38 protein-coding genes (1 of these 38 only partly in view) are annotated in these 57,671 nt (G+C 44.9%); 25 read left to right on the forward strand and 13 right to left on the reverse strand.

Annotated features, from left to right (window positions below):
- Positions 1–1,313: the 3' portion of a bifunctional uridylyltransferase/uridylyl-removing protein GlnD gene (gene glnD, locus ACVBIU_RS09430; protein ID WP_447163615.1), read on the forward strand. Its footprint begins 1,243 nt before the window's first position; 1,313 of the gene's 2,556 nt are visible here — the last part of the coding sequence; its start codon lies off the left edge, out of view; the stop codon is at positions 1,311–1,313.
- Positions 1,314–1,347: 34 nt separating this feature from the next.
- On the forward strand, positions 1,348–2,172 hold the full coding sequence (gene dapD / locus ACVBIU_RS09435) for a 2,3,4,5-tetrahydropyridine-2,6-dicarboxylate N-succinyltransferase (RefSeq protein ID WP_447160598.1): 825 nt from the start codon (positions 1,348–1,350) through the stop codon (positions 2,170–2,172).
- Between the two features lie 125 nt (positions 2,173–2,297).
- On the opposite strand, the gene purU is transcribed toward dapD, so the two are convergent.
- The 4 genes from purU to ACVBIU_RS09455 form a co-directional block, all read right to left on the reverse strand.
- Positions 2,298–3,131, reverse strand: a complete 834-nt coding sequence (gene purU / locus ACVBIU_RS09440) for a formyltetrahydrofolate deformylase (RefSeq protein ID WP_447160599.1) — start codon at positions 3,129–3,131, stop codon at positions 2,298–2,300.
- Between the two features lie 546 nt (positions 3,132–3,677).
- Positions 3,678–4,142 (reverse strand): flavodoxin, encoded by a 465-nt coding sequence (locus ACVBIU_RS09445; protein ID WP_447160600.1) that lies wholly within the window; start codon positions 4,140–4,142, stop codon positions 3,678–3,680.
- 345 nt (positions 4,143–4,487) lie between these two features.
- Positions 4,488–5,315, reverse strand: coding sequence for a tRNA pseudouridine(65) synthase TruC (truC, locus tag ACVBIU_RS09450; protein WP_447160601.1), 828 nt, complete (start codon positions 5,313–5,315; stop codon positions 4,488–4,490).
- A gap of 21 nt (positions 5,316–5,336) precedes the next feature.
- Positions 5,337–5,687 carry a YqcC family protein gene (locus tag ACVBIU_RS09455; RefSeq protein WP_447160602.1) on the reverse strand — a complete coding sequence of 117 codons (351 nt, stop codon included), beginning with the start codon at positions 5,685–5,687 and terminating at the stop codon, positions 5,337–5,339.
- Between the two features lie 208 nt (positions 5,688–5,895).
- Here ACVBIU_RS09455 and ACVBIU_RS09460 point away from each other — a divergent pair, with 208 nt between their 5' ends.
- Together ACVBIU_RS09460 and ACVBIU_RS09465 are read left to right on the forward strand one after the other, a co-directional pair.
- Entirely contained in the window at positions 5,896–6,909 is a 1,014-nt protein-coding gene (locus ACVBIU_RS09460; protein WP_447160603.1) for a DUF3549 family protein, read from the forward strand.
- Positions 6,906–7,304: a DUF3301 domain-containing protein gene (locus ACVBIU_RS09465; protein WP_447163616.1), complete on the forward strand. Its 399-nt coding sequence runs from the start codon at positions 6,906–6,908 to the stop codon at positions 7,302–7,304. Before ACVBIU_RS09460 ends, ACVBIU_RS09465 begins: the two co-directional genes overlap by 4 nt.
- Positions 7,305–8,445: 1,141 nt before the next feature.
- Here the strand turns inward: ACVBIU_RS09465 and ACVBIU_RS09470 are convergent.
- Both ACVBIU_RS09470 and ACVBIU_RS09475 read right to left on the reverse strand, forming a co-directional pair.
- Complete coding sequence (locus ACVBIU_RS09470) at positions 8,446–8,748, reverse strand: Mpo1-like protein (protein ID WP_447160605.1); 303 nt, start codon at positions 8,746–8,748, stop codon at positions 8,446–8,448.
- Positions 8,741–9,379 (reverse strand): GNAT family N-acetyltransferase, encoded by a 639-nt coding sequence (locus tag ACVBIU_RS09475; RefSeq protein ID WP_447160606.1) that lies wholly within the window; start codon positions 9,377–9,379, stop codon positions 8,741–8,743. The genes ACVBIU_RS09470 and ACVBIU_RS09475 overlap by 8 nt, the downstream gene beginning before the upstream one ends.
- 178 nt (positions 9,380–9,557) lie before the next feature.
- On the opposite strand from ACVBIU_RS09475, the gene ACVBIU_RS09480 reads away from it, so the two are divergent.
- Positions 9,558–9,788 (forward strand): DUF2789 domain-containing protein, encoded by a 231-nt coding sequence (locus ACVBIU_RS09480; protein WP_447160607.1) that lies wholly within the window; start codon positions 9,558–9,560, stop codon positions 9,786–9,788.
- 12 nt (positions 9,789–9,800) lie between these two features.
- On the opposite strand, the gene ACVBIU_RS09485 is transcribed toward ACVBIU_RS09480, so the two are convergent.
- Complete coding sequence (locus ACVBIU_RS09485; RefSeq protein ID WP_447160608.1) at positions 9,801–10,184, reverse strand: DUF3192 domain-containing protein; 384 nt, start codon at positions 10,182–10,184, stop codon at positions 9,801–9,803.
- 136 nt (positions 10,185–10,320) lie between these two features.
- Here ACVBIU_RS09485 and ACVBIU_RS09490 point away from each other — a divergent pair, with 136 nt between their 5' ends.
- Both ACVBIU_RS09490 and ACVBIU_RS09495 read left to right on the forward strand, forming a co-directional pair.
- Entirely contained in the window at positions 10,321–10,698 is a 378-nt protein-coding gene (locus ACVBIU_RS09490; protein ID WP_447163617.1) for a hypothetical protein, read from the forward strand.
- Entirely contained in the window at positions 10,698–11,471 is a 774-nt protein-coding gene (locus ACVBIU_RS09495; protein ID WP_447160610.1) for a Zn-ribbon-containing protein, read from the forward strand. The genes ACVBIU_RS09490 and ACVBIU_RS09495 overlap by 1 nt, the downstream gene beginning before the upstream one ends.
- 104 nt (positions 11,472–11,575) lie before the next feature.
- On the opposite strand, the gene syd is transcribed toward ACVBIU_RS09495, so the two are convergent.
- A complete protein-coding gene (gene syd, locus ACVBIU_RS09500; RefSeq protein WP_447160611.1) occupies positions 11,576–12,217 on the reverse strand; it encodes a SecY-interacting protein in 642 nt (213 codons plus the stop codon).
- 59 nt (positions 12,218–12,276) lie between these two features.
- Between syd and queF the strand changes: the two genes are divergently transcribed.
- Positions 12,277–13,134, forward strand: a complete 858-nt coding sequence (gene queF / locus ACVBIU_RS09505) for an NADPH-dependent 7-cyano-7-deazaguanine reductase QueF (protein ID WP_447160612.1) — start codon at positions 12,277–12,279, stop codon at positions 13,132–13,134.
- 184 nt (positions 13,135–13,318) lie between these two features.
- Here queF and ACVBIU_RS09510 read toward each other — a convergent pair whose 3' ends face one another.
- A complete protein-coding gene (locus ACVBIU_RS09510; RefSeq protein ID WP_447160613.1) occupies positions 13,319–14,236 on the reverse strand; it encodes a LysR family transcriptional regulator in 918 nt (305 codons plus the stop codon).
- 418 nt (positions 14,237–14,654) lie between these two features.
- On the opposite strand from ACVBIU_RS09510, the gene ACVBIU_RS09515 reads away from it, so the two are divergent.
- Positions 14,655–16,640, forward strand: a complete 1,986-nt coding sequence (locus ACVBIU_RS09515; protein WP_447163618.1) for an alkyl/aryl-sulfatase — start codon at positions 14,655–14,657, stop codon at positions 16,638–16,640.
- Between the two features lie 142 nt (positions 16,641–16,782).
- Here the strand turns inward: ACVBIU_RS09515 and ACVBIU_RS09520 are convergent, their stop codons facing one another.
- Both ACVBIU_RS09520 and fusA read right to left on the reverse strand, forming a co-directional pair.
- Positions 16,783–17,781, reverse strand: coding sequence for a 4'-phosphopantetheinyl transferase family protein (locus tag ACVBIU_RS09520; protein WP_447160615.1), 999 nt, complete (start codon positions 17,779–17,781; stop codon positions 16,783–16,785).
- 114 nt (positions 17,782–17,895) lie between these two features.
- Positions 17,896–19,923, reverse strand: coding sequence for an elongation factor G (gene fusA / locus ACVBIU_RS09525; protein WP_447160616.1), 2,028 nt, complete (start codon positions 19,921–19,923; stop codon positions 17,896–17,898).
- Positions 19,924–20,288: 365 nt separating this feature from the next.
- Here fusA and ACVBIU_RS09530 point away from each other — a divergent pair, with 365 nt between their 5' ends.
- From ACVBIU_RS09530 to ACVBIU_RS09560, 7 genes are all read left to right on the forward strand, one after another.
- On the forward strand, positions 20,289–21,155 hold the full coding sequence (locus ACVBIU_RS09530; RefSeq protein ID WP_447163619.1) for a transcriptional regulator: 867 nt from the start codon (positions 20,289–20,291) through the stop codon (positions 21,153–21,155).
- Entirely contained in the window at positions 21,155–29,527 is an 8,373-nt protein-coding gene (gene pfaA, locus ACVBIU_RS09535) for an eicosapentaenoate synthase subunit PfaA (protein WP_447163620.1), read from the forward strand. The genes ACVBIU_RS09530 and pfaA overlap by 1 nt, the downstream gene beginning before the upstream one ends.
- Positions 29,527–31,860 carry a PfaB family protein gene (locus ACVBIU_RS09540; RefSeq protein ID WP_447163621.1) on the forward strand — a complete coding sequence of 778 codons (2,334 nt, stop codon included), beginning with the start codon at positions 29,527–29,529 and terminating at the stop codon, positions 31,858–31,860. The genes pfaA and ACVBIU_RS09540 overlap by 1 nt, the downstream gene beginning before the upstream one ends.
- Positions 31,860–37,823 carry an eicosapentaenoate synthase subunit PfaC gene (gene pfaC / locus ACVBIU_RS09545; RefSeq protein ID WP_447163622.1) on the forward strand — a complete coding sequence of 1,988 codons (5,964 nt, stop codon included), beginning with the start codon at positions 31,860–31,862 and terminating at the stop codon, positions 37,821–37,823. Before ACVBIU_RS09540 ends, pfaC begins: the two co-directional genes overlap by 1 nt.
- 254 nt (positions 37,824–38,077) lie before the next feature.
- On the forward strand, positions 38,078–39,706 hold the full coding sequence (gene pfaD / locus ACVBIU_RS09550) for an eicosapentaenoate synthase subunit PfaD (RefSeq protein ID WP_447160621.1): 1,629 nt from the start codon (positions 38,078–38,080) through the stop codon (positions 39,704–39,706).
- A gap of 332 nt (positions 39,707–40,038) precedes the next feature.
- Positions 40,039–41,748, forward strand: coding sequence for a sensor domain-containing diguanylate cyclase (locus ACVBIU_RS09555; RefSeq protein ID WP_447163623.1), 1,710 nt, complete (start codon positions 40,039–40,041; stop codon positions 41,746–41,748).
- A 278-nt stretch (positions 41,749–42,026) separates the two neighbouring features.
- Positions 42,027–42,587: a type II secretion system protein gene (locus ACVBIU_RS09560; protein ID WP_447163624.1), complete on the forward strand. Its 561-nt coding sequence runs from the start codon at positions 42,027–42,029 to the stop codon at positions 42,585–42,587.
- 114 nt (positions 42,588–42,701) lie between these two features.
- Here ACVBIU_RS09560 and ACVBIU_RS09565 read toward each other — a convergent pair whose 3' ends face one another.
- Entirely contained in the window at positions 42,702–45,032 is a 2,331-nt protein-coding gene (locus ACVBIU_RS09565; protein WP_447163625.1) for a penicillin acylase family protein, read from the reverse strand.
- Between the two features lie 202 nt (positions 45,033–45,234).
- Between ACVBIU_RS09565 and ACVBIU_RS09570 the strand changes: the two genes are divergently transcribed.
- The 4 genes from ACVBIU_RS09570 (at position 45,235) to ACVBIU_RS09585 (ending at position 51,553) form a co-directional block, all read left to right on the forward strand.
- Complete coding sequence (locus ACVBIU_RS09570) at positions 45,235–45,486, forward strand: hypothetical protein (protein ID WP_447163626.1); 252 nt, start codon at positions 45,235–45,237, stop codon at positions 45,484–45,486.
- Positions 45,487–45,654: 168 nt separating this feature from the next.
- Positions 45,655–47,001: a DEAD/DEAH box helicase gene (locus ACVBIU_RS09575; RefSeq protein ID WP_447160626.1), complete on the forward strand. Its 1,347-nt coding sequence runs from the start codon at positions 45,655–45,657 to the stop codon at positions 46,999–47,001.
- Positions 47,002–47,477: 476 nt separating this feature from the next.
- On the forward strand, positions 47,478–48,821 hold the full coding sequence (locus ACVBIU_RS09580) for a hypothetical protein (protein ID WP_447163627.1): 1,344 nt from the start codon (positions 47,478–47,480) through the stop codon (positions 48,819–48,821).
- Positions 48,822–49,297: 476 nt separating this feature from the next.
- A complete protein-coding gene (locus ACVBIU_RS09585) occupies positions 49,298–51,553 on the forward strand; it encodes a TonB-dependent hemoglobin/transferrin/lactoferrin family receptor (protein ID WP_447163628.1) in 2,256 nt (751 codons plus the stop codon).
- Between the two features lie 93 nt (positions 51,554–51,646).
- Here ACVBIU_RS09585 and ACVBIU_RS09590 read toward each other — a convergent pair whose 3' ends face one another.
- Positions 51,647–52,603, reverse strand: a complete 957-nt coding sequence (locus tag ACVBIU_RS09590) for a choice-of-anchor H family protein (RefSeq protein ID WP_447163629.1) — start codon at positions 52,601–52,603, stop codon at positions 51,647–51,649.
- Positions 52,604–53,144: 541 nt separating this feature from the next.
- On the opposite strand from ACVBIU_RS09590, the gene ACVBIU_RS09595 reads away from it, so the two are divergent.
- The 5 genes from ACVBIU_RS09595 (at position 53,145) to ACVBIU_RS09615 (ending at position 57,238) form a co-directional block, all read left to right on the forward strand.
- Positions 53,145–53,732 carry a NapC/NirT family cytochrome c gene (locus tag ACVBIU_RS09595; protein ID WP_447160630.1) on the forward strand — a complete coding sequence of 196 codons (588 nt, stop codon included), beginning with the start codon at positions 53,145–53,147 and terminating at the stop codon, positions 53,730–53,732.
- A gap of 68 nt (positions 53,733–53,800) precedes the next feature.
- Positions 53,801–53,962: a nitrate reductase gene (locus ACVBIU_RS09600; RefSeq protein ID WP_447163630.1), complete on the forward strand. Its 162-nt coding sequence runs from the start codon at positions 53,801–53,803 to the stop codon at positions 53,960–53,962.
- A gap of 11 nt (positions 53,963–53,973) precedes the next feature.
- Positions 53,974–54,228 (forward strand): chaperone NapD, encoded by a 255-nt coding sequence (locus ACVBIU_RS09605; RefSeq protein WP_447160632.1) that lies wholly within the window; start codon positions 53,974–53,976, stop codon positions 54,226–54,228.
- 5 nt (positions 54,229–54,233) lie between these two features.
- On the forward strand, positions 54,234–56,723 hold the full coding sequence (napA, locus tag ACVBIU_RS09610; RefSeq protein WP_447160656.1) for a nitrate reductase catalytic subunit NapA: 2,490 nt from the start codon (positions 54,234–54,236) through the stop codon (positions 56,721–56,723).
- Between the two features lie 11 nt (positions 56,724–56,734).
- Positions 56,735–57,238, forward strand: a complete 504-nt coding sequence (locus tag ACVBIU_RS09615; RefSeq protein ID WP_447163646.1) for a nitrate reductase cytochrome c-type subunit — start codon at positions 56,735–56,737, stop codon at positions 57,236–57,238.
- Positions 57,239–57,671: the final 433 nt, after the last annotated feature.

Here is a 57,671-nt window from a genome sequence, read left to right on the forward strand (position 1 = left end):
CCGCATGGCGCGCCATTGAAGGCCAGATGCAGTTTGATCTGTTTCATGCTTATACCGTTGATGAGCACACCCACAGGCTACTACTCAATATTGAGCGATTCTCTCAGCCAGAGCAAAAAGAGGAGTTCCCACTAGGCTCTGTCCTCATAAACCAACTCCCTAAAAAAGGCTTACTGGTACTCGCAGCAATCTTCCACGATATCGCCAAAGGGCGCGGCGGCGATCATAGCAAGCTCGGCGCGACCGATGCGCTTGATTTTTGTAAATTACATGGCATGAATGATCATGATGGTCGCTTAGTCAGCTGGTTGGTTGAAAACCACCTGGTGATGTCTGTTACCGCCCAGCGCCGGGATATCTCCGACCCCGATGTTGTCGCTGATTTTGCAGAGCGCGTTCGCGACGCCGTGCATTTAAGTTATCTCTATTGCTTAACCGTTGCCGATATCTGTGCCACCAATGAAAGAACCTGGAATAACTGGAAAGGCTCACTGCTGCGTGACTTATACTTTTCAACCCAAAGAGTGCTCGCCAGAGGTAAGGAAAAGCCGGTCGACATTCGCGCCCGCGTGCGTGAACATCAAGCTAAAGCGAAAAAAGAATTACTGCGCCGTGGTATTAAGGAAAAAGAATTAGACGCTCTTTGGCAGCGCTTTAAGGCCGATTACTTTTTACGAAATCAACCTAACCAAGTTGCTTGGCATGCTGAGGCAATTATCAAACACAAACATGATGAAGCCTTAGTCTTGATCTCCAAGCACGCTACTCGCGGGGGAACTGAGTTGTTTGTATATGGCAAGGATAAACCAAAGTTATTTGCCGCCGTGATGGCTATTTTAGATAATAAAAATATTACCGTTCACGATGCAAGCATCATGACCTCTAAGGACAACTACGCGCTGGACTCTTTTGTTATTTTGGAACAAGATGGCCAGCCCGTATCACAGCTCTCACGGATCCAGGGGATCAAGAAGACGTTAATAAAAGCCTTAAGTAATGAAACGCCTAAGTTGCCAAAGTTTAGAAATCTTTCAAGAAAGATGAAACCTTTTAAAGTTGCAACCCAAGTCAGTTTCCCTGAGACCCGTAGCCATGGTAAAAGTATGATGGAGCTTATCGCTCTCGACTCCCCAGGGTTACTCGCCAGAGTCGGTGAAGTATTGTACCGCTGTGAAATTACCTTACTCGCAGCGAAAATCACCACCATTGGTGAAAGAGCTGAAGATTTCTTTTTGTTGCAGAGCGCCGATGGCCAGCAACTAAATGACACTCAACAACACACATTACGTGAAGCACTCATGAGTGCTTTATAGATTTATCATTAAACGAAAATATTGGGAGAAGTAAATGGAGGCTTTACGCCAACGAATTGAAGCGGCTTTTGAAGCACGCGCAGAGATCACTCCGGCAACAGTTGATGCAAGTGTTCGCGCTGATGTCGAAAAAGTGATTGCCATGCTAGACACTGGCGAAGCCAGAGTTGCTGAAAAAATTAATGGCGAATGGCACGTTCACCAGTGGTTGAAAAAAGCGGTATTACTTTCATTCCGCATTTTCGACAACCAAGTTATCGATGGCGCAGAAACCAAATACTTCGACAAAGTACCAATGAAGTTTGCTGATTACGACGAAGCCCGTTTCCGCAAAGAAGCGATCCGCGTAGTACCACCAGCAGCAGTCCGCAAAGGTTCATTTATTGGTAAGAACACAGTACTAATGCCATCTTACGTCAACCTTGGCGCTTATGTTGATGAAGGTTCTATGGTTGATACATGGGCAACTGTCGGTTCTTGTGCTCAAATTGGTAAGAACGTTCACTTGTCTGGCGGTGTCGGAATTGGTGGCGTTTTAGAGCCATTACAAGCCGGCCCGACCATCATTGAAGATAACTGCTTTATCGGCGCACGCTCTGAAATTGTTGAAGGTGTTGTGGTTGAAGAAGGTAGTGTGATCTCTATGGGCGTTTATATCGGCCAAAGCACACGTATTTTTGACCGTGAAACCGGTGAAGTACATTACGGCCGCGTTCCAGCAGGCTCGGTAGTTGTTGCAGGCAACCTACCCTCTAAGTGTGGTACCTATAGTTTATACGCTGCCATCATCGTTAAAAAAGTCGATGAGAAGACTCGCGGAAAAGTCGGCATTAACGAACTACTGCGCATCGTCGATTAATTGAGCCTAGGGCTCATTACTCCACGCTTTAAAATCCCGCATTTTGCGGGATTTTTTTCTTCTGTTGTTATCATACTTTGGTTAGCATTCTTTGGTGATCTCAAGGCCGCTCAGCTTTATAAAAGCTAAAACACCACCGTTTTATTACCGTAAACAATCACCTCTTCATTAACCACTAAATGCAATGCTTTGCTCAAAACGCTTTTTTCAACATCACGGCCACAGCGAGCCAAATCCTCAGCACTAAAACTATGATCAACCGGGATCACATCTTGTTTGATAATGGGTCCCTCATCGAGCGAATCCGTCACAAAGTGCGCTGTCGCCCCGATGATTTTGACACCTCGCTCCCATGCTTGTTTGTATGGGGCGGCCCCGACAAATGCAGGTAGAAATGAGTGATGGATATTAATAATCTTGCTCGGATATTGGCTGACAAATTCAGGAGCTAACACCCGCATAAACTTTGCTAATACAATATAATCAGGGCTGTAATTAGCGATAACGTTAAGCATCATAGCTTCATGTTCGCTACGACTTACATCTTGGTGGCTGATGTAATGAAAAGGGATATCAAACTTTTCAACCAACGGCTGCAGCACCTGATGATTACCAATCACCGCCGCGATTTCGACATCTAAGGCGCCTGAGTAGGATTTAATTAAGATATCACCTAAACAATGAGCTTCTTTGGTCACCATAATCACAATGCGCTTTTTACCTGCATCAACTAATCGGGTATGGTTTTTCTCTGGCAGTACCGCCTGTAATTCTCGCTGTAACGAGGGAGAAAAAGTTAGCCCTTCGAGCTCGGTACGCATAAAAAAGCGCCCTTGAGCATTATCAACAAATTCACTATTTTTAATAATATTTAGCCCGTGCTCAAAACAAACCCCGGTGATCTTAGTGATAAGTCCTGGCGCGTCTGCACAATCAATGATTAATATTTTCCTTTCCATACGCCCTCTGTAACCCGTTAACCTTACCCGAACCTATCAAGCTACCTTGCTCAAAAAAAACTTTCAATCACCGACAGTTATTTATACCCATCGTACTCAATATGTGGTCAGTTCAGAGCCTCTCAGGCTTTTCAATTCAAGGCGTGTTGATGAAGAAATGGTTTTTCCCTTTTCAGTCAGTGCAACACAGAAGTGGCATGGCAGAATGGCTCACGCTGTGCGCCTGATGTTTGATGTTTAAAGCAAATGGTAAAGCTCTGCATACTGCGTAAGATGCTCTCGATATACGACGAAAGGGATTTAGGAGGTAGGACGAAGTAGTATGCAGAGCCGAGAATAACGATTAGCTTCAATCATCAGCCTTGGCTGCAGATCCTTGAATTTCGCTGAATGTTCACATCTTTAACCATGCCTCAATAAATTAACCGTGCCAGCCATGAGACTAAGCACACTAACCAGCCATAAGGCTAGGCTAAAGTTTGATTTATAAGCACAAAAAAGCGCGTTAAGTAAACGCGCTTTGGATCAGTACAACTGACTCTGTTGCTATGCAGCTAACTCGGTATCGATGAGTTTATTCCAACCAGGCAGCCAAGCTAACGCTTCCACTTCAGGCTCCATAGTTTCACCAGCATCAATTTTCAGAAAATGACCAAGACGCTTAGCACCTAAGTCTTCAAAGAGAGCCAATAACTGCTCACCTGCGCCGCAGTATGTTTCGTAACTGGAGTCGCCAAGTGCAATTAAGCCAAATTTAAGTTGTGGCAAGTAAGGGGCTTTTGACTGCATCTCATAGAACCAGGGCTGGATATCATCAGGTAAGTCACCTTGTCCAGTTGTTGAACATACTATCAATAGCAGTTCATCTTCTGGTGGTACAAAACCTGATAACTGCTCGGGTTGATGCAGCACAGCATCACGCCCAAGCTCGATTAACGCTTGCTGTAGTGTCTGTGCCACAAACTGCGCGCCACCATAAACTGTTCCAAAAACTAGATTCACTTTTTTCATGTTTTACTTCGCCTAAAAGCTATTTAGTTATATCCTTAACATACTGTATCAATGAATATTGCTGCAAGCTTTGCTGCAATAATAAAAGTTACCTCAAGAAGGACAGGCCGTAATGAAGCATTCTTGTAGACAAAGGCACCGAAAACACCTTCAACGCAGTGCCCATATCCGAAGAATGTGTTACTTCCATTCGGTACAATATCTAAAGTCCAATATGACGCCCCTTAGTCGTCTTAGCGATAACAATCAAAGCGAAGAAATAATCAACAAGTTAACTAAAAGTTCAACTTCATGAGACTGTGCGTATCGAGAGCTTAGTTAATCGTTAACAGGCTCTGGTATCAATTAAGCGATGATGAGTGGCTGCTTGTCATCAGATAAAATATCATCGTGCCAGCCTAAACCTTCAAATAATTGTAACCATTCAGCTTCTAGCTCTGTCTCAATTTGGATCCTCTCCCCTGTTCTAGGGTGATTAAAGCTCAGTTTCTTTGCGATAAGCCATAACCGGTTAATTCCAAAGTGAGAGCGGAAAAACTTATTTTGTTTTCCATCACCATGGGTTGTGTCACCAAGGATCGGGTGACGTAAGTGCGCCATATGACGTCTTAGCTGGTGCTTACGCCCGGTGTGTGGAGAAAGCTGAACTAACGCGAAACGGCTCGTGGCATAACGGCCGGATGAATACGGGATCTCACTATTTAGCAACGGCTGATAACTTGTCACAGCATCTTGCGCAGGCTTGTTAGGATCGACATCTTTATCACCTAGATCATCAAGCTCCTCTTTTAATGCATAATCAAGAGTGCCAGCCTCATGCATATTGCCACGAACAATGGCCAGGTACTCTTTATCGACGCTATGTTCGGCAAATTGCCCACATAGTGCGTTGGCCATTTCACTACTTTTGGCAAACAACAATATTCCCGAAGTTGGCCTATCTAGCCTGTGTACCGGAAATACATGACAGCCAACTTTATCGCGCGTGAGCTGCATGGCAAAAAAACGCTCACGACGAGCAAGATAACTACGGTGAACCAAAAGACCGGCAGGCTTATGAATAGCCACCACATCATCATCTTCATATAACACTTCAATATGAGGGGCGACTTCTTGCTCAACCTCAATATCAAGTTGTTCGTTATCTGCTACTTCTCTTGTCTCTTCACTCATTTTAAATCTCTCTTAACAGCACTATTGTGTTTGACTCAATAGCGCATCTAAATCAGTTAAAATACTAATTAGATTTTGTAACTTAGGCTCACTAGCCCAGACATGTTGTGCCATTGGCGCGATGGCCATCGCTTTTGGTAACGGTATATTATTATCGAGCATATAACGCATTTTGGGTAAAAAAATAAACTGCAACCAGTGCTCAAAGGGCATCACATCGCACGCAAAAGGTGTGGTACTGGCTAATGCCTCTAATGATGGGGCGTGTAAGCTTAATAAATCTTGTTTAGCTAACTCAGCCTCTAAAGCATCCAGTTTCTCGCTTGTTTCAACTTCTATCAAGGTAGCCTCTTTAGTTGATATGAGCTGCATTTAATCGCCATTATTCAGTCCATATTCGATGCCGTTACTTGGTAATCACTCAATAAATGGTCATTTCACACTCTAAACGCTGTCACTTATCGATAGCAACTACATGCCGTTTAGGTAAATACAACTCAGGAAATTTAACGCGCGATGATACCATCTAGCCTGACTTATCCCTATAATATGTGCCAATTAACCTACACTTGAAAACGATATGACAGAAATAACGACCCTCAGCCAATTTTTAAAAACTGCTAACACTCAATTCCAAGTTTATGACATGGGCCGTCGAGTACAACATATCGATATGATGGCATTTCATCAGATTGAAGAGCTTAATTCACCTTACCCATCACCCATTCAAGGTCACGCTCAATTTGCCATCGTATTCTGGGATGCGAGTCAGCAACACTATATTTGGTTTATTAAACTGCCGTTAGATGAACGCGGGCTATTGTCTCCTGCACCACGCACACAGTTTATTAAGATGATTGTCGAAGCGTTAGGCAGAGATCCAACCAAAACGTTAACCGAACAAGAGCAAGAGCAGCTAGCAAATCATCCATTCAATTTTAAGCCAACCCAAGAAAAGCTGGCTGTATTTAACGCATTAGTTAGAAAACAGCTAGGACAAAAAGCGTCACCCCAGTATGAGTTTGCATACCAGTATCTATCGGGGCAACACCCGACAGAAGAATGGCAGAACATTGGCTTACAGGGTATTGCTGATGTCAGTGTTAGAGCCGATGAGCTTGACCATCAAACACATCTAACAAACGGCTTTGATAACTGGGCAACAGAGGTTCAAATTGCCGCATGTCAATGTTTAGAACACTTGAATATCGATAATGAGCTAGCTCAAAAACTACTCGAAAAGCTGTACAGTGCAGACCAAACTGAAAAAGCTTATTTCCTTAGGGCATTGGCTTCTCAGCCGCAGTTAAGTCAACAAGCCATTGTTCACTTACATGAAACGAACAACTTATCTTTAGACATGCTCATCACCATAGCCGCTCGTAATTGGTCAGCATTAAAAGATGAGCAAACTCTCACTATCTACTTAGAAGCTTTAGCAAAGCAAGAACAGCACTTCTTTAACCAGATTTTTGCTGATATTGTGGCTATTCCATTAATTCGCACTCAGCTACTGGCTCAATTGCGAAATCCTAATCGTAGCGCAGAGCTTGCAGCCGCGATTGGCGGCTTGTTTAAGGTAACGAAAGGATGATGACAGACTTTTTAATCATTGCAGCAGTAATTCTTATTGCAGCTTTTTTTTGGCAACTCAGGCAAATGGCTGAGATTAGTCGTATTTTCGTAAATAAAGAATGCCAAAAACAGAAAGTACAATTACTTGCTATTGCCCAAGAGTCAGCCAAACCGAGTCTAGGGGGCAGCAGTGGTCTCACATGGAAAGTAAAGTATTTGTTTGAGTTTAGCACTGATGGGATTAATCAATACCGTGGCAACTTATGGATGCACGGCAAAAAAATACAAAAAATCCAATGGCCAATTTTCCCTGAACCTGAATGGCATGAAGCGCCAGAGTCGAAAGGTTCTTTAGGTGGTGGTTGTGGTGGCGGGCGCTCTCGTGGCAACTGCAGCTCTGGTGGGTGTAAATAACCCTGCACGTTAGGTTAGCTTTAACGTTAAAGCTGATGTAAATAAACAGAGCCCTATAAAAGAAGTAAAGGCGCGGCCCCAGAGGAGACGCGCCTTTTCTATCATTGTGTAAGCTCATCCTGCTATATGAGTGCTCCCTGCACCATCCATGCGTAACTTTGCTCCTGCATCATCCATGAGTCCTTATCTTCCTTGTATCTTACGATACGCTTCCATTCTTCTTGATAGTCCATTTACCAAGCTTGCTCTATCCTGAGCGTGTCCAACGTCATCCTTGAGAGTCCATTCCATCACTATCCTTAGCGCTCCTACCTTCCTAGGTAGCAAAACCTTCCATCCTGGATTGTTTGGCCGTTCCTTGGTAGTACCAGCAATCAGTCCTTGAAAGCCTCGTCCATGATAGTCATCCATTAAGTGCCGTAGTCTCGACACTCGCTCGTCCGTGAACCTTCCTTAATAAATCATGCTTCCTTGCACATCTAAATAGTAATTCAAAATGTAAGATAAATACGTGACCAAACATTTATTTAACACGCACCTTAACAAACCATTAAACAACCAACCAAGCTAACACATTGTATTTAAATTGTTTATGCTATTTAGATACATTTAAACAGCTTAATTTAGGACTAATTTCTCACGAACCTGTAAGAGATCTCTTACATCAATCGAAGCGAATAATCTGATCTCGCCCAAAATAGAAAGGGCGTACCAATTGGTACGCCCTAGCACAGCTTTATTTTAGCTTTCCCGCTATATATGTGCGATCCTTGCATCATCCTTGGTTAACTTGCTTCCAGCATCTTCCTTGTAAGTCCTTTTATATCCTTGTACTAAACGTACTGAGTCCATTCATTAGCCTATCCTAAGCTAAAATCCTCTTCCTGAGGTTGTCCTATTTGCATCCTGCAAAATCAATCACTTTCTGGTTTCCAGTTTACTCACTCGCTATAGCGATTACTTAACAGTTTTATTAAAAATACAAAGTGGCAACCAAACACTAACAACAAAATAAACCCGAAAAACATTTAAAAACAACAGCTTGATAACAAACAAAGACTCGTATCTCTATGAGACTTTACTGATATCCCACAATTGCGTGAGAGATCTCTTACAAGAATCCTATCTCAAAGCGAGTTTCTTACTGATTTTTATGAGTTAACGCCCTAAATAGCATTACCCAATCAGCTAAAAAACTGTATAAGGGATACTCAAATGTTGCGGGACGATTTTTTTCAAAAATAAAATGGCCTATCCAAGCAAAGCCATAGCCAATTACAGGTAACAGCCATAACATCCACCATTGACCACTCAATAAGGCATAAATCATCGTTAAGATAACTAGGCTACTACCTACATAATGCAAAGCTCGACAGGTTTGATGCTGATGTTGAGACAAGTAAAAAGGATAAAACTCCCAAAAAGACTCAAAGCGCTTACTCATTGTTCAGCCCTCGATAAAACAGTAGTTCTCCGCTTACTTTTCCAATCGCTAACTGCTCTAGACTTTCAAAGCCATGTGCAGCAAACAAACCAATATGAGATGCCGTGCTGGCAAAAACACCCACGCCATCAAGATGCGGCTGTTCATCACACCAACTTTGAACAGCTTTTACCAGTAAGCTACCATAGCCTTTGCCTTGCTCGTTATTTGCTATCGCAATAAATTGCAAAATGCCACATTGATTACTCGGCAAATTATCGATTATTTGATTTTCTTTATGAATAAGTGCCTGAGTCGATTGCCAGCCCGTACTTAACAGCATTTTTAAACGCCAATGCCAATAACGCGCCTCACCTAACGGTATTTGCTGAGTCATGATACAAGCAACACCTACCAATCTTTCTCCAGCAAACATACCAATTAGTGCCTGTTCTTGCTGCCAGATCTCATTAAGTTCTTCTCGAATCGCACCTCGAAGTTTTTGTTCGTACTGCGCTTTATCGCCATTAAATAAAGCTTCTAAAAAGAAAGGGTCATCATGATAGGCGTTATATAGAATAGAGGCTGCAATGCGTAAATCTTCAGCGGTTAAGTAAACTGCGCGGCATTCTTCCATGGTTTGATTTTCCATTGTTATTTTCCTTGTTCTCCATCACACAACTCCAATGTAGCAAGCCCTTAGAAAAGTGCAATTAATAATCAATTCCAAAGCGCAATGTCAAAAAATGAGTGACGGTTTTGCCGATAAATCGCTTTATCGTCCATACTGAGATAAAGCGAGAAATCATTAACGCAAGGTAAAATATGTTATGGATACCACCCCACAAGATCTCACCCAACTCTTTTTACAAATGGGTTTAGAAAGTCATGAAGAAGCCATTGAAAAGTTCATTGCTGAACATGGATTAGCAGCTGACGTACGGCTACATGAAGCGCCGTTTTGGACAGCTTCACAGAAACATTTTTTAGTTGAATCGTTTAATGAAGATGCCCAGTGGACTGAAATAATCGACCAGCTGGACACCCTTTTAAGAAAATAAGCCTATTGCGATCTAAATTTTGCTGTAGGCCATTTCTCCCCAGCCTACTACCGCATTATTACTGATCACCACAGGTGTACATTCATCCTTTGTAGTCTTGCCATCACCATGGGTGCGTTGAGTTCGATAAAAAAGCACGTATACCTCTTTATCTTGCTGAATGTATGCTTCATTAAAATCAGCCGTTCCCATTAGCGTCGTTACTTGGTTCTTAGACATACCAAGAGAGATTTTTGACAAATTGTCGCGGTTTTTATCCTGAACCTTTTCCCATGAACCATTCTCTGAACCGCCATCACCAACGTTGACCACGCAGCCAGTTAGCCCTAAGCTTGCAATCCCAAAAAACACTAAACCTAATAAATTATTTTTCACTTTAACTTCCTGTATTAACATTGTTTTGATTTTATTTAAAAAGCAATTAACATGCCAAACACTAAGTTACTGTTTTAACAATACTTTATTAATTTCATCGTTTTAGCTTCGCTAATAGATTAACGAAAATGCTAACGAGTAAGGAATTTGACGAACCATGAGTCCAATAGAACAAGTACTAGCTGCCGCCAAAAGGCTCGATGATGAAGGCAAAGCCGCAACACTGGCACTCATAAAGACTAAACTCGGCAATAGCATAGCAATGCCTATATTGATCCAAGGGTTGCAACAGTTTAAATCCATGAGTAATGAAGACAAAAAAGCCTTGTCGGCGCTGATATCCACTGCAAAGGAAAGCGATGACAACGCCGCATTAAGTCACTCAGAGCAAGCAAATAAAATCACTCAACTTGAGCAAGAGTTTAGCCTGTTAAAAGGTGAGTTCAGTGTTCTAAAACAGCAGTATAGCGAACTAAAGCAGCAACTTAGTGAAGTTAAAACACACCAAAATACCAGTGAAGGAAACAATATCTAATGCATGTGATTGAGTTACGATTTGAATGCTTTGATAACACTACAATCACAGCCGCAGAAAAAGCGATTAATGGCTTACTTGAAGCGTATCGCGCTAATGGGCAAATTTTAGGCCGTGAATTTGCCGTCGCCTTTAACGATGGCGAATTTAAAGTCAGGCTGCTAACGCCAGAGAAAAGTAGCTTATCTAAGCGCTTCAACAGCCCATGGGTTGAAACAGCACTCAGTGAACTGACCGAAGCCAAGCTATTAGCCCCACGAGAGAAGTATATCGGCCAGGACATTAATTCTGAGGTCTCAAGTCAAGAGACTCCTAGCTGGCAGCTGTTATATACCAGTTATGTGCATATGTGCTCACCGCTTCGAAACGGCGATACCCTGCAGCCTATCCCGTTATATCAAATCCCAGCGACAGCCAATGGCGACCATAAACGCCTGATCCGTTGGCAAACTGAATGGCAAGCCTGTGATGAGCTGCAAATGGCTGCTGCAACCAAGGCTGAGTTTGCAGCGCTTGAAGAGTTAACTAGCCACCAAAGTGACCTCTTTAGACGTGGCTGGGATCTACGGGGCAGAGTTGAATACCTAACCCAAATTCCAACTTATTATTACTTGTACCGCGTTGGCGGTGAAAGCCTTGCCGTTGAAAAGCAGCGCCCCTGCCCTAAGTGTGGTAGCAAAGACTGGTTACTCGATGAGCCATTATTAGATATGTTTCATTTTCGCTGCGAGACCTGCCGCATCGTGTCTAATATCTCTTGGGATCACTTATAAAGCTCGATAGCTTTCCTAAAAAAATAGCTTTGCTATAAATTTCCCCATAAAAAAATGGCTCAATTAATATTGAGCCATTTTTCTTTATACAATGAATAAATCGATTACTTGCCGCGTAGATTGCGCCACATTAATTTCATACGCTGCCAAATACCTGGGTGATCGAGCTCTGGCATAGACTCTTCAATCAGCTTTACTGGCGGCGTCACTCTGGGCGTTAATTGCTCAATAAATTCATTCAACGACTTAGCAAGCATAGTACTCTGCGCTTCACCTGGGATCTCAATCCACACACTGCCGTCGGCATTATTCACCGTCAGCATGTTATCAGCTTCATCGAGAACGCCAATAAACCAAGTTTGCTCTTGCTTAAGCTTCTTCTTCATCATTAAGTGACCAATGATATTTTGCTGCAAGTATTCAAAGTCTGTTTGATTCCAAACTTGAATAAGCTCACCAGTGCCCCACTTTGAGTCAAAAAACAGCGGCGCAGAAAAGTGACGGCCATAAAAAGCATTAATTTCAGGGGTCAAGCTAAGCTCTAGTGCTGTTTCAACATTATCAAACTGACCAGGCTCGTCTCTGATCACAGCTTGCCAAAAAACCGCTTCATCGGCATCAGGTTCACTCGTAATGCAGTCAGACTCTTGCTGCTGGGCGTAATATCGAGGCTGCTCACCAAGCTTTTCTACATAGGCTTGTTGATATTTAGATAAAAAAAGATCTAAAGCGGGTAAAGAAGACACTTAAGCCAGTTCCAAAATCAGTTATAATAGGGGTCTATTTTGACATGGAAACCGTATTGATGACACAACATCATGATCCCTATAGTAACGCACCCGAACTTTCAGAATTAACGCTTGGAAAGTCGACAGGTTATCAAGAGCAGTATGATGCATCTTTACTTCAAGGCGTGCCGCGTAAGTTAAACCGTGATGCTATTGGCCTGACTCAAGAATTGCCGTTTCATGGCAGTGATATTTGGACTGGCTATGAGCTTTCCTGGTTAAATGCGAAAGGCAAGCCTATGGTGGCTATTGCTGAGTTTAGTCTCAGTTTTGATAGTAAGAATCTTATCGAGTCTAAATCGTTCAAGCTGTATTTAAACAGCTATAACCAGACTCGATTCGATAGCCTGCAAGCGGTACAAGAGCGCTTAACCCAAGATTTATGCGCCTGCGCCGATGGCGAAGTCACTGTTAAAGTTATCGAGCCGAAACAGTTTAGCCACCAGCGCATTGTAGAGCTACCGGGTACCTGTATCGATGATCTAGATATTGAAGTTGATGACTATAGCTTCAACCCTGACTACTTAGTTGACAGCGTCGATAGTAAAGCGATTGTCGCAGAGACCTTGACATCAAACTTGTTAAAATCAAACTGCCTAATCACTTCACAGCCAGACTGGGGCACAGTGATGATCCGCTATCAAGGGCCAAAGATTGACCGTGAGAAGTTACTTAGATATCTCATCTCATTTAGACAGCATAATGAGTTTCACGAGCAATGTGTTGAGCGAATTTTCGTTGATCTCAAACGTTTCTGCCAATGTGCGAAACTAACCGTTTACGCCCGTTACACTCGCCGTGGTGGTTTAGATATCAATCCGTATCGCAGCGACTTTGAACATCCGGCAGAGAACCAACGTCTAGCCAGACAGTAAGTATCTCGGCTTTAAAAATGCCTGTACAGCATGAGCTGACAGGCATTTTTTACACCCATACCAACCAGTATAATAAAGTGATCTACCTAGAGTGTTTTTTGGCTAACTCATTCAGGCAAAGAGATGGTGGAATGCTTGTTCCCGTATGAAATCAATCAACACAGAAGTAAAAAGCCCCCGTCCCTCAAGCCAGTCCTCTAAGTTCAATGGCTAAATTTAACGTATCCCTAAGCCAGATATTCGCCGGACTTAGCTGCAATTTGTGACTCCATACCATGTAATACTCGATAGGCTCCACATCAAAGGGCAACTCAAATACCTGTAACCCTAACAAGGCTGCATATTCATCAGTATAGGATTTAGAGGCGATAGCTAGTGCATCACTTTTAGAGGCCACTGCCATCATACTTAAAATCGATGATTGCTCACTGTGCATCTGTCTCGCCGGTAAAACATGTTTAGTCAGCAGTTCGGCAACACTTAAGTTATAGCGGCGCATTTTAAAAATAATATGCTTTTCACTAAAATATTGATCCTGGGTCATTGTGCCATTGATCCGTGGGTGATCTTTTCTTGCCACACACACCAATTTATCCTGCATCACCTTCTGACTTTTAAACGATGTCGACTCGGGTAGCCAGATATCCAGTGCTAAGTCGATTTTCTCTAGCTGCAGATCCATCTGCAACTCTTCCTCTATTAACGGCGGTTCACGAAATACAATATTGATTGAAAGGCCATGTAAGACTTGCTCAACCAAGCCTTGCAGAAGTTGTATCGCCGACTCGCTCGCATACACATAAAAGGTACGCTCGCTTGAGTGGGCATCAAATGCTTCAAAACTCGTCGCCACCTGTTCAATCGTTGACATTGCTGGTGCTAATTGTTGATACAGATTCATCGCACTGGCGGTGGGTTTCACTCCTCTTCCCACCCGAATGAACAACGCCTCTCCGACTATTATTTTTAACCGGGCTATGGCGTTACTCACTGAGGACTGCGTCAAGTCGAGCTCCTCTGCAGCCTGGCTAAATGATGACGTTCGATATACGGCAGTAAAAACCCGAAATAGATTAAGATCGAATGCTTTTTGCTGTGACATAAGACACTCTCGCTCCCATAAAAGATTAACCCAACATATTACATCCAAGCCTATCGGATCTTGATAGACCGATTCACAGAGCCTAATCACTAAGCCTAAACACAGGCCCTAATCACAGAGCCTAAACACAGGCCCTAATCACAGAGCCGAATCAGACTATGTCATTAACTCAAATCTTCAACATTGCAGGGTGAAAATAAAGTCCAACGCTTTAGTAAACCATGATTAGTCGTCACAAACATAGAGGGTCCACTCATTCATATTATAAATACCAAGTTCTAAGTTAGCGCTAATTATTAATCCTTCCAAGATCAATATACTGGCCTCAATCAAGCAAAAGTCTCGTTACAGCATCACAAGTTAATGGCAGCACAGAGACTTAACACTTTGAACCTATTCAATCTTAAAAGGGTATCCTATGAAACAGACACTACTTGCTATCTCAATCGTCTCTATTTTCTCGTTCAATGCTACCGCAGCCCAGCACGAACATGATCACATAACAGTGCATTATCAAGGTAAAGATGCGACTAAACACACTATCGCCCACAATCAGGCCGTAGCGGACACCCTTAATTTTACCGATACTCGCGCTTTCGAGCAGTCCTCAAAAAACCTCGTAGCCAAATTTGATAAAGCCACAGCCGACATTCTCAGAGCTGAATTTGCCTTTATCAGCGACAAGACTCCCGACTCAGTGAACCCATCACTCTATCGCCAAGCCCAGCTCAATATGGTACCGAATGGTTTATACAAGGTTAGCGATGGGATCTACCAAGTTCGCGGGACTGATTTATCGAACCTAACCCTTATTCGCAGTGACAATGGCTGGATAGCCTACGATGTCTTGCTAACTAAAGAAGCTGCAAAGGCATCACTTAAATTTGCTTTAGCTAACTTGCCTGAAGACGGCGAGCTTCCCGTGGTTGCCATGATTTACTCCCATAGCCATGCCGATCACTTTGGTGGCGCTCGTGGGGTACAAGAGATGTTTCCTAATGTCAAAGTCTACGGCTCAGATAACATCACCAAAGAGATTGTTGATGAAAACGTGCTCGCTGGTAATGCCATGAGCCGCCGAGCCGCTTACCAATATGGTGCAACACTAGGCAAGCATGATCACGGTATTGTTGACGCCGCATTAGGTAAAGGCTTATCAAAAGGTGAGATCACTTATGTGGCACCAGATTACACCTTAAATGGCGAGGGTAAGTGGGAAACACTCACTATTGATGGTCTAGAAATGGTGTTTATGGACGCATCTGGTACTGAGGCTGAATCAGAAATGATCACCTACATTCCATCAAAAAACGCACTTTGGACTGCAGAGCTGACTTACCAAGGAATGCACAATATTTACACCTTGCGTGGCGCGAAAGTACGTGACTCACTCAAATGGTCAAAAGATATTAACGAGATGATTAATGCCTTTGGTAATGATGTTGAGGTGCTGTTTGCCGCTCACTCAGCGCCGGTCTGGGGTAAACAGGAGATCAATGAATTCTTGCGCCTACAACGAGATAACTACGGATTAGTCCATAACCAAACCTTGAGATTGGCAAATGATGGCGTAGGCATTCAAGATATTGGCGATGCGATTCAAGATACAATCCCAGAGTCCATCTATAAAACTTGGCACACTAACGGCTATCACGGCACTTATAGCCATAATGCCAAAGCGGTATATAACAAGTATCTAGGCTACTTTGATATGAATCCAGCCAACCTAAATCCGCTGCCAACTCAACAAGAGTCGGCAAAGTTTGTCGAATATATGGGCGGAGCAGATGCTGCGGTTAAACGTGCTAAAAATGACTACGCTCAGGGTGAGTATCGCTTTGTCGCTACGGCACTAAATAAGGTCGTGACCGCCTATCCTGAAAACAATGAAGCGCGACAACTTCTTGCCGATTCTTACGAGCAATTAGGTTATCAGTCTGAAGGCGCAGGGTGGAGAAATATCTATCTTACTGGTGCGCAAGAGCTAAGGGTCGGCATTCAAGCAGGTGCACCTAAGACCGCATCAGCAGATGTCATTAGTGAAATGGATATGCCAACACTGTTCGACTTCCTTGCCGTTAAAATTGACAGTCAGCTCGCCGCAAAGCACGGCTTAGTTAAGATGAATATTATCACCCCAGACACTAAAGACATTCTTTACGTTGAACTTAGCAACGGCAACCTAAGTAACGCCGTTGTCGATAAGGAGCAACAAGCAGATGCCAACCTCATCGTCAACAAAGCGGATGTTAATCGCATTCTACTCGGGCAGGTAACCCTTAAAGCGCTATTAGCAAGCGGTGATGCAAAGCTGACAGGCGATAAAGAAGCCTTTGGCAAAATAGCCAGCAGCATGGTGGAGTTCAATCCTGACTTTGAGATTGTACCGACCCCAGTAAAGTAAGCGGTTAGCTCACTAGCGCAAAGCTCAGTAAGGTAAAGTTCGCTAACAAAAGTGGTTAAACATAAAACGGGGCTATTTGTTGAGGCCCCGCTTTTATTACTCAAAATCCACAAATCACTCTGCTAATATTAATCCGCTAGCATCAATCGGCTAATAGTGACTTTAAGTTAACCTCTGCCGCGTTAATGCTTGCCTGATGGCAGGGGCCAATACTCAGCGCAAAACGATAGTTAGCATCCAAGTGCCCAAGCCAGCAATGCCAATCTTTAGCAACCGTCATCTGCTGTGGCCGCGCCTTCATTTCGTCTTGCCCATCCCCATGACCTTGAGCTATCGAGAGGCAAATGCTCTGCTTAAGAGGAATGCCCTGTTTAAGGTCAATATTGTGTTTAACTGGAATGTTCTGATTAACAGGAAGATGAGCTGTATCGAGCTCACTTGTAGCAGTCTTTATTGTCGGGCTAATGCTGACTGCTCCATCAAGCTCTAATGACGTTTCAATCAAGGGCGCAAAATCGAAGGCGAAAGATTTCAGCGACAAAGCTAAACCTAAGCCTTTAGCTTTAATGTATGACTCTTTAAGTGCCCATAAGTCGAAAAAGCGCTCGCGCTGTAACGCTGTTGGTAATGCCAACAATGCAGTCTTTTCAGGCTCAGAGAAATAATGACTTAAAATCGAATGAATATTGGTACTACTGCGGCAACGCTCAATATCGACCCCAAACTCAATTGCACCAGTCTGGTTAGCATGCTCAGATCGGAAATTTGATTGAGAATTTGAGTGGGAGTTTGACTGACAGATCCCCACCAGTAGCCAGTCGCCGCTATGGCTGATATTAAAATGGATCCCGGTTTGTTTAAACTGGGCTGCACTTAGCCTAGGCTTGCCTTTATCACCATACTCAAAACACCATTCATGGGGCTTCAAGCTAGCCTGTTTGGATACTTGTCTAGATAAAAGTGCACGCAGATAGCCTCTCACCATCAAGCCTTGATCTTTAGCTTCTTGCTTGATGTAACGATTAACTTTATCGGCTTCATCTTGCGGTAGCCAAGTCTTAATTAAGGCCGCAGAGTCAGCATCGAGCGTCCCTAACCTTAACGGACAAAAATACAGTTTAATTGAAGTAAATTCAGACAAGACGAGCTCAAATGTAAACTTAGGTAGTAAGGCTATTGTGGCCTGTTTTAATTAAAAACAACAGTCACAAACTAAAATGGCACCACAATAGCCAAAACCACTGAAATCAATCTTTTAACGCATTAACGAAGACTGCACTCTATCGGGAACCACATCGTAACGGCTAAAGCTCATTGAAAACTGCCCCTCTCCTCCTGTCATAGATTTAAGCCTGGTGGAATAATCTGCAACATTTGCCAGTGGCGCTTCCACACTCACCTCGACCATGCCATTAGTTTGCGCCTGTGTACCACACACTATGCCTCTGGATGCGCTAATATCGCCAGTGATATCACCGACCTGATTCTGTTCAACGCAAATCTGCATATCTACAACTGGTTCAAGAATGACTGGCTGCGCCGATGTGACCGCCTCCATAAAAGCCCGCTTGCCCGCCATCACAAATGCGATCTCTTTTGAATCAACGCTATGGTGCTTACCATCTAATATAGTGACCTTAATATCTTGCATTGGGAAACCACCTAAGCCTCCAGCTAACATCGCTTCGCGCACCCCTTTCTCTACTGCGGGGATATATTGACTCGGTACAGAACCACCCACCACTTTACTCACAAACTCAAAGCCCGCGCCACGGGATAGAGGCTGAACCAGCAACTCCACTTCACCAAATTGGCCAGAGCCTCCCGATTGCTTCTTATGACGGTAACGATATTTGGCTTCTCCCAAAATCGTTTCGCGATAAGCAACTGCCGGTGTATCGGTATCCATATCAACGTTAAATAAGGTTTGCGCTTTTTCTAGAGCAATTTGAAGATGTAAGTCTCCTTGGCCTTTCAACACCGTTTGCCCCTCAGCGTCACTTCGACTGATCTGTAAACTCGGATCTTCTGCCACTAACTTGTTCAGCACTTCCGATATTTTTTGCTCATCGCCACGTTTTTTGGGTGATACAGCTAAACCAAAAATTGGCAGAGGCAGAACGAGCTCAGCCAAGTGCAACTCATCTTCATCGTGGCTATCATGTAAAACGGTGCCCACCTCTAACTCTTCAACTTTAGCGATTGCACAAATATCCCCAGGGATAGCCTGGCTAACCTCAATATGTTTATCACCTTGTAGCTTCGTCAGGTGAGTCACTTTAAAGGGCTTGCGGCCACGACCAAGAAACAACTTCATCCCTACGTTTATCGTGCCTTGATAGAGACGAAATACGCCCATGCGGCCAAAAAATGGGTCTATCGACACTCTAAATACATGCGCTAATACATGATCGTTGGCTGACTGGCTAACATCAATTGGCTTAGCCTCATTGGCAAAGCCCTTAAAAAATTGCGGCGGGTTCGCCTCTAACGGACTCGGCATTAATTTAACCAATACCTCAAGTAATGAACTGATCCCAATATCTCTTTCAGCGCTGGTAAAACACACTGGCACTAAATGCCCCATACGTAATGCAGTTTCTAACGGTGCATGCAGTTGCTCTGGTGTTAAAGATTCGCCCTGCTCAAGGTAGAGCTCCATTAATTGCTCATCTTCTTCAAGTACGGTATCGACCAGTTCATCTCTTGCCGATTGCGCCCCAATAAATGCGGTTTCAGTGTGATGGTCGTAATGAAGATAGCAATCAACAACGCCATCACCTGCAGTGTTAGGTAGATTAACGGGTAAGCATCGGTGGCCAAACTGAGTTTGAATACTTTGCAATAACGCCGCCAACCCCGCCTCATTGCCGTCGATATGATTGATCGCAATCAGTACCGCCTTACCTTGACTTCGGGCGGCATCAAAGGCTCTTTTCGTCACAGGTTCAATACCGACTGCCGCATGGATAACCAAGATCACCGACTCTACACCGGGTAACGGCAATAAAGCGCGTCCAAAAAAGTCAGGCAGACCGGGAGTATCGATGAGGTTGATATGGTGAGAGCTGTAATCAAGATTAAGAAAAGAGGGTTCTAAACTGTGACGGTGGGATTTTTCTTGGGCAGTGAAATCAGCATGATTTGTGCCCCTATCGACCCTGCCCTTTAATGTTATCGCTTTAGCGCGAAACAGCAACGCCTCCAATAGCGATGATTTCCCTGAACCTGTGTGTCCGAGCACCGCAAAATTGCGGATTTGCTCAGTCGTAAACGTAGCCATATTGGCCTCCTTTTATCACATTATTAAATCATTCCATATTTCATCAAGACACGTGTTTCACCTTTGTTAATTGCAAGTATAGACCTGTTAAAAAGCTTAATACTTGACCTAGATCACCCTTTAATCCACCTACTTAATTCACACAACAAAACAACAATCTAACTTACAAGTGTTCGCCGAATCTGGTCGTATCAGCAATTATTAAGTCCCAGGTGATTGTATTGCCTTATCAGCTCAGGTAGTCTGCTCTGCCATTAGCTTGAAATTATCGACGAAATTGTGATGACAGCAGACTTAGAACTGGGGTTCTAGCGCTATTTGACCATGTAGTCCCAACAGATTATTAACGGATACCCGCTAAACTGATGGCAGAAATAAATAGTGCATACTTAAAAGAAGTTAACAACAACTCGAATAAGTGTACGCAAGTTGACAACGAAACAAGGCATCGCAATGCCACTACGACTCCTGAGATGCGTCGATTCATTCAAGGATCCGATCTGGGGGTGAGTCAACTCTCAAAAATATTGAATATCAGTGAAGCCACCGTTCGTAAATGGCGCAGACGCGACTCTGTCGAAAATACCCCCAATACACCGCATCACCTCAATACCACGTTAACCCCGCTACAAGAATATGTGGTAGTAGGATTGCGTTATCAATTGAAGATGCCGCTAGACACCTTATTAAAAGCCACGCAGAAATTTATTAACCCTAATGTGTCGCGCTCTGGTTTAGCTCGGTGTTTAAAGCGCTATGGGGTCTCACGGGTCAGTGACATTACTAGCCCTAACGTGCCGATGCGTTACTTTAATCATATTCCGGTCACCCAAGGCAGCGACGTGCAAACCTATACCTTGCATTACGAAACGCTCGCTAAAACCTTAGCTCTTCCGAGCACCGACGGCGACAACGTAGTACAGGTGGTTTCACTCACCATTCCGCCAAAGCTAACACAGCAGCAACCTAGCTCTATTTTACTCGGCATCGATCCCCATAGTGATTGGATCTATCTCGACATATATCAAGATGGCAATACTCAAGCCACCAACCGTTACATGACCTATGTCCTTAAACATGGGCCATTCCATTTACGAAAGTTACTCGTGCGTAACTATCACACTTTTTTACAGCGCTTTCCTGGTGCGACGCCAAATCGCCACACCACAAAAGATAAGCCTAAAACAAACAACAAGACGCCTGATAATCAGGCATCCAGTGGAGACTCATAATGAGCCAGACCTCTAAACCTACACAATCAGCTAAAGCGACTGAGCAAGCACAAGAGTCACAAGCTGATTCACGCTTAAACAAGCGCCTTAAAGATATGCCGATTGCCATCGTTGGCATGGCGAGCATCTTTGCTAACTCTCGTTACTTAAATAAGTTCTGGGATCTTATTAGTGAAAAAATTGATGCTATCACCGAGCTACCATCGACTCACTGGCAGCCAGAAGAATATTATGATGCCAATAAGAGTACGCCAGACAAGAGTTACTGTAAGCGTGGTGGCTTCTTACCAGAAGTCGATTTCAACCCAATGGAATTTGGCCTGCCGCCAAATATCCTAGAGCTAACAGATTCTTCACAGCTACTTTCGCTTATCGTGGCGAAAGAAGTCTTGGCCGACGCCAACCTACCTGAAGGTTACGACAGAGATAAGATTGGTATCACCTTAGGTGTCGGCGGCGGTCAAAAAATTAGCCACAGCCTAACAGCGCGCCTGCAGTACCCAGTGCTAAAGAAAGTATTCGCTAGCAGTGGCATCAGTGACACTGACAGCGAAATGCTGATCAAGAAGTTCCAAGACCAATATGTGCATTGGGAAGAGAACTCATTCCCAGGCTCTCTAGGTAATGTAATTGCTGGTCGTATTGCCAACCGATTTGATTTTGGTGGCATGAACTGCGTCGTTGATGCGGCATGTGCAGGCTCACTCGCCGCGATGCGTATGGCGCTCACAGAGCTGACCGAAGGTCGCTCAGAGATGATGATCACAGGTGGTGTCTGTACCGATAACTCACCATCTATGTACATGAGCTTCTCAAAAACCCCCGCCTTTACCACTAATGAAACCATTCAGCCATTTGATATCGACTCTAAAGGCATGATGATTGGTGAAGGTATTGGTATGGTGGCGCTTAAGCGCCTTGAAGATGCCGAGCGTGATGGCGACCGGATCTATTCAGTGATCAAAGGTGTAGGCTCATCATCTGATGGTAAGTTTAAATCTATCTACGCCCCTCGTCCGTCTGGTCAAGCAAAAGCGTTAAACCGCGCTTATGATGACGCAGGTTTTGCACCGCACACACTTGGACTTATCGAAGCCCATGGTACTGGTACGGCAGCAGGCGATGCAGCAGAATTTGCCGGTCTTTGTTCAGTGTTTCGCGACGACAATGACACCAAACAGCACATTGCACTGGGCTCAGTTAAATCTCAAATTGGCCACACTAAATCAACTGCAGGTACTGCGGGGCTTATTAAAGCCGCACTTGCACTGCATCATAAAGTGCTACCGGCAACAATTAACGTTAGCCAGCCAAGTCCAAAGCTTGATATCGAGAACTCGCCGTTTTATCTAAACACTGAAACCCGTCCGTGGTTACCACGTACTGATGGTACGCCGCGCCGTGCGGGTATTAGCTCGTTTGGTTTTGGTGGCACTAACTTCCACTTTGTATTGGAAGAGTACAATAATGAGCATAAACGCGATGATAGTGAGAAGGCTAAGTACCGCCAACGCCATGTAGCTCAAAGCTTCTTAGTCAGCGCTAGCGATAAAGCGACATTGATAAAGGAGCTAAACACACTTGCAGCATCAGCAGAGCAAGCTGAATTTAACCTCAAAGATGCTGCTGCAAACTACGCCTTACGTGAGCTTGATACAACTGCGCCACGTCTTGGTTTAGTGGCAAACTCTCGCGAAGAATTAGCCAACCAAATTAAGCAAGCGATTGCAAAACTGTCATCGAGTGATGATGCCGCATGGCAGCTGCCTGGTGGCACGAGCTACCGCACAGCCGCGATTGAAGGTAAAGTCGCCGCATTATTTGCAGGCCAAGGCTCTCAGTATCTGAATATGGGCCGCGAGCTTGCCTGTTACTACCCAGAGATGCGCCAGCAGTTTGTGACTGCCGATAAAGTTTTTGCCGCCAACAACAAAACACCATTGTCGCAAACGCTATATCCAAAGCCTGTATTTAATAAAGACGACTTAACAACCCAAGAAGCGATTCTGACCAATACCGCCAATGCACAAAGTGCTATCGGCGCGATCTCTATGGGTCAGTATGAGCTGTTCACCGCTGCAGGTTTTAATGCCGATATGGTGGCGGGTCATAGTTTTGGTGAGCTAAGCGCCTTATGCGCCGCAGGTGTGATTTCAGCTGATGATTACTACAAGCTGGCTTTTGCTCGTGGTGATGCCATGGCCACTAAAGCTAAAACGAAAGACGGTCAAGATGCTGATTGTGGCGCCATGTTTGCGGTTATCCATAAAGCGGATGATTTAGGTACACTTGAAAACACAATCGCCAAGTTCGACGGCGTAAAAGTCGCTAACTACAACGCCCCAACGCAATCGGTTATAGCCGGCCCAACCGCCACCACAGCGGATGCCGCCAAAGCACTAGGCGAGCTTGGTTATAAAGCGATTAACCTACCCGTATCTGGCGCTTTCCACACCGAACTTGTTGGTCATGCTCAGGCGCCATTTGCCAAAGCGATTGATGCCGCCAAGTTTACTAAAGCGAGCCGTGCGCTTTACTCAAATGCAACTGGCGCACTTTATGACAGCACTGCAGCAAAGATTAAAACCTCGTTTAAGAAACATATGCTTCAATCGGTACGCTTTACCACTCAACTTGATGCTATGTATGAAGCGGGTGCACGCATATTTGTCGAATTTGGCCCAAAAAACATCCTGCAAAAGTTGGTACAAGGCACCCTTGCAGAGCATATGAGCGACATTTGCGCCATCTCAATTAACCCAAGCCCTAAAGGCGATAGCGACCTACAGCTAAAGCAAGCTGCAGTTCAATTAGCGGTTGCCGGTATCAAGCTTGATAATATCGACCCATACCAGGCCGATATCGCAGCGCCAGCGAAAAAGTCACCAATGAGTATTTCGCTGAACGCTGCCAACCATATCAGTAAAGCAACACGGGCTAAAATGGCTAAGTCACTAGAGACGGGCATAGTAACGTCTCAAATCGAACGTGTGATTGAGGAAAAAGTGGTTGAAGTTGAAAAGCTTGTTGAAGTCGAAAAAATTGTAGAAAAAATCGTTGAAGTTGAAAAGATTATTGAGGTTGCAGCCCCAGCGGGTGCAATGCAAGCCAATGCAGTCCAAGCCCGTTCAGTTGTAGATCCAGTTATAGATTCCGGTATAGAGAGCCAATTTGTGTCTAAAAACAGTAAGCCAGCAGCTCATAGCATTAGCGGTGATGCATTAAGTAACTTCTTTGCCGCGCAGCAGCAAACCGCTCAGCTGCATCAGCAGTTCTTGGAGATCCCGCAGCAATACGGCGAGACTTTCACAACCTTGATGACAGAGCAGACTAAACTGGCAAGTTCAGGTGTTGCGATCCCTGAGAGCCTACAGCGCTCTATGGAGCAGTTCCACCAGCTACAAGCGCAAACACTGCAAAGCCATACCCAATTCTTAGAAATGCAAGCGGGTAGCAATATTGCAGCATTGAACCTACTCAATGGCAACCAAGCAACTTATGCGCCTGTCATTCACAATGAAGCTATTCAAAGCCAAGTTGTTACTCAACCTGCAATTGAAGCTCCGGTAAACAGTGCGCCAGTGCAGCCGACTCAAGCTCCACAAGCACAGCCAGCACCTGTAACTGCACCTGCTCCGATTCAGACTACGCCGGTACAATCAGCTCCTGTTCAAACTGCGCCAGTACAAGTTGCTCGTCAAGCAGCGCCAGCTCAAGCTGCTATCGTACCGACTCATACAAGTGCTACAAGCCCAGCTGTCGCTATTAGCGCTGAATCAGCCTTGAGCTCGCAAACAGCCCTGAGCGCTGCAAAAGTGCAAAGCACTATGATGTCTGTGGTTGCCGAGAAGACAGGTTACCCAACTGAAATGCTAGAGCTTGAAATGGATATGGAAGCCGACCTAGGCATTGATTCTATCAAGCGCGTTGAGATTTTAGGTACAGTACAAGACGAGCTACCGGGTCTGCCTGAGCTTAGCCCTGAAGATCTAGCAGAGTGTCGTACCCTTGGCGAGATCGTGGCTTATATGGGCAGTAAACTGCCAGCAGAAGGCTCTGCGCTTTCAACAACTGCCGCCGCGGCGCCTCAAGTAGCTGCTGCACCAGCAGTAAACGGTCTGAGCGCTGAAACAGCCTTGAGCGCGCAAAAAGTACAGGCTACTATGATGTCAGTGGTTGCCGAGAAGACAGGTTACCCAACTGAAATGCTAGAGCTTGAAATGGATATGGAAGCCGATTTAGGCATCGATTCTATCAAGCGCGTTGAAATTCTTGGCACAGTACAAGATGAGCTACCGGGTCTGCCTGAGCTTAGCCCTGAAGATCTAGCAGAGTGTCGTACCCTTGGCGAGATCGTTAGCTATATGGGCAGTAAACTGCCAGCTGAAGGCTCTGCGCTTTCACCTACATCAGCAGCGACCGTGAGTGATAGCGCTGCGGCGGCTCTTAATATTAGCGCTGCAAAAGTGCAAAGCACTATGATGTCAGTGGTTGCCGAAAAGACGGGCTACCCAACTGAAATGCTAGAGCTTGAAATGGATATGGAAGCCGACCTAGGCATCGATTCTATCAAGCGCGTTGAAATTCTTGGCACAGTACAAGATGAGCTACCTGGTTTGCCTGAGCTTAGCCCAGAAGATCTAGCTGAGTGTCGCACCCTTGGTGAAATCGTTAGCTATATGAACTCTAAGCTTTCTACAAGTGCAGCTGAAGGCTCTGCGCTTTCATCTACACCAGCAGCGACTGTGAGTGATAGCGCCGCGGCGGCTCTTAATATTAGCGCGCAAAAAGTGCAGGCTACTATGATGTCAGTGGTTGCCGATAAAACCGGTTACCCAACTGAAATGCTAGAGCTAAGCATGGATATGGAAGCCGATTTAGGTATCGATTCGATTAAGCGCGTTGAAATTCTTGGCACAGTACAAGATGAACTACCGGGTTTGCCTGAACTTAATCCTGAAGATTTAGCAGAGTGTCGCACTCTTGGCGAAATCGTGGCTTATATGGGCAGTAAACTGCCAGCTGAGGGCTCTAGCGCTGCGGTGGTTCTTAATGTTAGTGCCGCTGAAGGCTCTGCGCTTTCATCTACACCAGCTGCAAACGGTCTAAGTGCCGACAAGGTACAGGCTACTATGATGTCTGTAGTTGCCGAGAAAACGGGTTACCCAACTGAAATGCTAGAGCTAAGCATGGATATGGAAGCTGATTTAGGTATCGATTCGATTAAGCGCGTTGAAATTCTTGGCACAGTACAAGATGAGCTACCGGGTCTGCCTGAACTTAATCCTGAAGATCTAGCTGAGTGTCGCACTCTTGGCGAAATCGTGGCTTATATGGGCAGTAAACTGCCAGCTGAGGGCTCTAGCGCTGCGGCGGTTCTTAATGTTAGTGCCGCTGAAGGCTCTGCGCTTTCATCTACACCAGCTGCAAACGGTCTAAGTGCCGACAAGGTACAGGCTACTATGATGTCAGTGGTTGCCGATAAAACCGGTTACCCAACTGAAATGCTTGAGCTAAGCATGGATATGGAAGCCGATTTAGGTATCGATTCGATTAAGCGCGTTGAAATTCTTGGCACAGTACAAGATGAGCTACCGGGTCTGCCTGAACTTAATCCTGAAGATCTAGCAGAGTGTAGAACACTGGGCGAAATCGTTAGCTATATGGGCAGTAAACTGCCAGCTGAAGGCTCTAAGCTCGCTCCAAGTGCAGCTGAGGGCTCTGCTAATACAAGTGCAGCTGAAGGCTCTGCTAAGCCAGCGCCATTGTCTGCAGAACCAAGAGTAGAACTTCCTCCTCATAGCGAGGTAGCGCTAAAAAAGCTTAATGCGGCGGACAAGCTACAAGACTGTTTCGCCGCAGATACAACCCTTGTGATCAATGATGATGGTCATAACGCGGGTGTTCTTGCAGAGAAACTAACAAAACAAGGTCTTAAAGTTGCCGTTGTGCGTCTTGCTGCTGGCCAGCCACAATCGCCACTTTCAAGCGATGTTGCCAGCTTTGAACTTGCCTCAAGCGAAGAATCTGAGCTTGAAACAAGTATTACTGCGGTTATTGCAGAGATTGAAACTCAGGTTGGCACTATTGGTGGCTTTATCCACTTACAACCTGAAGCCAATGCCACTGAGCAAACAGCAGTCAATCTAGATGCGCAAAGCTTTACTCACGTTAGCAATGCGTTCTTGTGGGCAAAACTGTTGCAACCAAAGCTAGTACAAACACCGCTTGTAGATGCAAAAGCTGACGCTCGTCGCTGTTTCATTACCGTCAGTCGTATCGACGGTGGCTTTGGTTACTTAAATACCGATGCACTAAAAGATGCCGAACTTAACCAAGCTGCACTAGCAGGCTTAACTAAAACCTTAAGCCATGAATGGCCACAGGTTTTCTGTCGTGCGCTGGACATTGCAACAGATGTTGATGCAACACACTTTGCTGATGCCATTACTAGTGAACTATTTGATAGCCAAGTTCAGCTGCCAGAAGTAGGGTTAAGCTTAGTTGAAGGTCAAATTAACCGCGTAACACTCATTGCCGGTGAAGCCTGCAATAAAACCGCTCCAGCCGAGCTAAACAGTACAGATAAAATACTGGTGACCGGTGGCGCAAAAGGTGTGACATTTGAATGCGCGCTGGCATTAGCCGCTCGCACTCAATCACACTTTATTTTAGCTGGCCGTAGCGAATTACAAGCATTGCCAAGCTGGGCTGAAGGTAAGCAAACTAGCGAGCTAAAGTCAGCGGCGATTGCGCATATTATCTCAACAGGTCAAAAGCCAACGCCAAAGCAAGTTGAAGCGGCTGTTTGGCCAGTACAAAGCAGCATTGAGATCAACGCTGCCCTAACCGCCTTTAGCAACGTTGGCGCTTCAGCTGAATATGTCAGCATGGACGTGACCGACAGCGCGGCAATCACAGCAGCGCTAAAAGGTCGCTCAAGTGAAATCACGGGTCTGATTCACGGCGCGGGCGTGTTAGCTGACAAACACATTCAAGATAAAACCCTTGCTGAACTTGCACGCGTTTATGGCACTAAGGTCAATGGCCTTAAAGCACTACTTGCTGCACTTGAGCCAAGCAAGATCAAACTGTTAGCTATGTTCTCATCTGCAGCGGGGTTCTACGGTAACACTGGGCAAAGCGATTATGCGATGTCGAACGATATTCTCAATAAGGCGGCATTGCAGTTCACTGCTCGCAACCCTCAAGCTAAAGTCATGAGCTTTAACTGGGGCCCTTGGGATGGCGGTATGGTTAATCCTGCACTGAAGAAGATGTTTACCGACCGTGGTGTGTACGTTATTCCACTTAAAGCGGGCGCTGAATTATTTGCGACTCAGCTATTAGGTGAAACCGGCGTGCAATTGCTAATTGGTACGTCAATGCAAGGCAAAAGCGACACAAAAGCAACTGAGGCTGCTTCTGTAAAAAAGCTTAATGCGGATGAGGTGCTAACAACATCGCATCCGCGTGCTGATGCACAAAATTCACCACTGCAAGCTTTCACCGCAACGCGCCTACTAACCCCAAGTGCGATGGCCTTCATTGAAGATCACCGCATTGGCGGTAACAGTGTGCTGCCAACGGTATGTGCTATCGACTGGATGCGAGAAGTGGCAAGCGACATGCTTGGCGCTCAAGTTAAGGTACTTGATTACAAGCTATTAAAAGGCATTGTATTTGAGACTGATGCGGCGCAAGAGCTAACCCTTGAGCTAACCCCTACAAGCTCTGACCCTGCAACGCTGCAAGCATTGATCAGCTGCAATGGTCGTCCGCAATATAAGGCGACGCTTGTCAGTGACCAAATAAGTAACAAGCTCAGTGAGCGCACTAGCAAGCAATTTAACTTAGGTGCCACTCAAGTGATCACCACGGCTAAAGAGCTTTATAGCAACGGGACTCTGTTTCATGGTCCACGCCTGCAGGGCATCGAGTCTGTTGTTCGTTTTGACGAGCAAGGCTTAATCGCAAAGGTTGCCTTACCAGCAGTAAACCTCGCTGATTGTGGCGAGTTTTTACCGCAAAATCATCTGGGTGGTAGCCAGCCTTTTGCCGAAGATCTACTGCTGCAAGCCATGCTCGTTTGGGCACGACTTAAAACCGGATCGGCAAGTCTGCCTTCGGCAATTGGCGAGTTTGTTTCCTACCAGCCTATGGCCTTTGGTGAAACAGGTGTGATTGAGCTTGAAGTGATTAAACACAACACGCGCTCACTTGAAGCCAATGTGATGCTATACCATGACAATGGCGAGTTAAGTGCCATGTTCAAGTCAGCTAAAATCACCATTAGCAAAAGCTTGAACTCAGCGTTTTTGCCTGCTGCGCTAACAAACAAAACGTTAGCAACTGACAGTGAGGCGACATAGTGGAACAAACGCCTAAAGCAAGTGTGATGCCGCTGCGCATCGCACTGATTTTGCTGCCTGCGCCACAAATGAGTGCTGATAACTTATCAGCACTCTTGCCTGAGTTAAGCGCAACTAACATCTTGAGCCAATCGAGTGAATTTGAACTGGTCAAGCTTCTGGTCGATAACGCAACTGAACACTCAAGTGACAGCTTTGATAAGCTGCTAAATACCAGTATTAACGCGATAAATGCCGGTAAATGGGTACAGCTAGCAACTGCTAAGCAATCTCTGTTGATGCTACCGGCCCTTAAAGCTGCCCAGTTGCGCTTGCACCCACATGCTGTGCTAAGTGCGATGCAGCAACTTACTGATATAACTTCAGATATGAGTTCTGGTACCAGAGCTGCGAGTACAACTGAGCGCACCGATACCATTAATGACGTTCTACGCGCGGCTTTTTCCCAGGCAAAACGTGAGCTCAATAGTGACTGTCATATTGAGTCTTACAGCGAGCTCAGCAGCCGCGAACAATTTTCGAAGGTGTATCAACTGATTGAAAAGTTGGCGACTCGCACCCATTACCGAGAAGCAACCAACCAAGGTGTGGCGTTAACCTCCAAACAGGCTAAGAGTCATTTTTGGTTTAGCGGTTTTCATCAAGCGCGGGTTGCAGCAATTAGCTTTACTCATGGCTTAAGCAGTGCCCTTAACTGCACCAGTTATGTGTTAACACAAGGCACAGGCTTTATTGCACCTAAGTCGTTACTGAACGCCAATAGATTGATGTTTATCTTAGCGGGTCACACTCAAACCGAGCTAAAAGCTGAGTTAGATAAGCTAAGTAATGCGTTAAAGCCAATTAGCAGCGCACAGGCGCTAGCCTCGAACATGAGTACGGATGCTAGCCAACTTGCGCTATTAAGTTTAATGCAAGATAACTTGCAGCACGCCAGCAACTATCTTGAACAGAACCTTGAACAGAACCAGCGACAAAATCAGCAAGCAGCCTATCAAGCGGTGATCCAGGCGAGTTCGATTGATAGCTTACAGCAAGAGCTAAGCGCATTTGATGATGCCTTAGCCAAACAGTTTGAGATCTCGAAAGCACCTGAGCAGCTGCTGCAATATAAAACCCCAGCGGGGAGTTACTTTACCAGTACCCCTTTAGGTTGCACGGAGCAATCAGGTTTAGCCTTTGTCTACCCAGGCGTTGGTACGGTTTACGCCGATATGCTTAGCGAGCTCCATCAGTACTTTCCAGCGCTTTATGCTCGCCTTGAACGTGAAGGTGACCTTAAGTCGATGTTGCAAGCCGATAGCATCTATCACTTAGATCCTAACGTTGCTCCAGCAATGGATCTTGGCTCGCTGGCCATCGCCGGTGTCGGTAGCAGTTACCTATTAACTCAACTGCTCGTCGATGAGTTTAAGGTTCAGCCTAACTTTGCGCTAGGCTACTCTATGGGTGAAGCCTCTATGTGGGCGAGCCTTGGTGTTTGGACAAAGCCCCATGAACTGATCAGCAAAACTCAAACCGATCCCCTGTTTACTTCAGCGATATCAGGCGAGCTAACGGCAGTCAGACGCGCTTGGCAGCTAAAAGAGCAAGACGCTGATATTGTTTGGAATAGCTTTGTGGTAAGAAGCGAAGCGGCGCCAATTCAGGCCTTACTCGGTCATTACCCTCACGCATACCTAGCCATCATTCAGGGTGATACGTGCGTTATCGCAGGTTGTGAGCAGCAATGCAAAGCGTTACTGGCTGCATTAGGCAAACGTGGCATTGCAGCTAATCGCGTCACGGCAATGCATACCCCACCAGCTATGGAAGAGCATGCTAACGTGACGCGCTTTTACACTGAGCCGCTTAATGATGAACTGCCGTCGGCAATTCAATTTATCAGCGCAGCCAATCTAATTGGCAGCACAGATAAGCCTGTTAATTCACAGCCACTCACCAGTGAAATGCTTGCTCAGTCGATTGCAGACACTTTCTGCCATACCTTAGACTTTACTGCACTTATCCATAGCGCTCAGCGCCAAGGCGCTAAGTTATTTGTTGAGATGGGGGCTGACAGGCAAAACTGTACTCTGATAGATAAAATTGCCAAGCAAGATAGCAAGAGCGCGCAGCAGCCATGCTGCACTGTGCCAATGAATGCCAAAGGCAGCAGCGATGTAACCAGTTTACTTAAAGCGCTCGGGCAATTGATAAGCCATAAAGTGCCGCTATCTTTGCAACCATTTATCGATGGACTTCAACGAGAGCTGGCTCTATGCCAGTTACAAGCTAATCAGGTAGACCAAATTAGCTCTCAAGAAAATCATTTACTTAAAGGGGAAGTCTAATGTCTTTAACAGACAACACTTCTAACCACCCAGTATCAAATAGCTCGGAGCAGCGCACGAGCAAGCAGAGCAAAATTGCCATTATCGGCTTAGCGACACTTTATCCCGACGCCAAGAGTCCTGAAGAGTTTTGGCAGAACTTACTGGATAAACGCGACTCTCGCACCACATTAACGGATGAAAAGCTCGGGGCAAACAGCTGCGACTACCAAGGCGTTCAAGGACAATCAGACCGTTTTTATTGCGATAAAGGCGGCTACATTGACAATTTTAACTTTGATGCCCGTGGCTACAAACTCCCCGAACAAAGCTTACACGGCTTAGATGATAGTTTTCTGTGGGCGCTCGATACCAGTCGCAAAGCCTTACACGATGCAGGGATCAGCCTAGACGATACCAACCTCGCCCGCACAGGTGTGGTGATGGGCGCATTATCATTTCCGACTACCCGTTCAAACGACCTATTTCTGCCGATTTATCACAGTGCAGTTGAAAAGGCGCTACAAGATAAGTTGGGCTGCAAAGGGTTTAAACTCAATCCGACCAATGCCCATAGCCAGCGCGCAGCAAGCGAGAAAAGTCTCTATGCTGCTAACGGCGCAATTGCCCATAACAGCTCAAAATTAGTTGCCGATGCACTCGGTCTTGGCGGCGTACAACTGAGCCTTGATGCCGCCTGCGCAAGCTCTGTTTATTCACTAAAGCTCGCCTGTGACTACTTAAGCACTGGTAAAGCAGACATCATGCTCGCGGGCGCAGTATCGGGTGCCGATCCCTTCTTTATCAACATGGGGTTCTCTATCTTTCACGCCTATCCAGATCATGGTGTGTCAGTACCGTTTGATGCTAGCAGTAAAGGCCTGTTTGCCGGTGAAGGCGCTGGCGTACTGGTACTTAAGCGTCTTGAGGATGCTGAACGTGATAACGATAAAATTTATGCCGTTGTCAGTGGCGTCGGTTTATCAAACGACGGCAAAGGTCAGTTTGTATTAAGCCCAAATCCAAAAGGTCAGGTAAAAGCATTTGAACGTGCTTACGCCGCCAGCGATATAGCGCCTAAAGATATCGAAGTGATTGAATGTCACGCAACCGGTACGCCACTGGGTGACAAAATTGAGCTGACCTCAATGGAAACCTTCTTTGAAGATAAGCTAGAGGGCAGCGACGCGCCGTTAATAGGCTCAGCTAAATCTAACTTAGGCCACCTGCTTACTGCAGCCGGAATGCCGGGGATCATGAAGATGATCTTCGCCATGAAAGAGGGCTTTTTACCGCCGAGCATCAACATTAGTGATGCCATCTCTTCACCGAAAAAACTGTTTGGAAAACCTACTCTACCTAGCATGGTACAGGGCTGGCCAGATAAACCATCGAATAATCATTTTGGTGTGAGAACCCGTCACGCGGGGGTGTCGGTATTTGGCTTTGGTGGCTGTAATGCGCACCTTTTGCTTGAGTCATATAACGGCAAAGGCACTGTTGTAACACAAGCAGAGCAAGCAACTCAGCCTACTAAGCCCGCTCGTCAAGCTCAGCCGCTAAAAGTGGTTGGCCTTGCCTCGCACTTTGGTCCGCTCAGTAGCATCAATGCGTTAAACAATGCGGTGACCCAAAACGGTAACGGCTTTATCAAGCTACCGAAAAAACGCTGGAAGGGCCTTGAAAAGCACAATGAACTTTTAGCTGAATTTGGCTTAGCATCGGCGCCTAAAGGCGCTTATGTCGATAACTTCGAGTTAGACTTCTTACGCTTTAAACTGCCACCAAATGAAGATGACCGTCTGATTTCACAGCAGCTTATGCTGATGCGTGTCACAGACGAAGCCATTCGTGATGCCAAGCTTAAGCCAGGGCAAAAAGTTGCGGTATTAGTGGCAATGGAAACCGAGCTTGAGCTGCACCAGTTCCGTGGCCGCGTAAATCTGCATACCCAACTGCAAGAAAGCCTTGCCGCTATGGGCGTCGATTTAAGTGATGATGAATACCAAGCACTTGAAGCGATTGCCATGGACAGTGTTCTTGATGCAGCAAAGCTGAATCAGTACACCAGCTTTATTGGTAATATCATGGCGTCACGTGTGGCATCATTATGGGACTTTAATGGCCCAGCCTTTACCATTTCTGCTGCAGAGCAGTCAGTTAGCCGCTGTATCGATGTTGCGCAAAACTTGATCATGGAAGATAACCTCGATGCTGTGGTCATTGCCGCCGTCGATCTATCGGGTAGCTTTGAGCAAGTGATTTTGAAAAATGCCATTGCTCCGGTTGCCCTTGAACCTAACCTTAGCCCAACCTCTACAACGTGGAATGTGGGTGAAGGTGCTGGCGCAGTGGTGTTAGTTAAAGATCAAAGTACATCTGGCAGCTCATATGGCCAAATTGATGCACTTGAATTTGCTAAAACGGCTGAAGCGGCTTTGGTCACCGACAAGTTACTCAGCCAAACCGCTATCGATTTTAATGCGATTAAAGTGATTGAAACTATGGCCGCGCCAGCGAGCCAAATTCAATTAGCGCTGAGTGCTGCTTCACAAGTGACTCATACTGCTGCCGAGCAACGTATTGGTCACTGTTTTGCTGCAGCGGGCATGGCAAGTCTATTACATGGCTTACTAAACTTAAATAAACACCCTCTAAAGCAACACTCTGTAGCCAAAGCAGGTAGCGTTAATTGCGCGCTGATCAATAACATCAGCGAGAATCAACTATCACAGTTATTGATTAGCCAAACGGCCAGCGAGCAACACGCATTAACCGAGCGTTTAAGCAGTGAGCTTAAATCTGATGCTAAACACCAACTAGTTAAGCAAGTCACCTTAGGTGGCCGCGATATCTACCAGCATATTATCGATACGCCGCTTGCAAGCCTTGAAACGATTACGCAAAAGTTGGCGCAGGCGACAGCATCGACCGTGGTAAACAAAGTTAAACCGATTAAGGCAGCTGACTCAGTCGAAACGGCTGACTTAGTAAAGCCACAAATAACAATTGCAGCACAACAGACTGCAAACATTGGCGTCACCGCTCAGGCACCCAAACGTGAATTAGGTACCCCACCAATGACAACGAATACAATAAGCAATACAACAGACAAGACTCTCGATATTGCCCCTGGCGACCTGGCCAGTTTTCAACAGAATCAACAGTTAACTCTGCAAGCTCACCAAGCATTTTTACAAAGCCGCAATGCGGGTATGAAGGTAGCTGATGCGCTGCTAAAACAGCAGTTAGCTCAAGTGACAGGTCAGGTAGCAGAAGCTGTGACAACACTAGCACCAGCTCAAGTTGCCGCTTTTCAACAATTCGATACACCTGCAGCTGTTGTTGCTCAAGCGGCAGAGGTTGCAGCATTAGTGCCCGATCACGCTAACGTGCCGCCATATTCTCCGCCAGTACCTGCACTTAAGCCATGCATCTGGAGCTACGCTGATTTAGTCGAGTATGCAGAAGGTGATATCGCCAAGGTGTTTGGCAGTGATTACGCTATCATCGATAGTTACTCACGCCGCGTACGCCTACCAACCACAGACTACCTACTGGTATCACGTGTAACCAAACTCAATGCGACTATGAATGAGTTTAAGCCGTGTTCAATGACCACCGAGTACGACATCCCAGTTGATGCTCCGTATCTTGTAGATGGCCAAATTCCGTGGGCAGTCGCGGTTGAATCAGGTCAGTGCGACTTGATGCTAATTAGCTACTTAGGCATCGACTTTGAGAACAAGGGCGAGCGCGTTTATCGTTTACTTGATTGCACCCTCACCTTCTTAGGCGATCTGCCTCGTGGCGGCGACACACTGCGTTACGACATTAAGATCAACAACTATGCTCGCAATGGCGACACCTTGCTGTTTTTCTTCTCATACGAGTGTTTTGTTGGCGACAAGATGATTTTGAAGATGGACGGCGGCTGCGCTGGCTTCTTTACCGACGAAGAGCTTGCTGACGGTAAAGGGGTGATTCGCACCGAAGATGAGATAAAAGCCCGCAGTCTTGTGGTTAAGCAACGCTTTAATCCGTTATTAGATTGCCCTAAAACGCAATTTAATTATGGCGAAATACATAAGCTGTTAACTGCGGATATTGAAGGCTGTTTTGGCCCAACTCATCAAGGCGCTCATCAACCATCACTGTGTTTTGCTTCTGAAAAGTTTTTGATGATAGAACAAGTCAGCAAGATTGATCGCACTGGCGGCACTTGGGGGCTTGGCTTAATCGAAGGTCATAAACAACTGGAAGCAGACCACTGGTATTTCCCGTGTCACTTTAAGGGCGATCAGGTGATGGCAGGCTCGCTCATGGCCGAAGGTTGTGGTCAATTGCTGCAGTTCTATATGCTGCACCTTGGTATGCACACCCAAACTAAAAATGGTCGTTTCCAACCATTAGAGAACGCCTCACAGCAAGTTCGCTGCCGCGGCCAAGTGCTGCCGCAATCTGGCGAATTAACTTACCGTATGGAAGTGACTGAAATAGGCTTTAGCCCTCGCCCTTATGCAAAAGCTAACATCGATATCTTGCTCAACGGCAAAGCGGTGGTAGATTTCCAAAATCTAGGTGTGATGATCCGCGAGGAAGATGAGTGCACTCGTTACCCAACTTTTGCTAACGTCACTGCTATTGAAAACACTCAAGCGCCTGCGGCTAGTAAAGAGTCTGAGCCTTCAGCGTCTCTTAACAAAAAGTCATACCAGCCTGCATCAGCAAACGCTCCGTTAATGGCGCAAATTCCTGATCTGAGCAAAGAGCCAAACAAGGGCGTGATTCCTATCTCGCACGTTGAAGCGCCCATTACCCCAGATTACCCGAATCGTGTACCCGATACCGTGCCGTTCACGCCGTATCACATGTTTGAGTTCGCCACAGGTAACATCGAAAACTGTTTCGGGCCTGAGTTCTCAATCTATCGCGGTATGATCCCGCCACGTACGCCATGTGGCGACCTGCAGGTCACCACTCGCGTCATTGAAGTTAACGGCAAGCGCGGCGAATTTAAAAAACCATCATCGTGTATCGCTGAGTATGAAGTACCTGCTGATGCATGGTATTTCGACAAAAATAGTCACCAGGCTGTAATGCCTTACTCTATTTTAATGGAAATATCACTGCAGCCTAACGGCTTTATCTCAGGTTACATGGGCACAACCCTTGGTTTTCCGGGCCTTGAGCTATTCTTCCGTAACTTAGACGGCAGCGGTGAGCTACTGCGTGATGTTGATTTGCGCGGCAAAACCATTCGTAACGACTCACGTTTGTTATCAACGGTGATGGCGGGCACAAACATCATTCAGAGCTTTAGCTTTGAGCTCAGCGTTGATAATGAGCCTTTCTATCGCGGTACTGCGGTATTTGGATATTTTAAAGGTGACGCCCTTAAAGATCAGTTAGGTCTAGATAACGGTAAAGTCACTCAACCTTGGCATGTGGCTAACGGCGTTGCAGCAAGTGATAAGATCAACCTGCTCGACAAAGGCTGTCGTCACTTTAACCCACCTGTAGGCAAGCCTCATTATCGCCTTGCAGGCGGACAGCTTAACTTTATCGACAGCGTTGAAATTGTCGATAATGGTGGCACCGAAGGCTTAGGTTATCTCTACGCTGAGCGCACTATCGATCCAAGTGATTGGTTCTTCCAATTCCACTTCCACCAAGATCCAGTCATGCCTGGCTCGTTAGGTGTCGAAGCGATTATCGAAACCATGCAGACATATGCTATTAGTAAAGACTTAGGCGCTGGCTTTAAAAACCCTAAGTTTGGCCAGATTTTATCGAACATCAAGTGGAAGTATCGCGGTCAGATCAATCCGCTCAACAAACAGATGTCGATGGATGTGAGTATCACCTCGGTTAAAGATGAAAATGGTAAGAAGGTGATCACCGGTAATGCCAGCTTAAGTAAAGATGGATTGCGTATTTACGAAGTGTTTGATATAGCCATCTGCATCGAAGAATCTCTATAAACCGGAGTGAGTGACTGGCTATTTTACTCAATTTCTGTGTCAAAAGTGCTCACCTATATTCATAGGCTGCGCGCTTTTTTCTGGAAATTGAGCAAAAGTATCTGCGTCCTAACTCGATTTATATAATGAATGATTTAATAGCAACTAGCTGCGTTCTAAACCATTAAAAAGTAAATGAATTAGATTGAAAATTTAGTTAAAAGAATAGCTAAGAGCCGCAAGCTCGATATAAATGATTAAGGGTCTTACAAATAATGAATCCTACTACAACAAGTGAAATGCTTTCTCCATGGCCATGGGCTGTGACAGAGTCAAATATTAGCTTTGACGTGCAAGTGATGGAGCAACAACTTAAAGATTTTCGCCGTGGCTGCTATGTGGTAAACCACAGCGAACATGGCTTTGGTATCGCGCAATCAGCAAATATCGTCACTGAACAAGCCGCTAACAGCACAGATTTACCAGTGAGTGCTTTTACCCCAGCTTTGGGTACGGAAAGCCTTGGCGACAGTAATTTCCGCCGTGTTCATGGTGTGAAATATGCCTATTACGCTGGCGCAATGGCGAACGGTATTTCATCAGAAGAGCTCGTTATTGCACTGGGTCAGGCCGGTATTTTGTGCTCATTTGGCGCCGCGGGTCTTATCCCAAGCCGTGTAGAAGCCGCGATTAATCGCATTCAGGCGGCGCTGCCAAATGGCCCATACATGTTTAATCTTATCCATAGCCCAAGTGAGCCAGCGTTAGAGCGTGGCAGCGTGGAATTATTTTTAAAGCATAAAGTACGTACCGTTGAGGCGTCGGCTTTCTTAGGCTTAACACCGCAAATTGTTTATTACCGCGCCGCGGGTTTAAGCCGTGATGCACAGGGTAAAATTGTTGTCGCCAACAAGGTGATAGCCAAGGTGAGCCGCACCGAAGTGGCTGAAAAGTTCATGATGCCTGCCCCAGCCAAAATGCTGCAAAAACTGGTTGATGACGGCTCTATCACAGCCGAGCAGATGGAACTGGCACAACTTGTGCCGATGGCGGATGACGTAACTGCAGAAGCAGACTCGGGCGGACACACTGATAACCGCCCATTAGTAACGCTTCTACCTACGATTTTGGCCCTAAAAGAAGAGATCCAAACCAAGTACCAGTACGACACACCGATTCGTGTCGGTTGCGGCGGTGGTGTTGGCACTCCCGATGCGGCGCTAGCGACATTTAATATGGGCGCCGCGTATATTGTGACAGGCTCAATTAACCAGGCTTGTGTTGAAGCGGGCGCCAGTGAGCATACCCGTAAACTACTTGCCACCACCGAGATGGCCGATGTCACCATGGCTCCTGCTGCTGATATGTTCGAAATGGGCGTAAAACTGCAAGTGGTGAAGCGTGGTACCTTATTCCCGATGCGCGCGAATAAGCTTTACGAGATCTACACTCGTTATGACGCTATTGAAGCTATCCCTGCTGATGAGCGTGAAAAACTCGAGAAACAGGTGTTCCGCTCAAGCTTAGATGAGATCTGGGCGGGTACCGTTGCCCACTTTAATGAACGCGACCCAAAACAGATTGAGCGTGCAGAAGGTAATCCAAAACGTAAAATGGCATTGATTTTCCGCTGGTACTTGGGGCTTTCAAGCCGCTGGTCAAATTCAGGCGAAGTTGGCCGCGAGATGGATTATCAGATTTGGGCAGGTCCAGCACTAGGTGCTTTCAACCAGTGGGCTAAAGGTAGCTACTTAGATAACTACCAAGAGCGTAACGCAGTCGATTTGGCTAAGCATCTTATGTATGGCGCAGCTTATCTTAACCGCGTCAACTCACTAACGGCCCAAGGCGTTAAGCTTCCAGCTCAGTTACTGCGCTGGAAGCCGACTCAAAGAATGGCATAAGCCCAGCCTTTAGATAAAACGACCTTAAAAAGCCACTAACTTCTGTTGGTGGCTTTTGCTTTATATGCACGCTTTGCGCTTCTTTACCTCATCAATTACCCGTCAGCTATACAGCTTCAATCTATAGTCAAACTCTACATTTCAATTCTACATTTCAATTCTACATTTCAATTCTACATTTCAATTCTATATTTCAATTCCACATATAGAATCACCTTTAAAATCGACAGATAAATGCCACAGCTCTTACTCGCTTGCATCCATAACGGCAAAGTAAGCAGACCTGTTTTAAAAAGTTGGCTCCACACCATTTAATAAGCTTTACTTAAGTAATGCTCTGTTTTAAAAGGTTTCTAACTATCGTTAAATTAAAACCCCAAACCTTTAATCAACTACAGCTACGGATTTCGGTTGCGATATTTGTATTATTCGCCAGTGCGGTGTTTGCGTTTAGAGTTTGGGTACAGATCCCTCTTGTTGAAAAGTCACTATTAAAAGTCTCAGAACAAGAGCTCATCGCGCTAGACTTTGCCTTTAAGCAGATGATTAAACCACTGCATACCCTTAATTATGATTACGCTGTTTGGGACAGAACTTACAGCTACATGAAATCAAAAAGTGCTACTGCTAAGCAGTTTTATGAGCAACATGAATACCCTGATGACACCTTTAAAAGTTTAGAAGTGGATGGCGTCTTTATTTTTAACAACGCTAATAGGTTGGTTTTCTCTAAAGGGTTCAATCACAGCAGTGATCAGTCTCTTGAGTTTGGGTTTACCAATTTCACCCTATACCCACAAAACAAAGCGCTGTCTCCACAGCAAAAACAGGCGCTGCCGCCAATCGATGAGCCCATAAGCAGCCCTGAAGATGTACCATCAAAAACCGGGGTTATCTCGACAAAGTATGGGCCTGCACTGTTTAGCTCAACCTCGATTTTACAATCCAACCGCAGCGGCCCAGCTTTAGGCTATTTAGTGTTTATCAGACTCATAGATAAAGAGTTTATCAGCGAGCTATCTCAATATACCTCAGCAGGTGTAGAGATGAGCTTATTGAGTGCACAAGACAATGCTACATCTATGTTTAATTTAGGCTCACACAGAGTACTCAATAACCTCTCGCCAACATCAGAGCGCATTGTTCGCAATATCGATGGTAAACCGCTGTTCAAACTCATCCTTAAGCACACCAATACCATGCCGCCTCCCGTTTTAACCGTTGGCGTATTTGTCTTACTTGCAGAAATGACCACCCTACTGCTTTTGGCCTATTTGTTATATTCCTATTTCTTAGTGCGCCCGGTACAAAAACTGGCAAATGATATCGAAGAGATGGAAAGAAGCAGAGAGATAAAAAGGTTGCGGTACCGCTACCCCATCACAGAGCTAGTCAATGTCGCGACCCATTTCAACGCCCTTATGGGCACGATTCAAGAACAAACTCAACTGCTCAATGAGCAAGTCTACATCGATAATTTAACCAAGATCCCCAATCGCCGCGCGTTTGAGCAACGGCTTGACACCTATTGCCAGCTGCTTGCAAGACAACAGATAGGTTTTACGCTGATCATTGCCGATGTTGACCACTTTAAGGAGTATAACGACACCCTTGGTCATTTAGCTGGAGATGATGCCTTGAGTAAAGTCGCGCAAACCCTTACACAGCAATTTTACCGTGCTGAAGATATCTGTGCTCGATTTGGTGGAGAAGAATTTATTATGCTGTTTAGGGATATTCCCGATCAAGCATTACAAGGTAAACTAGAGGCGATACTCAACGCGTTTAAAGAGATGGCATTGCCTCATCCTTGTAGCCAAACAGCCCCATTTGTCACCATCAGTCTTGGGGTTTGCAAGGTCATTGCAGTTGAAGGTTTTGAGTTTAAAAACGACGTGCACATTATTGCTCACCAAGCCGCGTTACTTGCAGATAAAGCCTTATATCAAGCCAAAAAAGCAGGTCGTAATCAATATAAACAGATCACAATATCAGTCGATGTGATTGAAGCATTAGAGACCAATCACGCAAGCGACGAATAAGGTTATAAGGTTATAAGGTTATAAGGTTATATAAGTCAGCTACTCAACCCACACTCCCCAGTCACAGACGCAATCACTATCCGTTATCCGTTATCCGTTATCCGTTATCCGTTATCCGTTATCCGTTATCCACGAGCGTTCAAATCGAACTGGCCACTTCAAAGTTGTTATATTCAACAATCAACGATGGTGAATTATTAGCAATGGATCAAATAAAATACACCATTAAGAATGTAAACTTGTGTCTAAATTTAAACTCCCATATATGAAGAGTATCAATGAAGCCTAATGCAAAAGGATTTACACTGATAGAGTTGGTCGTAGTGATTATCATCCTAGGTGTGTTAGCCGTTATAGCGCTCCCTAAGTTTATCAATTTGCAAGACGATGCCAGAACGGCTGCAATGGCAGGCCAGTTTGGCGCTTTTAAAAGTGCTGTTGCACTTTATCACAGCGGCTGGGTAACTGCTGGCGATACGGGGGCCGTCGATAAACTGCAGAGTTTTGGCGAGGGTAATGTGTCATCAACTCCAACAGGTTTCCCTTACTCTACCTCTGGAACCGATACCGAAGTATTTACAGCCTGTAAAGAGGTTTGGCATGGCATTACCTCAACAGACTTCACTATTGCCCATGTAACTGATGCTGATTTAATGACTGCAGATGTCGATATTGCATACACCTATGGCGCAGACAGGTGCATCTATCGTGATCTATTCTTTATTCAACGCGGCGAAACAACACAAGTAATGGAGTATTACTTCAATACTGGCGTGGTTACCGTAAAAGACGCTTTTTATCATTCTGACGGGAGCTCTAGCAGTACTGCTAGGCCGTAATCACTTTCAGCCCTTCATAACGGCCAGTAATCGACAACACTCAGTAAAAAACTCCCGATAAGACTCCTCAACAAAGAGCTTTATCGGAAGTCATGCTTACCATATGGCAAGTCGCTACTCGTTAACCTGCTTTGCTAAGGGCGTTATTTGCAATTGATGAATAATCTCACCGGGTAACAAAGGGGTACTTTGTTGGCTCACATATTCGTCAAAACCTGCACGATAGAAATCGGATAACGGATGCCCAGATTGCCCACCTGGAATTGTCATAATCCCATTTCCCTCATCACCCGCCTGTACGATAAAGCGCTGCGACGCACCAAATGACGCCCCTTGCACTGCTGGCATAAAGCTGTCGCCAAAGCCTGCAACTACCGGCATATCGAGCAATGCGCTTAGACTTGGGATCTGTTTAGAAAACGGATGCTGGATCTTCAGCTGGTTTACCTTTCCCCAGGCTAAGTCAGCCATATCGCCGCTATTACTGTCACTGTCACTGTCACTATGTTTAGCCAGAAGCTTCGCCTTACTCTGCAAATACATATCCGTTATGTATGATGACCAATCACCTTGTCCCTGAGGTAACCAGCTTTGCGCTTGGGAATGAATTAGCTGCCACATACCTGGCTCTAAATAACGTTTAATCGGCGATAAACTCAGGTCATATTTAGCCAGTTCTGTTTCCAATGGCGCAAAAGTGCTATCAATTAATTGGCTACGAAAATTACGCACTAAGCTATAACCCACAGAGTCAGCGCAGGCACAAGCCTGCCATGATTTCAAATAAGCAATATCTTCAGCAAAACGCTCAGGTTGCAAAGTGAGTTCATTGAGTAACAACTGATGCCAGTCTTGCAAAAATCGCGCTTGATTATCGAGCTGTAGCTGATAAAAGTCCTGCACAGAAAAATCTTCAGTCTCAAATAATCGGTCTCGTATTTGCGTGCTGCGAGCCCCAAGAGCATAACCACCGTCACCAAGACGTTGATGTTCTTGAACAGATACGACTCGAGAGTTACCTGTCCATAATCGGTTATTTTTAGGGTTGATCAGCTGTGGCAATGCAACACTCTCTTGTAACCAATTCAGGTTCTGAAAAGCTGAAGTTGCGATTGCGACATTACTTGGGTTAGTCCTTGATGGGAACGCCCCGGTTGGTTTCCAGGCCGCGCTCCCAGCGTTATCCACCAGCAACATATTTTGTACTGGGATCCCCATGTTATTGGCCACCTCAATACCTTGTTCAACGCTGTTAATACCGTCTAACTCAATTAGATCCATGTCTACCGCATAGTCGCTATGACCCACCCATGATAATGCGTACCTTTGGTCACCCATCTCTTGAACTGGACCATAAGGCGAGATTTGAACGGTGTAACTCACCTCTGAATCGGGTAAAGCAATTATTTCATTTTCCAGATAGATAGGCGTTTGCTCATCAATCGCCACCCAATCGGCAGTGTCGATATAGGCGTTAGTAAAGCCCCATGCCACCTTACCATTACTGCCAACGACAATAGCGGGAGCCCCCGGCAATGATACGCCGGTCACTTGCACATTTTCGCCGGCTTTTTGATAGTTCAGTTGGGCGCGATACCAGATGATGGGCACAGCAAAAGACAGGTGCATGTCATCAGAGAGCATAGCGTTGCCGTTCGCGGTCAACTCACCTGTCACCGCCCAGTTATTACTGCCAATATCCAATGGCTCGGCAATTTCTATATGCTTGGCTTGAGTGAGTAGCTTTTTAGCTAGCGTAGTGACGGGTATGTCAGCTAGTGCAAATTGACTGCCATCTAGCGCCGCTTGATATTGGCTAGGCTGAATGAGAAAATCCACCATATCACGACCAAAAAGTACCTGAATTTGAGTTAAGGCTAAATCACGCTTAATCGTGTTGCCTTGTAAATCCAGATACATGCTGTAAATAACCAGCAAGCTGTCGGCTGGCACCCAAGATCTCGGCGTTGCGCCCGTCACTATGTATTCGAATGATTCAAGAGATTGCGCAGCAAGTGCATCGTTCACCCCCTGAGCATATGTGGTCAGTACGTTTAAGTGCTCAGCATCCAAGTTGCTAATAATCAGCTCGGCGCGTTTACGCAGTTGATGAAAACGACGACGCTTATCTAAATCTAATGCTTTTTCGCCGAAGATCTCCGCTAGCTCACCGGCAGAGTTTCTTCGCAGCAGATCCATTTGAAAGAACCTATCTTGCCCATGAGCGTAGCCTAAGCCATAGGCTGCATCTTGTCGGTCACTGGCATGAACAACTGCGGTGCCAAGCCTATCGCGCCCAAGAGTCACTGTTTGCTTAACGCTATCACTGGTCACACTTTTATCGAGTGCGGGTAAGCTCAAAGATAACGAGAGGTACACCCCCCCCAAGGCGGCTACGGCAGCTGACGAGGTGCCAATAAGTGCTATTTTTATTATTTTATGCATTTAGCTATTCCCTGCGCTATATTCCCTGCGCGATTAAAGTAAGCTTTTTCCTATCATAAACGCCGTTACAAAAATGTTAAACAAGCATTTGAATTTTATCCACACCGATAACCAAAGCAGCACGTCTTACTCATTTACCCCGATGAAGGTAATTTATGGCAAAATAGCCTCGCCCCTTTAGATGCTATTAGTAGAAATTAATATGGCTAAACCCAATAAAAAAGGTCCAACACAAACAGTCGAAATCTTTTGCGCAAAATGTAAAGCTCAACTGTTTAAGTATCGAAAAGGCGGAAAAGGGACGCTGGTAAAATGTTTCAAAGAACGCATCGTCGAGGACTTCACTCAAACGCCTTGCCAATGCCCTAATTGCGAGCAGCGATTCGCTCGAGATACACTTATCCGCGGTGCGCCTGCATTTAAAATGATTGGCGGCAAGGTCACGATGAAATAAGCAAAGTGGCAGTTCATCAAGCAAAAAGTTAAATATCAGAATTAATCAATTCGCGCCCAACTTCAAACATACTGTTATAATGGTTTGCAGCAACACCGTTATAGGCGTAATTCATCGCCATAACCGCTAACCATATTGATATCTATCAGACACCTAATTGAGACTCGCATGCCGTTTTCTAAGCTTGGATTAAGCACTCCCATCGTTAAAGCCGTTACTGAGCAAGGCTACACTAGCCCGACTCCGATTCAAGCTAAGACTATTCCCGTTATTTTAAGTCAGCGTAACCTGATTGCGGCAGCGCAAACCGGTACCGGTAAAACGGCCAGCTTTGTACTGCCAATCTTAGAGATGCTAAGCCAAGCCGAGACTCAACGTAAAAAGCGTATTCGTGCGCTGATTTTAACCCCAACCCGTGAGCTTGCGGTGCAGGTTGAAGACAACATTAGCCAATATGGTAAGCACCTAAATCTAACCTCAATGGCCATGTACGGTGGCGTTGACTCAAAGCCGCAACGTCAGGGCTTAATTGATGGTGTCGATATCTTGGTTGCCACGCCGGGTCGCCTACTCGATATGTACACCCAACGTGCTATTCATTTCGATGAACTAGAAATTTTAGTGCTTGATGAAGCTGACAGAATGCTTGATATGGGCTTTATTGAAGACATCAATAAGATCATCGAAAAGCTGCCTGTAGATAGACAAACCTTGCTGTTTTCGGCGACCCTATCTAGACAAGTCAAAGAGCTGGCAAGGGCTACGATTAATAGACCTATCGAAATTTCTGTCACTCATAACACTGACAACAAGCCTAAAATTGAACAGTGGTTAGTTACCGTTGATAAAGACAAAAAATCTGCGCTACTGAGCCATTTAATTCAAGAGAATAACTGGCAACAGGCGCTTATTTTTATCGAAACAAAACAGGGTGCCGCTAAGCTTGTTAGCCAACTTGAAAAACGTGGCATTGTTGCAGAATGTATTCATGGCGGCCGTAGCCAGGAGATCCGTGAGCAAATCCTTGCAGACTTTAAATCCGGCAAAATTGGTTTATTAATCGCAACAGGAATTGCGGCACGTGGATTAGATATCGATGAGCTGCCACTGGTGATTAACTACGACCTGCCTTACCCAGCTGATGATTATATTCACCGTATTGGTCGTACCGGACGAGCTGGCGCCAGTGGCCAAGCCGTTGCGTTAGTCTCAAAAGATGACTTTAAGAATTTATGTATGATAGAAAGCCGTTTAGGCCATTTGATTGAGCGTAGAGAAATTGAAGGCTTTGCGCCAAGAAAAGAAGTTCCGATTTCAATTTTAAATTTTAAACCTAAGAGCAAACAACTTGCTGTTGGTGATAAAGCGCCGCGTAAAGAGGCTAATTCTAAAGATGTTAGCTCTAAAGGCGCTAGATCGAAAGATGCGAGGCATTCAGACACTAAGCCAAGCCATAACGATAAAGCAGACCAAAACAAGAGTAATAAACTACCGCCAAACCCTTGGAATTTATAGACTACTTCTGCCAGTACTTCTGCCAGTACTTCTGCCAGCACTCCTGTCAGTATTATTAGCTCAATACAACTGAAGTTATCGGTTTAGCAGTAAGCATACAAGCAAAAAGGGTTTAGCAGCAGCTAAGCCCTTTTTTAACATCAGCTAATACTTATTAAAAATAGTACTCATAAACAATTTCATTTTAAACAAGAGTACTCAGGCATAGTAATACTTATACGTAATAATACTCAGCCATAGTAAAACGCTATCAAGCCTCCTAGCTATCAGCCTGCGCCCTATGCCAAAAACCCATACTGTACTACTCGTACTAACAAACCATACTGTCCCGCCCGAGCTATAAACCTCATGCTATTAAACTCATGCTATTAAACTCATGCTATAAACACTGTGCCCAACAACCATTTGTTAACCACGGCAACTATTTGTTAACCTAGTGAACTATATAATGTTTAACCGGTTCCCCTAGGAGCATCATGCTTGCATTTATGCAGAAGAACACTTCAAGACCACGCCTGCTTATCGCCGCCATCGTATTAACCGGCTTACTGGCTATCAGTGTTTTTTTTGCCATTAAGGATCGGCAATCGCCTCAATTAGCACCGGGCTCAATTTTGATATTACCCGTTAGTGTTGAGTTAAATGCTCTTGAATTAAATAGCGTTGAGTTAAATAGTCCTGAACTAGATAGCCTTGAGTTAGCTAGCCCTGAATTAGATAGCCTTGAGTTAAATAGCCCTGAGTTAGATAGCCTTGAGTTAGCTAGCCCTGAGTTAGAGAGTGATAACAATGACTGGCAAGCCTATGCACAAATGGAGCAAGTGATATTAGCCCTTGGCACCTCAACTCAGTATCCGGTGCTCCAGGTTGAAGATGTAATATCGATGCTGTCACAAGCGGAAAGCTATATTCAAGACCCAGAACCTATCGATCTTAATCGGCTTTTTACTCTTTCAGGTAGCAGCTTGATTGTCGAAAGCTCGCTGTCATTGGAAGCAAAGCAGTATCGACTTCAATACCGTTTTTTGAGCGCTAAAAAAGTGATTACAGGCTCAATCAAAGGCGCTTCAATCTCTGCTGTCCAAAAAGAACTCGCTGAACGTATACAAGACTTTGCAGGACAGCCTTTTAGCCAGAATGCACAGCGCCAGCAAGCTTGGTTTAGCAACCCCCAACTCATCAATGCGCTAGAACAGATCCAATACGCACAACTTGACGATGCACAATCGAGCCTTAATGTGCTGTTAGCACAATCTCCTAATAATCTTATTGCCATAAGGCGACTGGCCGAACTAATCATGGCTCAAAGTGAAGAGCTAGATGATAAGGGGGCACAAGAAAAGTTAGCTATAAGCAAGCAGTGGCTTGATCGTGGGATCAGCGCTGCCAATGACACCAACAATCAACGCCAGCTGGCGCGATTAAAGTTCGCATTAGCACAAAACAAGCTTAAAAATGGTGAGCTTGAACTGGCAATTAGTGAGCTTTCACAAGCAAGAATATTAGCCGCCAATACCCAGGATTGGCTATATTTAGGCTATATCTCTAACTGGTCTGGACATATTTATCAGCGACTAAATCGCTATAAAAATGCCAATGCACAATATCAGCTTTCATTCGATTACCAGCAAAAAGTAGGTTACCCAGCAGGCCAAGTTGCAGCACTTAACAACTTAGCTAAGCTGCAGATGTTGCAGCACAATTATAGCCTCGCCTATAAAGCGATAAAGCAATCCGTAGCCATAGTGACCCAAAGAGATTTGAGTCAGCTTCGCGAGCCAACATTTACACTATTAGCGCAAATAGAAGATAAGCTTTAACTTTAGCGCCGTTTAAATGGCCAGCATAACAAGCCGTTATCAAGCTATCACCAACAGTATCGCAAGCAAACAAATCACACTTAAACACTTGATTTTAAGCAGATATAAACTACAAAACATCAACAGGATCACGCTTCAAGACCTAAATACTCTAAGCTCGCACTGCAGCTGGGGGGATAAATCCGCACACACTAAATCATCCGGTTAAGGAATGTTCACCCCTTAAGGGGTCAAGCCCGCCCAAGCCGTAACAAATCAATACATCTGTTAATAATAGTGACACTTGCGAGCAATAACTAGCCAGTTGATTTTTATCAGAAATAGATAAATGTGATCAACTTTAAAAATTTGTTTTTTTATCAGATAAAGCAGGGAAATTAGCTCACTCTAAACAAGACCCTACCTAAATTAGAGTATAAAATATCGCCCGCTAAAGAGAATCATTCTCATTTTGTTGTAATCAGTTAAGGTGCGTCATGAATAAGCTCAAAGTTAGTGTACTGGCGATAGCTGTCAGTACGGTACTCAATGCCCAGGCTCAAGAAGCTGTAGTGGAATCAAAGTCAAGCCCAGAAACGAGTGCACAAAAGCATGAAGTGATCGTTATTTCTGGCTCTCGTATGGAGCAAGATATCGAGCAGGTTGCTGGCTCTATTTTGGTCATTGATGAAGATGCCATTGAAAAAAGCATGAGTAATGACTTTGGCAGCCTATTTAGAAATGAATCGGCTATTGGCGTTAAAGGCGGTGCAGGTAAACCGACCACAGTGACCATTCGTGGTATCGGCGGCAACCGCGTGATGATGGTTAAAGACGGTGTGCGCGTTAACAACCAGTACGCCTCACCATTAGGCCCTGGCGCTGAAGGTACTGGCCGCGGCCTTACTGAAGTACAAAGCCTAAAACAAGTGGAAGTGGTTAAGGCCGCCGCCTCGACCATGTATGGTTCTGACGCACTAGGCGGCGTAGTGGTTATGCGCACCAAAGATGCTAGCGATTACCTAATGGGTGATGACTATTATGTGTCGCTTAATACTGGCTATGCGGGGATCAACAACGAATACAGTGCAGGTTTTACCAGTGCAGCAGCTTATGGCGGCTTTGAAAACCTGCTGACTTATCAGCACCGCAAAGGCGAAGAACTGCCAAACTTCTATGACACTCAACCAGACAGTGATCTAGTGCAAGACAGTGTGCTGTTTAAGAGTAAGTACCACTTCAATGACTACACCTCTGTGCAGTTGACCTTAGATTATCTAGAGCAGACCCTTAAGCGCTGGGAATACGATTTTGATAAAGACAATGCGCTTGAAGAAAATATCGATACCGACCGAGACACTCAAGTCATTAATGGTGCCGTGCAGCTGGTGTCTGACAAGCCAACCCAAATGCATGATACGCTGACGGTTACAGCCTATTTTGGCCAAACCGAGCAATTAGAGCACAGAGACTATTTTGAATGGAATAAAGCTGAAACTGTTTACGGTTTGAGTGAAGTTCGCGACTACAGCTTTGAAGATCAGCGTATAGGTCTTAACAGCACCTTTAGTAAGTATGTTGGCGGCGACAACTATGGTCATCAGATCACCTATGGTTTGGACTACGAGTTTTCGACCATGTCTCGTCATCGCGAGGTCAACGACCCGCAAACAGGCGAAACAAATACGCCATTTACCTTTGCCACTACCGACAGCCAGCGCCTAGGTATTTTTATGCAGGATGATGTCACTCTACTTGATGGCGATTTGAATTTAATTGCGGGTTTGCGTTATGACTATTTCGATAACACCCCAGATAAAAATCAAGCTAAAGAAGGGCTAGGAGATAAATACGAAGAGGCCAACTTTGAGCCAATGCGTGATAGTTTCTGGTCGCCTAAACTGGGCCTAGTCTATCAATTGTCAGACTCTGTTAGCGTTTATGGTCAGTACGCCTACGGCTACAAGATGCCAACCCCAGATCAAAAATGGGGTGAGTTAGAAGTCGATGCAGGCCCTATGACTGATGTGCTTATTCAGGCTAACTACGATCTAGAGTCTGAAGAGTCGCATACCTGGGAAATCGGTGTTCGTGGAAATCACAGTGACACTAACTATGAGCTAACCGCTTTCTACACGCTGGCCAAAGACTTTATTGACTGGCAGTATATTCCAGAGGGAAGTAAGCCTCCATTTACTTACAACTATCAGTACTTTAACCGTGATGAAGTGACTTTGTACGGTGCAGAGGGTCAGGTTAATCACTGGCTAACTGATAGCATTGAGCTATGGGGTAACATCTCTTACACCTATGGTGAAGATGAAAACGGCGACTACCTTAACAGTGTTAGCCCACTTAAGGGTAATGCAGGTGTTAACTGGTATACCGACATCGCCGATATGGAAGCAGACTTTGGTGCAGTGGTTCGCTGGGCTGACAATATGGACCGTACCACAGATCTCGATCTGTTCAGACCAACTGGAAATCCTATTCTGGACGCAATGACTAAAGAATGGAATGCCGTATACGATACAGCCGGATATGCAGTGGTTGACTTAACGTTCGGTCTTAGAGTCAATGAAAACTGGAAACTACGTGCTGGCGTTTATAACGTGTTTGACAAAGAGTATATCGATTACGCCGATGTTGCTGGCCAATCGGTATTCTTACTCGGTGCAAGTATGGACCTTGAAAAAGAAGACTTCACCCAGCCGGGTCGCTACTTCAACGTGAGTGTGAACTATCAGTTCTAACCCTTAGCTTGATGATATAGCACGTATAAAAAATGCAGCCTAGGCTGCATTTTTGTTCATTACCTTTAAATCATCTAAGCCTGTTGCCACTGACTAAAACTGACAACTGCGCGAGTATCGTCTTATCGCAAGTAAACTAAATAGTGCTAATAACAAACCCACTGATACACTTCCGCCATAGTAATCCTCTTCGATATACACATCATCCCTATCGCTACTCTCCAATGGCAGAGCATATAAGCTATCAAAGTCATTCGAGCTCACGGTCGCCACTATGTCACCGTAACCGACTTCATAGAGATCAATTAACACATCGTAATGATCGGTTCGGTAACCTGACTCCAGCGTTGTTAGCACCTCAAAATCATCATCGGTGGCATCACCATAAATACTAAAAATGTCCGTGGTGTAGTAATGCTCCCACGGCCCACCATTGCGACTTAGATATAACTCAGCAAACACATCCGCCCGTTCATTGACATACCTCCCCTCAACATCGGCATCAAACGTCACACTAAAGGTCTGATAAAAACCGTCATAATCGTTATCAATAAACAAACGGCTATAGGCATCGTAGATATAAAAGTTACGGTAGATTCCGTTGGCAAATTGCTTTAGTGAACCACTCTTTACTAAGTCCTGATTAGCCTCCATCGCCTTATCCTGATGAGACTGGATGATCTGTTCACGGGTCAGCTTTTTAGCACTAGCCTCTCCTTTCGCATCATCACTAGCCTGCTGATCCGCTTGCTTAACTCGCTGCTGTTCAAGCTTGCTAATTTGTAGCTCAGATAAGGTATTGGCGTCTTGGGCAGCTTGAGGAACTTGGTCGTCACCAGAAACGGTTTGTGTAACCGAGGTGCTTTTCGGCTGCGAAAGCAGGCTCATATCCGAACTGGCACTAGCAGGTAGCATGAACATCATAGGGAGCATTAACAGTGCAAGTTGAGCTACTCGCGCCAACGTGCATTTTTGCTCACTTATATGAGTTGTATCTGTTGTATGAGTTGTATGAGTTGTATGAGTTGTATGAGTTTGTTTTGTGTTCATCTTCACCTCGAAGTTCTTTCTTAATGAGGCCATTAGAGTCCACAGAGTGTGAACACAAGCTGAACGTTAAAAATCGTAATGATTCGACTTCTAACCTAGAAAATAAAATTGTTTAGTTTGAGCAGTAAATACAGGGAAAGTAAGGCAACATCTTATAGCACTAATCTCACCACGAAGCGCTTCGCTTTCACGGAGGTAACGGAGGTAAAGATGAAGAGCTTAAGCCAATATCTCAAAGCAGAAACCAAGATATTATCATTAAAAGCATACGTTGGCTTGTGTAGCGCCACGCTACCACAAGCACCGCCATTAATCCCAAGCCCCTGTGGTTGCAATGTATGTCAGTAGTTTGATGCTCCTAAGATTGAGGTGAACTATCAGATACTGGCTAGCGTATTTTCTTCCATACCCAAAAGCTTATTTTCCTTTACCTAATATACCTAATCTCATATTCAGCGAATAAAAACTGATATTTGCACTAACATTAAACAATTAGTATCAGGTAATACGCAAAAAAAATGGCAATACAAAAGGAAACCTAATGGCTAAGTTAAAACAGTATTTAGTTAAAATTTGGCATCTAATGAAAAGACCGAGCGTACATTATAGTGTTGCTTTTCTTGTGTTAGGTGGCTTTGTTGCTGGTGTGATTTTCTGGACAGCTTTCAACAAAGGTTTGGATATGACAAGTACAGAAGAATTTTGTAGCAGCTGCCACCAAAACGTATACGAAGAGATGGCGCTAACAGCTCACTTTACTAACGCCAGTGGCGTTACCGCAGAGTGCCATGATTGTCATGTTCCCCATAACTGGACAGATAAGATTGCCAGAAAAATGCAAGCCTCGAGAGAAATATGGGGCTACCTCACGGGTGCTATTAATACCCAAGAAAAATTTGAAGCTAAGCGACGTGAAATGGCTGAACATGAATGGGTAAGGTTGCAAGCTAACAACTCTCAGGAATGTCGCAATTGTCATAACCTCAATTCTATGGATATCACTTTGCAGTCTCCGCGCGCTGCCAATATGCATTCTACCTACCTGCTAACAGGTGAGAAAACCTGTATTAATTGCCACAAAGGTATTGCCCACAACTTACCAGACATGAAAGGTGTTGATGGTTTTTAGCGCTGCGACAAAAGCATTTAGTACAACAAATTCTATGGATTAGGTTACTCACCTTAACTGGAGGACACATGAATACAAATGATAACCATGACAAAGGGCAAGAGTTAACAGTGGTTTTATTGCTGGCAGTGGTAGTCGGTCCACTAGCGACATCAATATTAATTTCAATCTATGGCTTTATTGTGTGGTTTAGCCAAATTCTAACGAGTCCACCAGGTCCAACTTTTTAAGAGTGAACGCTATGGAACAGGAATTTCATGTAACAAGCATGGTTGTGCAAGTAAGGCCCGCTCAAATGTCGCAAGTTAAACAGACAATTGCACTAATGGATGCCGCTGAAATAGCCGTAAGCAATGAAATGAAGCTTGTTGTTGTACTTGAAGGAGACAGTCAACGCACCCTAATGAAGAGCATAGAAATGATAAATGGTCTCCCAGGGGTGTTATCTGCTGCTATGGTTTATCAACAAAGCGAAATACTGGAAGAGGGTGAATAATGAAGATGAATCGACGCCAATTTATCAAAGCGAATGCCGCCTTGTCAGCTGCCAGCGTGGCTGGACTCGCCTTACCCAGTAGCGCTAGTAATTTAATCACGAGTACAGAAAAAACCAAGATTGAATGGAACAAAGCTCCTTGTCGATTTTGTGGTACAGGTTGTTCCGTCATTGTCGGTACAAAGGACGGTAAAGTTGTAGCCACCCATGGAGACGAAAAAAGCGAGGTTAACAGAGGCCTCAACTGTATCAAAGGCTATTTTCTTTCAAAAATAATGTATGCCGATGATCGACTACAAACACCCATGCTAAAAATGAAAGATGGCAAACATAACAAAAACGGTGAGTTTACCCCTATAACCTGGGATGCCGCTTTTGACATCATGGCTGCAAAGTGGAAAAAAACACTGAAAGAGAAAGGGCCTACTGCCGTTGGTATGTTTGGTTCTGGTCAATGGACTGTGTGGGAGGGATATGCCGCAGTTAAATTGATGAAGGCGGGGCTTTGTTCAAATAACTTAGAATCTAACGCTCGTCATTGTATGGCCTCTGCTGTAGGTGGCTTTATGCGTACCTTTGGTATCGATGAACCTATGGGTTGTTATGATGATATCGAAGCCGCAGATGCATTTGTGTTATGGGGTTCAAACATGGCTGAAATGCACCCTATTCTATGGTCCCGCTTAACAGATAGACGACTTGGTCATGACCATGTAAAAGTTAACGTGCTATCGACCTTTGTAAATCGCTCATTCGAACTGGCTGATATGGATATTATTTTCACTCCACAAACTGATTTAGCCATTCTGAACTTTATAGCGAACTATATTATTCAAAATAACAAAGTTAACTGGGACTTTGTAAATAAACACGTGAACTTTCGAAAAGGTGAAGTCGATATTGGTTATGGCTTACGCCCTACTAATCCACTACAGGTCAATGCTAAAAATGCCGATAAGGCCAATGACTCAACCCCTATCGATTTTGATGAATTTAAAGCATTTGTTGCTGAGTATAATGTGCAATCGGTAAGTGAGTTATCTGGCGTACCTGAAGAAAAATTAATTACCCTCGCAGAGCAATATGCCGACCCAAATATCAAAGTGATGTCTTTCTGGACCATGGGATTTAATCAGCATACTCGAGGAGTATGGTGTAACAACCTCATTTACAACATTCACTTGCTGGTTGGTAAAATATCGACCCCAGGCAATAGCCCATTCTCATTAACCGGGCAACCATCAGCTTGTGGTACAAGCCGTGAAGTCGGTACCTTCTGTAATCGTTTACCAGCAGACCTTGTCGTCAACAAAGCTAGCGACCGCGCTAGAGCAGAAGAAATCTGGAAAATTCCAAGTGGGGTTATTCCACCTAAGCCGGGGTTTAACGCTGTTGAGCAAAATCGAAAGCTCAAAGATGGCGAATTAAATATGTACTGGATCCAGGCCAATAACAATTTACAAGCAGCAGCAAACCTAAATGAAGAAAGTCTACCCGGTTACCTTAACCCTGAAAACTTCATTGTAGTATCTGATGTTTACCCTACGGTAACGACCCAAATTGCAGATTTAGTCTTACCTGCTGCTATGTGGGTTGAAAAGGAAGGGGCGTATGGTAACGCCGAACGTCGAACCCAGTTTTGGCGACAAATGGTCAAAGCGCCGGGTGAAGCACGCTCGGATCTGTGGCAACTAATGGAGTTTTCAAAGCGATTTACTACTGATGAAGTTTGGCCTAAAGAGGTACTTGCTAAACATCCTGAGTTTAAGAGTAAGACCATTTTTGAAGTGTTATTTAAAAACGGTAATGTGGATCAATACCCAGAAGATTCGCTTAATCCAAATTACCTTAATGATGAATCACATTACTTTGGGTTTAATGTACAAAGAGGAATGTTCGAAGAATATGCAACATTTGGACGCGGCCATGCCCATGATCTTGCTCCCTTTGAAGATTACCATAAAGCCCATGGTTTACAGTGGCCAGTAGTTAAAGGTAAGCAAACCAAATGGCGCTTTAGAGAAGGCACAGATCCTTATGTCAAACCAGGCAGTGGCTTTGATTTTTATGGCCATGCCGATGGCAAAGCGGTTATTTTTGCTCAACCTTATGAGCCTCCAGCAGAGTCACCAGATAATGAATATGACATGTGGCTATCGACCGGTCGCGTACTTGAGCATTGGCATACCGGTTCAATGACACAAAGGGTGCCGGAGTTGTATCGAGCCTTTCCCGATGCGCTGTGCTTTATGAACCCAACAGATGCTAAAAATCGCGGTTTACGTCGTGGCGATGAGGTGAAAATAATCTCCCGGCGCGGTGAAATGAAATCTAGAGTCGAAACTCGTGGACGAAACAAAATGCCACTGGGTATGGTTTACGTGCCATTTTTCGATGCAAGTCAGTTAATCAATAAAGTGACCTTAGATGCAACAGATCCAATTTCTAAGGAAACTGATTACAAAAAATGTGCAGTGAAAGTACTCAAGGCATAAGGAACAACATGATGAAAACAGTGATCCAATTATCTTTGTTAATAATGCTTAGTTTGCCTCTATTGCATGCTTCAGCAAATGATAGTAATGCCAAAACTATCGCTGTTGATCAGATGGCAACACTGAGAAAGGCACCAATTAATGTCGAACCCACTCCACCTAATATGCCTAAAGTGATTAACTTGGATATAAAGGAGATGAGAAATTACCCTATGCAGCCTCCAGTGATCCCACATAAAATTGATCATTATCAGGTTAATCTTAATGTAAATAAATGCATTTCCTGCCACGCACGTAAACGTACCCGCATGTCACAAGCACCAATGGTGAGTGTGACCCACTTTAAGAGTTGGGATGGCAACTTTTTAGCTGAGTTGTCACCTACACGTTATTTCTGTAGCCAATGCCATGTGGTTCAAACTGATGCAAAATTACTTGTACCGAACAATTTTGTTGATATGGATAGCTTAGTGAAAGAAGAAGACAAGGTTATCGATACGCAATCGAGTAAGTAACGACATACACTAATCCTCCCCCGAAAAGTAGCAACAGTTTCGATAGGGGGCATTGATGGAAGCAAGGGTGAAGTCCATTTTTATGGACTTTATGAGCGAGAGCCTCCGACGGCGAACGGGTCGTTAAACAAGGTGTTGTTGATCAGGCAATTCTTTAACATCCAGACATCTCTGCATTCTTCATAAATAAATAGAAAGAGTAGAACAGCCGATAGAGCTGATTCAAGAAAGCCATTTTATAGCCAATCTACCTGTAGCCAACCTGCCACATTCAGCTAGCGTTCATCTAACCTTATGTATATCTATGCACTAACTTGGCATAGACAGGATAATTCTAGGCTTATGGCTATCTAGGCTTTGGCTTAACATAGGCAAGCTAATGACTAATCGAATAGGATCTTTTAAACTGGCTGTATCTCAACCCTTTGGTACC

Source organism: Shewanella sp. 30m-14, assembly GCF_052977125.1.

Excerpts from the sequence above, each read along its gene's own strand:
- ACVBIU_RS09495 (WP_447160610.1), top strand. The coding sequence starts at position 10,698 with ATGCATGTGATTGAGTTACGATTTGAATGCTTTGATAACACTACAATC.
- napA (WP_447160656.1), top strand. The coding sequence starts at position 54,234 with ATGAATCGACGCCAATTTATCAAAGCGAATGCCGCCTTGTCAGCTGCC.
- ACVBIU_RS09465 (WP_447163616.1), top strand. The coding sequence starts at position 6,906 with ATGATGACAGACTTTTTAATCATTGCAGCAGTAATTCTTATTGCAGCT.
- ACVBIU_RS09475 (WP_447160606.1), bottom strand. The coding sequence starts at position 9,379 with ATGGAAAATCAAACCATGGAAGAATGCCGCGCAGTTTACTTAACCGCT.
- pfaA (WP_447163620.1), top strand. The coding sequence starts at position 21,155 with ATGAGCCAGACCTCTAAACCTACACAATCAGCTAAAGCGACTGAGCAA.
- ACVBIU_RS09570 (WP_447163626.1), top strand. The coding sequence starts at position 45,235 with ATGGCTAAACCCAATAAAAAAGGTCCAACACAAACAGTCGAAATCTTT.
- ACVBIU_RS09560 (WP_447163624.1), top strand. The coding sequence starts at position 42,027 with ATGAAGCCTAATGCAAAAGGATTTACACTGATAGAGTTGGTCGTAGTG.
- ACVBIU_RS09445 (WP_447160600.1), bottom strand. The coding sequence starts at position 4,142 with ATGAAAAAAGTGAATCTAGTTTTTGGAACAGTTTATGGTGGCGCGCAG.
- ACVBIU_RS09615 (WP_447163646.1), top strand. The coding sequence starts at position 56,735 with ATGAAAACAGTGATCCAATTATCTTTGTTAATAATGCTTAGTTTGCCT.
- ACVBIU_RS09565 (WP_447163625.1), bottom strand. The coding sequence starts at position 45,032 with ATGCATAAAATAATAAAAATAGCACTTATTGGCACCTCGTCAGCTGCC.
- purU (WP_447160599.1), bottom strand. The coding sequence starts at position 3,131 with ATGGAAAGGAAAATATTAATCATTGATTGTGCAGACGCGCCAGGACTT.
- ACVBIU_RS09575 (WP_447160626.1), top strand. The coding sequence starts at position 45,655 with ATGCCGTTTTCTAAGCTTGGATTAAGCACTCCCATCGTTAAAGCCGTT.
- queF (WP_447160612.1), top strand. The coding sequence starts at position 12,277 with ATGACACAACATCATGATCCCTATAGTAACGCACCCGAACTTTCAGAA.
- ACVBIU_RS09485 (WP_447160608.1), bottom strand. The coding sequence starts at position 10,184 with ATGTTAATACAGGAAGTTAAAGTGAAAAATAATTTATTAGGTTTAGTG.
- ACVBIU_RS09580 (WP_447163627.1), top strand. The coding sequence starts at position 47,478 with ATGCTTGCATTTATGCAGAAGAACACTTCAAGACCACGCCTGCTTATC.
- fusA (WP_447160616.1), bottom strand. The coding sequence starts at position 19,923 with ATGGCTACGTTTACGACTGAGCAAATCCGCAATTTTGCGGTGCTCGGA.
- ACVBIU_RS09585 (WP_447163628.1), top strand. The coding sequence starts at position 49,298 with ATGAATAAGCTCAAAGTTAGTGTACTGGCGATAGCTGTCAGTACGGTA.
- ACVBIU_RS09595 (WP_447160630.1), top strand. The coding sequence starts at position 53,145 with ATGGCTAAGTTAAAACAGTATTTAGTTAAAATTTGGCATCTAATGAAA.
- ACVBIU_RS09515 (WP_447163618.1), top strand. The coding sequence starts at position 14,655 with ATGAAACAGACACTACTTGCTATCTCAATCGTCTCTATTTTCTCGTTC.
- pfaC (WP_447163622.1), top strand. The coding sequence starts at position 31,860 with ATGTCTTTAACAGACAACACTTCTAACCACCCAGTATCAAATAGCTCG.
- ACVBIU_RS09470 (WP_447160605.1), bottom strand. The coding sequence starts at position 8,748 with ATGAGTAAGCGCTTTGAGTCTTTTTGGGAGTTTTATCCTTTTTACTTG.
- ACVBIU_RS09600 (WP_447163630.1), top strand. The coding sequence starts at position 53,801 with ATGAATACAAATGATAACCATGACAAAGGGCAAGAGTTAACAGTGGTT.
- ACVBIU_RS09490 (WP_447163617.1), top strand. The coding sequence starts at position 10,321 with ATGAGTCCAATAGAACAAGTACTAGCTGCCGCCAAAAGGCTCGATGAT.
- ACVBIU_RS09605 (WP_447160632.1), top strand. The coding sequence starts at position 53,974 with ATGGAACAGGAATTTCATGTAACAAGCATGGTTGTGCAAGTAAGGCCC.
- truC (WP_447160601.1), bottom strand. The coding sequence starts at position 5,315 with ATGAGTGAAGAGACAAGAGAAGTAGCAGATAACGAACAACTTGATATT.
- ACVBIU_RS09590 (WP_447163629.1), bottom strand. The coding sequence starts at position 52,603 with ATGAACACAAAACAAACTCATACAACTCATACAACTCATACAACTCAT.
- ACVBIU_RS09555 (WP_447163623.1), top strand. The coding sequence starts at position 40,039 with ATGCTCTGTTTTAAAAGGTTTCTAACTATCGTTAAATTAAAACCCCAA.
- ACVBIU_RS09530 (WP_447163619.1), top strand. The coding sequence starts at position 20,289 with ATGGCAGAAATAAATAGTGCATACTTAAAAGAAGTTAACAACAACTCG.
- ACVBIU_RS09460 (WP_447160603.1), top strand. The coding sequence starts at position 5,896 with ATGACAGAAATAACGACCCTCAGCCAATTTTTAAAAACTGCTAACACT.
- dapD (WP_447160598.1), top strand. The coding sequence starts at position 1,348 with ATGGAGGCTTTACGCCAACGAATTGAAGCGGCTTTTGAAGCACGCGCA.
- ACVBIU_RS09455 (WP_447160602.1), bottom strand. The coding sequence starts at position 5,687 with ATGCAGCTCATATCAACTAAAGAGGCTACCTTGATAGAAGTTGAAACA.
- ACVBIU_RS09510 (WP_447160613.1), bottom strand. The coding sequence starts at position 14,236 with ATGTCACAGCAAAAAGCATTCGATCTTAATCTATTTCGGGTTTTTACT.
- pfaD (WP_447160621.1), top strand. The coding sequence starts at position 38,078 with ATGAATCCTACTACAACAAGTGAAATGCTTTCTCCATGGCCATGGGCT.
- ACVBIU_RS09480 (WP_447160607.1), top strand. The coding sequence starts at position 9,558 with ATGGATACCACCCCACAAGATCTCACCCAACTCTTTTTACAAATGGGT.